The organism is Rhizobium sp. UBA1881 (assembly GCF_002338015.1).
GTDB lineage: Bacteria > Pseudomonadota > Alphaproteobacteria > Rhizobiales > Rhizobiaceae > Rhizobium.
Window position 1 is genome coordinate 1 of the sequence record NZ_DDHH01000072.1, and the last position, 56,917, is coordinate 56,917.

Consider the following 56,917-nt stretch of genomic DNA (forward strand, 5'->3'; position numbering starts at 1 on the left):
CTAGCATTACAGTTGCATTTTTGTCTTGAGGTGAGCTCGTCTAGCGGTCGCCTGATGGGCGCGCCTCCAGCATGACCATGCGATGACATAGGCGGGGTTTATGCGACGCTGAGCGAGTCTGTTGGCGATGCGCCGGACTTCCTGGATAGACCAGCGGATCAAATCCTGATGGTCGGCATCCGCGGCCTTTTTGGGGGCGTCGCGTCATTAGCGCGATACCGGATCACCGCCATCATGGCAAAGGCCAGCATGACGAGGGAAACGTGGCGATGCCAGCCATGCCATGAGCGGGTTTCGTTGTGGTCGAGTCCGAGCTCGTTCTTGGCGGTCTCGAAGCTGTCCTCGATCGCCCAGCGATGGCCTTCAACGGAAACTAGCGTCTGGATGTCCGTCCCGGCAGGGCACCATGTTGTGAAGAATGCGAGCTCACCATCGCTGATATTGCGTCGGATCAGCAGGCCCCGGGTCCAAAGCCCTGACTTCGTCTCGTTATATTCGTCGGCATCGAGATCGGCGAGTTCGCAGTAGGCTCAGTCATGAAGCCGTGCGCCTTTGGTGCCCTCACCAGCGGAAAGACGTTGCCATGCGCTTGGATCGAGATCACGGGCGATCTCCTGCGCTGTGCCGGCAACCGGAGGCTTTCCGGACCAAGAGCCGAAATGGTGGTCCGATTTGACTCCAAGAACGTACCCTTTGCAGGCTCGGCGCAGTGTTCTCTCAACGTCCCCAACGCCATAAACCGCATCTGCGGCCACCCATGAAAACGGTACATCGGCTGCCAATGCTCGCCGAACCATATCGACAGCCAGGCCTGGCTTGGTAGCAAAGGCTGTACCCTGAGGAACATAAGTTGCCGAAAGCCTTGCCGGATCCGCGGCCCAGCTCTTGGGCAAGTAGAGGGCTCGATCGATAAAGGCATGACCGCGAACGGACACATAGGTGGCGAACACACCGATCTGGCAGTTCGTTATCTTGCCAGCCGATCCTGTATATTGACGTGCAACACCGCACGACGTCTTGCCCTGCTTGAGAAAGCCTGTTTCGTCAATGACTAGGACGGCATCATCCGTGGCGAGGTTTTCCACGACATACTGTCGCACGATGTCGCGAAGTGCGTCGGCGTCCCAGCGCCCGCGCCCGAGAATGGCTTGTTGCCGCCACGGGCCGGGATCACCGGCCGCCTCAGCACGCATCCAACCTGTCTTACGCCGCTCGTCACCGAGCAAGCCGTCCAGGAAAAGGTTTGCAGATGATGCGACACGCTCCTGCGTGAACAGTCCCCGCATACGAGCCTTAACGTCACGCAACGATGATGCCCATAGCTCAAGCGTCGTCTCGATTGATGCACTTGCCATCCATGACCTCCGAATCATGGAGACCTATAGATTCAGACTATAGAGAATTATGCAACTGTAATGCTAGGCTTGTACTTTGCCGCGAATGGCGGCTGGCTGGTGACCCTGGGCGGCACCTTCTATTATCTCATCGTCGGTCTCTTGATGGTCGTCAGCGGCGTTCAGGTGGCGCGCGGTCGCAATTCCGGCTTTATCATCTATTTCCTCGCCTGGACCCTGACGCTGGTCTGGAGCTTCGTTGAATCCGGGCTTGATCCGTGGAAGCTCGAAGTACGGCTCTTCGCACCCAGTGTCCTGCTTGCCGCCTTCCTGCTGCCAGGACTAGGGAGCGGCATCAAGGCTGCCAGCCCGCGCTTCTGGCGCGGTTTCCAGGCCGTGACGGGTGTCGTTGCCGTGCTCTTGGTCGGCGCCATCCTTTACGCCGCCTATGGCCCTGCTTCAGGCGAGACCACGCAGATCACAGCTCAGAAAGCTCCAATGAGCCCGACGGGGTGGGTGCACTACGGCAATGATGCCGGCCAGAGCCGCTTCGCCGATCTGGCCCAGATCACGCCGGATAATGTCAACAAGTTGCAGGTCGCCTGGAGCTCGCATTCGGGCGACCTGCCCGATGAGATGGAGCTGCATCGCAAGGGTCGCGAGTATCACTCTGAATCGACCCCCATAAAGATCGGCAACACGCTCTATAGCTGCACACCGCACTCCTGGGTTATCGCAACCGATGCCACCACCGGCAAGGTGAAGTGGACATTCGATCCCAAGCTACCCCGCACCAATCCCTACATCGTGTGCCGTGGCGTGAGCTACTACGACGCCCCTCAGGCGGACAGTTGCAAGGCCCGCGTCTTTGCGCCGACGATGGACGGTCGCATTTATGCACTCGATGCCGATAGCGGGCAGATCTGCGATGGTTTCGGCCAGAATGGCTTCATCGATCTCAAGGACCAGACTGGCAAGGACAACAATGGCAAATCCTGGGGCGGTGGTTGGCAGGTCTCGACCTCCACGCCGCTGGTCATGAACGATCGCCTTGTTGTCGGCAGCCGCGTGATCGACAATATGTCCACGGATGAGCCCTCGGGCGTCGTGCGCGCCTTCGATCCCCTTGACGGACATCAGGTCTGGGCCTGGGACGTCGGCCGTTCGGAGGATGCCCTGCCCGGCCGCCTGCCGGAGGGTGAAGTCTACACCAAGGGCACGCCCAATGTCTGGGGCACCATCACCGGCGATGCCAAGTTGAACCTGATCTATCTTGGAACCGGCAACGCCGCCCCCGACTACTTCACTGCCTTCCGCCGCCCTTTTGACAACAAGTTCGGCACCTCGCTCGTCGCACTTGACGTTACGACCGGCAAGTTGCGCTGGCATTACCAGCTCGTGCATAACGACATGTGGGACTTTGACGTGCCGGTCGGCCCGTCGCTATTTGACATGCCTGATGGCACGCCGGCGCTCATCCAGACGACCAAGATGGGCGAGGTCTTCATGTTCAACCGTGAAACAGGCGAGCCTTTGGTTGAGACCAAGGAAATGCCCTTTACGACAAACGGTGCAGCACCGAACGTTCCAGTTTCACCGACCCAGCCAGTTCCAGTGGGAATGCCCTCGCTCGTACCAGACAAGCTGACCGAGCAGGATATGTGGGGCGCAACGCCAATCGATCAGCTCGCATGCCGCATCGATTTTGCACGCGCACGCAACGAAGGCATCTTCACGCCGATCGGCCCAACGCGTTCAATCGGCAACCCGGCCTTCGACGGTGTGACGGACTGGGGCGGCGCTTCGGTCGATCCAGTCAACAAAATCATGTACGTCAACACGATGAACATGCCGTTCTATTTCCAGCTGGTTGACCGCAACACGCCTTACGGCAAGGAACTCCTCAAGCAAAAGAGCAGCGGCGGTGAAAACGCACAGAAACTCGACGTGCGCCTGCAGGAAAACACGCCCTATCTGGCAACCCTTCGCGCATGGCTCAGCCCCTTCATGGTGCCTTGCGTCCCGCCGCCATGGGGACAGCTGGTGGCGATCGACCTCAAGACGCAAAAGGTGCTTTGGCGCAAGACGCTCGGCAATGCTCGCAAGAACAACGCCTTCGGCCTGACGCAGAACTTGCCGCTACCAACAGGCACACCCAATCTTGGTGGTTCGTTGGCGACCGCCGGCGGTCTGGTGTTCATCGGCGCCACCACCGATAATTATGTCCGGGCATTCGACGCCCATACAGGCAAGGAAGTCTGGCGCTATAGCCTGCCTGCCGGCGGCCAGGCCAACCCGATGAGCTACGTGGGTGAAGATGGTCGTCAGTATGTCGTCATCACCGCTGGTGGCCACGGCGCGCTCGGCACCACCTATGGCGACGAAACGATTGCCTTCGCACTACCGAAGTAATCTCGAAGAGGTTTGCCCGCTCGACGAAAAGTCGAGTGGGCTGACGTGCGCTGCAATGATTGCATGTGCACGACATTCATGCGGGCAGCAGCCGGTATGAAACGCTGCGGCAGGATAGAACGTCCTGCCGCAGCAGCGTTGCCGCCACGCGCAGAGCTGGCGGTGTCTGAAACCAAGCACGAAAGGAATAGAACCATGACATGGTCTGCACCAAAATTCATCGAAGTCGCCTGCGGAATGGAAATCAATCGCTACGCACCTGCTGATGGTGGTGAACCGATCCTGTTCTAAGCAGATGAAGCGGGCAAGCGGACCGATGGTTCTAAGAGCCCGCTGCGTTAAGTCTGCCGACGATAGCTGTGTCTGGCGTTCACGAGGCGCATCGATACATCTGTCGCCAGCAACGCCGCATCACCAGGGTTCGGTTGTCCGTCGGTGATAAACGACAATGAGCTTCTCCAAGGGCAGCGTAACAGCTAATGCTGCCTGAGTGGGCATGCTGCCCGAAGCAATGCGGGGCCTTGCCCAACAATTGAAAGCGAACAGACGATGTCGTTGAACCGGATCCTCCCGCCGATCGCTGCAGTGGCGGCGCTTGTTTGCTGCTCCGTGTGGGCGGCGCAGCCCGAACACGATCCCGCGCCCTCGGGAGCCTACGTGTCGGACCCCGCTCATTCAAGCGTGATCTGGAAGGTCAACCATCTCGGCCTCTCCAACTATACCGCTCGCTTTACCCGCATGACGGCGGAACTGGATTGGCACGCAGAACGTCCTGAAACATCCTCGGTCGTCGCAACCATAGACCCGCTATCCGTCCAGACGAATTTCCCCTTTCCTGAACGCGAGGATTTCGACAAGGAGATTGGCACCGAAGACAGGTTTCTGGCCGGGAAGCCAATCCGCTTCGTCTCGAAAGAGATTACCGCCATCGATTCGCACCATGGAACGGTTGCGGGCGATCTGACATTTCGCGGCGAAACCCATCCTGCCGTGTTGAACGTCACATTCAACGGTTCAATGGCGCGCCAGCCCGCCGCCGACAGCCCGAAGATCGGATTTTCCGCCGAGTTGATTTTCAAGCGCAGTGAATGGGGCCTCGCACCGAAGATCAAGTCCGTCGGCGACGAGGTGACCGTCATCATCGAAACGGAACTCCAGCCGGCTCAGGCGTCCAATCACGCGCAATAAGGAGCCCGGCGAATAGCTGGACTTACGAGCAAGCCAATGTTCGGCGCTGCTCATAATCTTGTCGACGTCTTGTCTTTTTCGGCGTTTTAAACTCAACGTTACGGATGGAATGTTGGTGCGACGATAAGGAATTAGGCCATGGAAGATGTCCGTCTAAGCAAGAGTGAACTGAACAGCCGCGTCATGGCCATCCTGCTGAAGGCCGGTCTGAGCGAGTTCCAGGCAAAATCGGTTGCCGACGTCATCGTGGCCGGCGAAGCCGACGGCGCCAAGTCGCATGGCATCTACCGGTTGGATGGCGTTCTGCGCACCGTCAAGGCGGGTAAGGTCAATCCGGCAGCCACGGCGCATGTCGACAGCAGCGAAACCTCGGCGATCGTAAAGGTCAATGCGGGTGGCGGCTTTGCCAATCCGGCTTTCGAGCTTGGGCTCCCTCAGCTTGTCGAGCGAGCAAACAAGTTCGGCATCGCGGCCCTCGTCATCAACGACTGCACGCATTTTTCGGCACTATGGTGGGAAGTTGAAGCTGTCACCCGTCACGGCCTCGCCTGCCTTGCCATGTGTCCAAGTTATGCGACGGTCGCGCCGACAGGTGGCAGCAAGCCATTGCTAGGCACCAACCCGTTCGCCTTTGGCTGGCCGCGCAGTGAGGCCTTCCCATATGTGTTCGACTTTGCGACTTCAGTGGCCGCGCGAGGAGAGATCGAGCTGCATCGCCGTGCTGGAAAGCTCTTGCCTGAGGGCTGGGCGATCGATCCCGACGGTAACCCGACCACGGAACCGGAAGCGGCGCTGGCCGGCGCCATGCTGCCGTTCGGTGGCCATAAGGGATCGTCGATCGGAACGATGATCGAGCTTCTCGCCGGCATCATGATCGGTGACCTGACAAGCTCGGAAGCACTCGACTATCTCGGCACCACCACGCTTGCGCCGCTGCATGGCGAGCTCGTCATCGCGATGTCGCCTCAGGCGTTCGCCGCCGGTCGCACTGGTGACCCCTTCGCGCGCGCCGAAATGCTGTTCGATGCCATTGTCGGAAGCGGCGCGCGGCTGCCGTCGCAACGGCGGTTTACGGCGCGCCAGAAATCCGATGCCGAGGGGATCGTGCTGACGGCGGCGGAAACCGAGCAGTTGGAGCGTCTGCTCGACAAGGGGCTCGATGCCGTGGCCTGACCACGGCCTCAAGGCACGAAATGAAAAGGGCCCCGTTGGGGCCCTTTTTTATTTGTGACTTTGTGTAGGCTTACGCCTTGTAGGTCTGAACCGCACCCGGGAGCTTGCTCCATTCGGCGTACCAGGTGTCGAACAGCTTCAACTGGGCTTCGACGTAGCCGCGCTGGCTTTCCGAAAGGACGTCCGTTTCGTTGAAGTGCAGCGTATATTCCTTGTCGCCCTTGAGCACCATCATGTGCTTGAAGAACAAGACGAGTTCGGGGCCTTCATCGAAGGAAGAGAGAACGGCGAGAGCCGATTCCAGTTCGAGCGCGCGCTGGCGTGCCTCGACATCGCCCTTGGCAGCGCCGTTCGCCAGATTGCACATGTGGATCACTTCCTTGGGAAGCACGCAGCCAATGCCAGTGATCGCGCCGGTCGCGCCGCAGTTGACGAAGCCATGGAAAACGGCCGTGTCGACACCGATCATCAGCGATACGTCATCGTCGCGGCTGGTGATGTTTTCAGCCGCATAGCGCATGTCGGCAGCGCCACCGAATTCCTTGAAACCGACCAGGTTCTTGTGCTCTTCGCGAAGCGCAAAGAACAGGTCGGCGCGTGTGGCAAAGCCATAATAGGGGCTGTTGTAGATGACGGCGGGCAGCTCGGGTGCCGCCGAAAGGATCGCCTTGAAATGGTTCTTCTGGGCGGCAACGACCGAACCACGCGACAGCACGCGCGGGATGACCATCAGGCCCTTTGCGCCGACTTTCTGCGCGTGAGCTGCGTGCGCAACGGCTGACGCCGTGTTGACGGCGCCCGTCCCGACGATAACAGGGATGCCAGCCTTTGCCAGGCGTTCGACACCTTCCATGCGCTGTTCGTCTGTCAGGAGTGGCCAGTCACCCATGGAGCCGCAATAGACGACGGCCGACATGCACTTGGCGATGAGCTCCTTGGCCTTGCGCACCAGTGCGTCAAAGTCGGGCGTCCGATCGTCGTTGCAGGGCGTCATCAACGCAGGGATCACACCGGAAAAGATACTGGCCTTCATGTCGCTCTCCATAATCAGTTTGACGGGTCATCAGCGGCGCAGCACGTACGCCATCCCTTGTCGACAAGAAATATCATTGAAAATATTTCTTGTCGACAAGAAAAATGCAAGCGCCTTCTCAAAGCTTGATGTCGAGCTTCTGGTTGCGAACGAACATGCGCTGGACCTGCTCGACAATCTGCTCGCCGTGAACTTTTCCGAGATGGTCCGCCAGGTCCAAATCGCGCGCCTCGATCGCCGCAATGATCTCGGCGTGTTCATCGACAAAGCGTTGCGGAAACTGTTCGTCATAGGAGTTGTAGTAAAGCCTAAGAATACGCCGCCCCTCGTCGAGAAGCCTGCGAAACAACCCGGTGAAATAGGGGTTTCGCCCAGCCTCAGCGATTGCCGAATGAAACGCCGCGTTGACCGCGATCATGTCGCGCAGGTCTCTTGCCTCGACAGTCGCGGCGTATTGGCTGTGCAGTTCGCGAATGGCGAGCAGATCGTCGGGCCTGTGGTTTTGCGCCGCAAGCCTCGTCGTCACCCGGTACATCAGCACGAGCGCGTCGAAATAGGTGTTCAGGTTCAATAGGTCGATATTCGAGACCAGTGTGGAGCGATTGGGCAGGGTCTCGATCAGGCCCTCGCCGGCGAGCCTGACCAAGGCCTCTCGGATCGGCGTTCGCGACATCTGGAACCGCTCGGCAAGCAGCACCTCGTCAACCGAACTGCCAGGGGCAAGTTTCAGATCAAGGATCTCGTCGCGCAAAATGTCGTAGACCAGCTTCACGCCGGAGCCACGGCGCCGCTCAACCACATCTGTGTTGCTCTTTTCGACCATGATGGATTCCCGATTATGAGAATTCCCGCTTACTACAGTCGAACAGGAAGTTGAACAGGCACCACATCAACTGGGCCTGATTGATGTCGACGGTGGCCGAATACCAGCGCGGGCGCCCTGCCCTTGGCGCGCGAGAGTACCTAGCCGAGAAGTAGGGTCTCCAGGCCAACAGGGTCATCGGTGGTGATCTGGTCGACCTTCAGCGCCAGGAGGCGGCGCACGACCGGCAATGCGGCAGGAATTGCCGAATTGATGGTGTAAGCGTCGATGCTGCGCCCGGCGCGATGGAAGGCCGCAACGAGGTCGTATCCGGCATCGTCGGCAAACAGCACGAGTTGATGGTGCAGGTAGATCATCCGCGCGCGCGGCGAGGCAGCCACGGCGTCTGCGACGAAACCGTCAAAGTCACGGCTTTGCTTCAGGCGCTCGATCGCACCGTGATGGCACGGGTCGTAGCCGATCGGCATGTCCGGCACGGCCTGGGACAAGCGTTCGACAGCCTCGGGATCGCCGGCCGAGAGAATGACCGACTTTGCGACCGGCGAGATCGCGGCGGCGAAAGCGGCGATATCCTCTTCGCGGATATCGGGGGAATCTTCCTTGAGGTCGAGCTGCAGCACAGCGCCGCTTTCGCGGGCGACGCGCTTGAGCAATTGGCCGAGATCATCGATCAGCATCACCCTGTGGGCCGTAGGTTCGCCGAAGGGGTCGCGAAGATGCAGAGCGCGCAAGTCGCTCTCCGTCGCATCGATCACCCGCCCCTCGCCCGTTGTCGCCTTGTTCAGCGTCTCGTCGTGCAAAACGGCGAAGCCAGCGCCATTGAAACGCACCAGGTCGATCTCGATGCTGGCGCCCAGCGCCATCGCCTCGGCAATGCGTTGTCCCGTAAACGAGATGTCGCCGGCATAGCGGTGGCCGCGATGCCATTTCAGCCAAGTCTTGTGGCCAGCATGATCAATCGCGATGCCGTTGCGATCAAGCGAGGATAAGATCATGATGTCGTTCACCTGAGGTTGCCGATTGGTAGACCAGCTGATTGTCGCGGAAAGCCCGGAAAGCGGAAGCCGTCGCCTCGATGCCCACGCCCTTCACCCAATTGCTATCCGGTGCCGTCATCGCCTTCAAGCGCGTCCCGTCGGCGAGGTCGATATCCACGATCTTGTGCGTGCCGAAATCAATGCTGCGATGGACGATGGCGGTCGAGAGCGTCTTCGATGGCTGCAGCGACAACGCCTCGGGGCGAAACGCCAGGACGACGTCGCCATCTTCGATCGGCACGGTAAGGGGAAAGGCCGGATGCTGGCTGACGCCACCACGAATGCTGGTCTTCACGAAGTTCATCGATCCGATGAAGCCGGCCACGAATTCCGTCTGTGGCTCGCGGTAGACGATATCGGGTGGGGCGATCTGCTCGGTGCCCCCGTCGCGCATGACGACGATACGATCGGCGAGCGCCAATGCCTCATCCTGGCCGTGCGTGACAAAGAGGGTCGTGATGCCGACGCGCTGCTGGATGTCGCGCACTTCCTCTCGTAGCCGTTCGCGCAGATGCTGGTCGAGGCTGGCGAACGGCTCGTCGAGCAACAGGATCTTCGGCTCCAGCACCAGCGAACGCGCAAGCGCCACGCGCTGCTGTTGGCCACCCGACAACTGCATCGTCATGCGCTTGCCATAGTCTGCAAGCCCGACCAGCGCCAGGGCGTTCTCGACGCGTTCGCGAATCTCGGCCTTAGGCAGGCGACGAAGCTTGAGGCCGAAGGCGATGTTGTTGAACACGTCCATATGGGTCCAGAGCGCGTGGCTCTGGAAGACCATGCCGGTAGGGCGCTTTTCCGGCGGTAGCCTCGTCACGTCCTTGCCGTCGATCAGGATCAAGCCGTCCGACGGCTGTTCGAAGCCGCCGATCATGCGAAGCAGTGTCGACTTGCCGGATCCGGACGGACCAAGCAGGCAGACGAGCTCGCCATCTTCTACATCGAGCGAGAAATCACGGACCGCAAACGAGGTCCCGAACGTCTTTGAGACGTTCTTGATCGTCAAGCGTGCCATATCAAGCCTTTCCTCGGGCCATGCCCGATCCTAGCGTCACGCGCCAAAGCCGCGGGCAAATGCGCCCGTTCCAACCACACGGCGGGCAAACATCAGAGCGAAGAACGACGGCACCCAGAGCATCACCGATAAAACGGCACCATATTGAACCACGATCTGATTGTTGATGAAGGTGATCATCAACACCGGCATGGTGCGGATCTCAGGGGCGCCGATGAGCCAGGCGCCTTCGGTTTCATAAAATGTTCCGACAAAGGTCAGGAGCAAGGCCGCCATGATTGTGGGGGCCGCCTGGGGCAAGGTGATCGACCAGAAAACCCGCAACGGTCCGGCACCTGCATCGCGGGCAGCCTCTTCCATGCGCCGATCGATATTCTGGAACGCTGCCACGGGGATCCAGATCATCAACATCAACGTCCCGACCAGCTGGATCAGGACAACGCCCCAGAAGGTGCTGATCAAGCCGAGCTTCAAGAAGATGCCGGCGATCGCCACCAGAAGTCCGAACTTCGGAAAGGCATGCGAGGCCAGAAAAGACAGGAAGAGTACGTTCTTTCCGGGAAACGACATGCGCGCAAATGCATAAGCCGCGGGCAAGCAAATGACGGCCGACAAAAGCGTGACCGTCGCCGTCAGTCGCAGGCTCAAGAACAGCGCGTCCCATACATCGGTGCGAGACAGTGTCTGCGACCAGAAGCGGAAACCGAACTGCTGCGGAATGACTGACGGATAGCGCCATACCTCGGTAAACGCCCAGGTGCCGACCACAACCAGAGGCACGGCGATGAACAGCGTCAGCAGCACGGCAAACAGAATGCCCGCCCAATCGACTTTGGAGCCATTGAACTTGGCTATCGTCCTCATCGCGACGCCTCCCGATTTTTGGCGATTGATCGCACATAAAAAATGCCGAAGACGAGGCAGAATCCGAAGGAAATTACTGCCTGCGTCAGCGCATTCAGCGGATCGTTCACATCGGAGAAGGTGCGCTGCATGAACGGCCCCATCATTTCCGGCGATGCCGGGCCGAGCACATAGGGCAAAGTGAAGGACGAGAAGATTCCAAGGATGGCGAAGGACGCCGTGACCAATAGCGAGTTGCCCATACGTGGCAGGATGATCGAGATGAAAACGCGCAGCGGCGAAGCGCCGACATCACGGGCAGCCTCGACCGAGCTCTTTGCAATACTGCCAAGCCCGGCTGTCAGCATCAGCACCGTCAAAGGAAGATTGTCCCAAACCAGACCAATGACTGGCCCCCATGGCGTCAGATAGGGGGACGGGATCTTTGGCAGCCCGACGGCATTGAGCAGCAGATCGACGGTCCCGTTGGGCCCGATCGTGCGGATCAGCGCATAAGACAGGATGATCGACGGCACGAACATCGGGAAGATCGCCAGGCCCTGAACATAGGCTGGAAGACGCCCCTGTGAAAACCGCAGATAAAGCGCTATCGGCAAGCCGATCACCAGCAGCAACACGCCGCAGACCACGGTCGTCCACAGCGTCACCCAGAGATTGGCGAGGCTGTAGGGATCACTGAAGAAGAACCGGTAGGAAGCCAGCGACACCGAGGTCGTTCCATCCGCCTGCGCAATGAAAACGGTGGTGATCACGGCTGAAAAGATCGGGTAGACGATCAGCCACCCGAGCAGAAGCACCGGCAGGGCGACCAGAAGAAGCCCAACCGGATTCTGCGCGTTGCCCGGCGCGGTTGCCCGCGCCGGCAGCGACAATGTCATGCTTTTACGCATCAGGTACGGCTGATGCCCGGAGCAACATTGCGATACCAACCGTCGTTGATGTTGCTTTCCCAATCGCCGGCTGGGAAAGTCGGGATGGTGGTCGGGATGACATCGGCATATTTCTGACGGAGTTCGTCGGAAATGTGATCCCAGGCGACAGCCGGGAAACCACCGAGTTCGGTGATAATCGCTTCCTGGATTTCCTTCGTCAGCATGAACGCCGCAAGTTTCAGTGCCGCATCCTTGTTGGCGCCGTTCGTAAACACCGTCATGCGCGAGAAGTCGCCGCAAAGCGCCAGATCGGTGAGCTGGACAAGGCCGGTCGTCTCAGGCAGTACGCCCTGCGACAGGGCCTGCAGCACCTGGTCGGACCAGACCGGGGTCATCGTGACAACGCCCTGGGCAAGCAATTGGATCGACTGCGTATTGCCGGAGGTGTAGGCACCCTTTTCATAAAGTGACGGCGCGAGATCGTTGAGGATCGCCCAAGCCGGCGTCAGGGCCTGATTTGCGAAATCAGACGTGAAGTTGTCGATGGTGAACTTCTTGGGATCGCGACCGTTGGCTTCGTGGATCGCGCGGCGAACGAAATTGCCGCCCGAACCGCCCTTGTCGGGGCGATTGTAGATGAACTGGCCAGGATTGGCCTTGATCCAGGCCGTCAGGTGTTCCCAGGTCTTCGGCGCATCCTTGGGGTCAAGCTTGGTCTTGTCGTAGGCTAGCAACACCTGCGAACCGCGATAGGGCAGCGAATACGGGCTGTCGACGCTGAGCGGATTGACGGTCGCGAAGCCATCGATGTTCTCGGCCGAGAACTTGACCCAAAGGCCGGCATCGATACCACCTGTGGGCAGTCGTGGGTTGAACGCTTCAAAGATATCCGACTGCGGATCCGTCTTCGACTTGAGAGCCGCAAGCGCACGGTCTGCAATCGCACGCAAGCCCGCGTTGTCACCTGCATCCGTAACCTTTACGGCAGCTTCGGGGTGCGCCTTTTTGAAGGCCGGAAGCACGGTGTTGTTCCAGAAGTCGATAATGTTGGCGTCGGAACCACTATAGAGGTTGATCGTGCCATCTGCAGCCATCGCTAAGCGTGGCAGGGCCAGCAGACCGGCTGCCGCCGAAGATGTGACAAGAAACTCGCGTCTGTTCATGACCGTCTCCATTGTTTCGGGCGTTGCCCTTTGGACTACGGCTCTGCTATCGCCGGCGCGTAACAGTGACATGACAAAATGAGCTCTGAAGTCATTTTTTGCACACCCGTGCAATCCAGTTGTGCAAAAGACGATGCAAGGCGGTTTTGGATAGCCATTGAATACAACGTCTCGGTTCTCGAACGGGGTGCCGGAACCCCGATATTCAATTCTTGAATATCAGGCAGATCTGGTTGGTCTTGCGGATCTGTCTGCAGACCTCGTTAGCCTCCCCCCTTGTCTGCCGCGCAATGCGGGTCACGTAGCGCGGTCGGAAACCGAAGCTGCGGTCACGCTGCCGCAGGATAAGAGGCTGCTCCTGGTCGAGAGGTGCCGGAAACCGTGCAATCGCCGCAAAGAAAAGGCGACGGGCAACATCGGGGTCGGCGCTGGCCGCGATCTGCACGCCCCAAGGCGCCCAGTTTCCCTCCGGCCGCCAGACCGGATCGGCCATCTTGCGGCGATCGGCAAGCGCCACGCAGCTTTCGATAAAGGGCTGATCCTCTGCCAGGGGACCAGCCGCCTTGTCGGGTGCCGAGGACTTCCACTCCTCGACGCTATGCGCCGTAATCGCCATCACATAACTGCGGGTCTCCGTCGGCAGGCCGCCGCCATTGAGAAAGTTCGATAGCCCGTTTTCGCCGGCATTGTAGGCAGCGGCCGCAAGGCCGAGATTGCCGAAGCGATCCCTGAGCTCGTCAAGATATTCGGCCGATTTTTGCAAGGCTTCCAGAACATCGTAACTGTCCTGCAGCCCGCGCAGCTTGGCGGTACCCGGCATGAACTGCGCTATTCCCTGCGCGCCCTTATAGCTCAACGCGTCCGGCCTGAACCGGCTCTCGCGCCAAATCAGCCGGGCGAAGAAATCCGGCGGCAGGTCATGTTCGCTCGCGGTCCGTTCGATCGCACCGCAGAGGTCGCGGTTGAAGCTGTCCTTGCGAATGCAAAGGGTCTCCGCCGAGCCCGTCATCGAGCGTGTGTAGAGGCAGGCTGCCTCCGGCTGAGCTTCGATGGTCTCAGCAGCGCCGGCCGGGCCAATCAGTGTCATGCAAAGAGAGAGGCGCAAACCCCACGACACGAATAGAAAGATGCTGCGCCGCCTGATCACGATCATTTGCTCTCGGCGCCACGCTGGCGGCGCCGCCATTGGATGATGTCTGGCAAGCATACCATTTCGTTTGGACCCCGTAGTCAAGATGTCGCTAAGACAGCGACCTCCTGGCGCCGAGCGGATGGTGTCAGGCGGTGGATCCCCAGCGGGCATTGCAGGTCAGCGTTATGCTGTGGGGCCCCGGCAAATCGGCATCGTGACGTTCGATGAGCTCGACAACCGCATCGATGAAGGCGACATGGTCGAGGCTTAGCGTCGTCAAGTCGTTGCAATCCCACGCAGCCATTGCAATCCCATCCTGGCCGACGATGGCGATATCATCAGGGGTGTTCTTGCCGAGCATGCGCCGCGCGGCATCGCGCGCGCCGATCGCCATCACGTCGTTGCCGCAAATGATGGCATCGACCTTCGAGCGATGCAGCAAAAGCACCGCTTCCTTGAAGCCGGAATCATAGGTGTAGTCGCCAAAGGCCTCGGCCTCGATGGCCATCCCGCGCCTGGCGAGTGCATCCGCGAACCATTTGCGTCGAAGCTTGTCGATCCAGCTGGATTTGGTGCCGGAGAGGTAGGCAAAGCGCTTCTTGCCGTCATTGACAATCTTCTCGATGATCTCGTCAGCCGCAGCCGCGCCATCGATGCGAATATTTGAGACGTTTTCGTTGTCCAAGGGTTCGAACGAGACGATGATAGGCTTGGTCGTATGAAAGATATCGACCGCGTCTTGCATCGACACCATGTCCGAGAAAACGACGACATGATCCACCTGATAGGTGGATGCCAACCGCATCAGTTGCAGGCGATCGTCGTGATCTGCACAGCACAGGATGATCGGCAGCAGCTGGCGCGCCTGCAACCTGTGGACCAACAATTGCTGCTCTTCGGCCTCGCAAGGATTGCCAATGGCATTGACGACAAGGGCGACCAACCTCGATCGTTGATTGTTCAGCGAACGGGCAATCGCGTTCGGCTGATAGCCGTGTTCGCGCGCGACCGACAAAATTCGATCGCGCGTGGCGCTGCCGATCCTGGAATCGGGCGAAAAGGCACGGGAAATGGTGGCGGAGGATACCCCGGCGAGCTTTGCCAGTTCCTTCGAGGTGATCCGCCGCTTGTTCATGTCTCGTGTCCCGATACGTCTATTGCGCTGGCCGGACGGGCATGCCGTCGGCTGCCGCCGATTCCTTGATTGCATCCCACAGCCTAGCGAAACGCAGACCCATTTCAACGGAGCCGGTGTTTTCCATTTCACCGGCGCGAATGGCGAGGAAGTTCTTCATCGGGTTTCCGAGAATTTCGGCCTCTTCGCGCGGCTCGTTGACCCGACCGACGCTGATCTCGCGCCAGCCGCCCCAGGCATCGATCCGCACGATCGCCTTCGAATAGAAGAAGGTGATGTAGGAGGCGCAGCCAGGAGGCCCCTCGCCTGCGGCCGTCAATGTCGCCATGGCGCCGTTCTTCAAGCGGGCGGAAACGGCGGTGGCAATATCGACCTTGCGGCCATGCTTGTTCATATAGGCCGATACACTGGCGAAGTCGGAATTGGCCAGCAGGCAGACGGTATTCATCATGTGTGCGCCGGTGTCGAACATGAAGCCGCCGCCCGAGATTTCCGGCTCCTGTTTCCAGTGACCTGCATAGTTGCCCGCCCAGCTTTCCCAGATCATGCCCGAAATCGCGATAAGCTCGCCGAACTCTCCAGCGAGCGCGCGCTTGCGCGTGTCAATCACCAGCGGCGAGAGGCCGCCCTGGAAAGCAGTAACAACAGTGACGCCACTTTTCTTCTGCGCCGCGATCAGCGTCTCAGCCTCGGCAACAGTCGTGACCATCGGCTTTTCAAGGAAGAGATCGATGCCGGCTTCGACGACGGCCGCCGCCTGTTCGCCGTGAAAGGCGTGCGGGGTGGAGATATAGACGATGTCGAGCGCATCGCGGCATTTCGCGAGCATCTCGCGGTAGTCCTCGAAGCTCTTCGGCGCCGGCGCTCCAGCCGCGATGCACACGTCGATCAGGCGCTGGCGCGACGAAGCGGTCGTATCAGCAAGCGCTACGAACTCGATCTCCGGCATGGCCGCCCAGCTCGCCGCATACTCAGCCGCCTTCAGGCCTGCGCCGATCACGCCAAGCCGCAACTTCTGTGTCATGAAACTCCTCCCACATGATTGTGTACACGATTACACAAACAGAAAACTCGGCGCAAGTTCTATTTTAATGCGTTAAATCAATGTATTATATGAACTTGTAAATTCTTTCGGAAATCCATCTTGCCTCATTGAGGAATGCGTGTACATTTTTCGAACGGTGCTGGAGGGCGCCGCCAATCAAAAAGGGAGGACTTCCGTTGAAGAAGACGGTCATTGGTGGCCTGTGCGCCATTTTGCTCAGCGCGGTCTCGACGCTGGCGCATGCCGAAACAATCCGAATTGCAAATCACGGCCAGGCCGGCATCGACGCCATGAAGTCGACGGTCGAGGCGATCGAAAAGAAATACGGAGTGACCGTCGAGGTCGTCGAATACCCGGCGCCCGACAAGGATTACCTGACGAAGCTGCTCACCGAGCTTGGCGCCGGCAACGCGCCGGATCTGTTCTCGATCCCGTCGACGGCGGCTGTGGCCGATATGGTCGAAGCCGGATACCTCGCCCCTGTAACCAAGGAGATCACCGCCTGGGACGGCTACGCGAATTTCTATGACGTCGCAAAGCAGCTGGCCGTGAGCCCCGATGGCGAAACTTACGTCATGCCGTTCATGCTTGGCATCCAGGAAATCTACTTCCGCAAGGATGTGCTGGAGAAAGCCGGCATTTCGACCGAGCAACCGAAGACCTGGCAGGAACTGCTGGATCGCGCCGCTGAAGTGAAGGCGAAGACAGGCGCCTACGGCCTGCTCTTCCCGGCCGGCGTGTCCTGGGGTAGCGGCGCTTTCGATGAAGGCTTCCAGCATCTGCTCGTCGGCTCCAAGACGCCGCAGCTGGTCGACGCCGATGGAAAACTCGATCTCAGTGGCGAAGGCATCAAGGACGTCTTCGGCGTCTACAAGGAGCTCATCGACAAGGATCTGATGCCGACCCAGCCGCTGCTCGGCCCAGAGCCGTGGGTCATTCCCAAGTACCAGATGTTCCCTGATGGCAAGCTTGCGGCAACTACGTGCGGTTCCTGGTGCTACATCTTCGATTGGGGCCGCGAGAGCAAGAACCCGATCCCAGAGGTGACAAAGATCGTCGGCACCTGGACAGTTCCTGGCCAGACGGGCGGCCAGTACGTGCTCGCGAACCTTGCTGCTCCGTGGGCCGTTAACGCGAAGTCCGCGAACGTCGAGCTGGCGACGAAGGCGCTGCTTGAGATCGGTTCGGTCGACACACAGGTCTCCTACGCCGCGCGCATCGGCAATATTCCGGCAAGCAAGGATGCGGCTAAGAGCGCCGAGTTCCAGAAGCTGACGGAACTCGTTCCGATCCACGCCGCGGCCGGCAACGGCGTCTTCCTGAAGCAGGCGTCCGGCTTCGGCACCATCGCCGAAGGCGTGGCACGGGCAACCGAAGCGCTGCTGCGCAAGGAGACGGACGCCGCCGGTGCCCAGAAGATCCTTGTCGATTACGTCAAGGAAACGCTCGGCGACGACGTGGTGAAATAAGCCTCAAGCCCTTCAACTTCCGCCCAAGACTGCAGGCGCGGCCCGCTGGCCGCGTCTGCGATCATCAGACAAGGTTGCGAGCTTCATGGTCCTCAATTCTCACGAACGACGCGTCGAGCGGCAGCTCCTCGTGATCCTGCTGCCGTCGCTGGTCCTGCTTCTGGCCTTCGTGATCTATCCCGCGCTTTACTCCGTCTACCTGAGCTTCACCAACGAAGCTCTCACCGGCGCCGCAGCGCTGCGTCCGCGCTTCGTGGGCATTCGCAACTACATGCGCCTGCTGAATGACGCGAAATTCTGGAACGCGCTCATCGTGACGTTTTTCTTCGTGGTCGGCTCGGCGGTGATCGGCCAGTTCGTACTCGGCCTGATTTCAGCCATTGCGCTGCGCCGGCAGATCCTTTTCCGCCAGATATTCTCCTCGATGATCCTGCTGCCCAACGCGGCACCCGAGGTCGTTGCCGGCTTCATGTGGATTTCGATGCTGGCCGGAGGCGAGAACGCAACGCTCAGCCGCATCGTGAGCTTCTTCGGCGTGACACCCACCGACTGGCTCCAGATCTTCCCGCTGACGATGATCATCGTCGTCAACACATGGCGCGGCATCGCCACCGCGATGATCCTCTTGACTGCGGGCCTCAGCACCATTCCGAGCGAAATCTACGAGGCTGCCCGCATGGACGGCGCCACGCCATCGCAGATGTTCCGCCGCATCACGCTTCCCCTGATGATGCCGACGATCCTTCTCTACATGCTGATTTCCGCCGTCTCGACGATCGCGGTCTTCGGTCTTGTCTATGCGCTGACGCGCGGCGGCCCAGGTGGTGCGACCGAAGTCATCAGCATCTACATCTACAACCAGTCCTTCACTGCCTTCCAGCTCGGTTACGGCGCCGCGGTCGCGGTCGTCACTCTGGTGATCTCGCTGATCCTCGGCATCGCATACGTGCGGGCAATGAAGGTGGAGGTCTGACATGGCAGTGCTTTCCCCGACAGAAAACGCCAACAAGACCCGATCGGATCTGCTCGCCTACGCCACGCTGTCGCTGATCTCGATCTTCTGCGCCGTACCGTTCCTCTGGGTTCTGCTCGCCTCGCTCGATAGCAATGCCCAGCTGTTTCTCCGCTGGCCGGAACAATGGACGCTCGACAACTATCTGCGTGTCTTCACCAAGGAGGACGGGGCGAAGTGGCTCTTCAATTCGCTCTTTGTCGTCGGCTCCGCAACGGTACTGGTCATGGTGCTGGCCGGCCTCGGCGGCTACGCCTTGTCGCGCACGCGGGCCTGGTGGAAGCTGCCGTTTCTCTACGCGATCCTTCTGATCCGCGTCTTGCCGCCGACAGCACTTGTGGTGCCGCTCTACAAGTTCCTGCTGACGCTCAACAATGCCGAGGGCGCGATCCTGCGGCCGATCTTCGGCGAATACGCGCGGCCGATCATGCGCTGGACGGGCTTTATCGACGGTTACCTCGGCCTGATCCTGGTGCTTGCGACCATGCAGCTGCCGCTGGCGCTGTGGATCATGAAAACCTTTTTTGACGGCCTTCCGCGCGACTATGAAGAAGCAGCGCTGATGGATGGCGCAACGATGACGCAGCGCATCCGCCGCGTCCTGATCCCGCTGGCGCTGCCGGGGCTGGCCGCAGCCGGGTTGTTTGCCTTCATGTCGGCCTGGGGCGATTTCCTGCTGCCGCTGATCTTCCTCTCGTCACCGGAACTGCAAACGCTTCCCCTCGGCCTCTTTCGCGCTTTCCTGCGCATCAATGAGATCGATTACGGCCTGCTCGCCGCCCTCGCCTTCATCTACCTCCTGCCGGCTGTGATCGCCTTCGGCTTCGCGCGGCGCTTCCTCGTCCAGACCTTTTCGGGCGGCGTCAAAGGCTGATATCCAGAAAGAGTTTTACAGATGATCAATCTCAAGAACGTTCGCAAATTCTATGGCGCCCTGGAGGTCATCAAGGGCGTCGACATCACCGTCGAGGACGGCGAGTTCGCCGTCTTCGTCGGGCCTTCGGGTTGCGGAAAGTCGACCCTTTTGCGGATGATCGCCGGGCTGGAAGGCATCGATGACGGCGACCTCATCCTGAACGGCAAGCGTATCAATGACGTGCCGCCGGACAAACGCGGCATCGCCATGGTGTTTCAGTCCTACGCGCTTTATCCGCATATGACCGTGGCGCAGAACATCGGCTTCTCGCTCAGCCTGAAAAAAGTGCCGGAAACCGAAATCCGCAAGCAGGTCGAAGGCGTCGCCGAAATCCTGCAACTGACTGATTATCTCGATCGCCGCCCCGCCGCACTGTCAGGCGGTCAAAGACAGCGCGTCGCGATCGGTCGAGCCATCATCAAGAAGCCGTCGCTGATCCTGTTCGATGAACCGCTATCGAACCTCGATTCGGCGCTTCGTGTACAGATGCGTGCCGAGTTGCAGCGCTTGCACCGCGAATTGAAGGCGACCGTCGTTTACGTCACCCACGATCAGGTCGAGGCCATGACCATGGCCGACCGCATCGTCGTCCTGAACAAGGGGCTTGTCGCCCAGCAGGGCGCACCGATGGACCTCTATCACAAGCCCGACAACGAGTTCGTCGCCACCTTCATCGGCTCGCCGCGCATGAACACCGTTCCCGTGACGATCAGCAAGCCGCAGGCCGGCGCATTGCGCGTGCAAAGCCCGATCGGATTGACGCTCAACCTGCCGGATGAAGCCGGAACGGTGCCCGACGGTGCCGCCACGCTCGGTATCCGACCGGAGCACTTCAAGATCGCACCCGAGGGCCGGGGAAATTTCACGGCCGACGTCGTCATCGTCGAGCGCCTGGGCGTCGAGACCTACATGACCGTCGGCTCTGAAAACCAGCCGATCGTCGTCCGCGCCGAAGGCGATGTCGCGGTACGCCCCGGCGACCGCGTTTCGCTGACAGCAGACGGCACCGCCTGCCACCTGTTCGACACCACCGGGCGCGTCATCCGCTCGGCTCAATCATCCTAATCACGTTGACAACATCGAGGACATCATGACGATCAAGGTCACAATCTGGAACGAGGGACGCCACGAGCAATTGCACAAGGAGGTTCAGGAGATCTATCCCGATCGCATCGATGGTGCAATTGCGGCAGGCATTGCGCATCCGGATTTCGAGATTCGTCGAGGCACGCTCGATGATCCCGATGAAGGCCTGCCCGACCAGGTACTCAACGATACCGACGTCTTGCTCTGGTGGGGCCATATGGCACATGAGGACGTCAGTGACGGGCTGATCGACCGTATCCAGCAGCGCGTTCTGAAGGGGATGGGCTTGCTCGTTCTGCATTCAGGGCACCACTCCAAGCTCTTCCGCCGGCTGATGGGCACGAACGCCAACCTCTCCTGGCGCGAAACGCCGGAGGGCGACCTTGAGCGTGTCTGGGTGGTCAACCCTTCTCATCCGATCGCGGAGGGACTGCCGCCCTATTTCGAGGTGAATGCATCGGAGATGTACGGCGAGCCCTTCGACATCCCGCAGCCCGACGAGCTGGTATTCATTTCTTGGTACTCGGGTGGCGAGGTGTTTCGCAGTGGCTGCACCTTCCAACGCGGCCGGGGACGGATCTTCTTTTTCAGCCCGGGGCATGAGACCTACCCGATCTATCACGACAAGACCATTCACAAGGTCATCTCGAACGGGATCCGCTGGGCAAAGCAGAACCACACCGACGGCCGCATCCTGGAGAACTGGCACCGCGCCGAGCCGCTGCACGGTCGCCCTTCCAAGAAAGCCTGAGCTCCGCCGTTTTGTCCGTTGAACACCGGCGTGGCCCACGGTCACGCCGCTTCCGGCACTGAAAAGCCACTAACGGCTCCAGTTGCAAGTCCTGGGCAATTCGGCCAATTTGATCTTGCCGGCCGGGACACCAGTCTATCCTTCGCACCAGAAAGACGCTGAGGCGATCAGTGCCGGCGTCAATGCGGGCAACTTGTCAAACAGGATGAATGCGATGCAGCTGAAAGACCCTTCCCTTTTTCGCCAGGCCGCTCTTGTTGGCGGAAATTGGATCGATGCCGATCCCGCCAATGCAATCGAGGTCAACAATCCGGCCACCGGAGAGATCATCGGCCGCGTGCCCAAGCTGGGCGGCGCCGAGACGAAGGCGGCGATCGAGGCCGCGCGCATCGCGCAGAAGGGCTGGGCTGCCCGCACCGCTAAGGAACGCGCCGGCATCCTGCGGAAGTGGTTCGATCTGATGATCGAGAACAAGGACGACCTCGGGCGAATCCTGACGCTTGAGCAAGGCAAGCCGCTTGCCGAAGCCACCGGCGAGATCGTCTACGGTGCGAGCTTTATCGAATGGTTTGCGGAGGAAGCGCGGCGCATCTATGGCGACCTGATACCGGGCCACCAACCAGACAAGCGCATCATGGTCATGAAGCAGCCGATCGGCGTGGTCGCGGCGATCACGCCCTGGAATTTCCCCAATGCGATGATCACCCGCAAGGCCGGCCCGGCGCTTGCGGCAGGCTGTGCCATGGTGCTGAAGCCGGCATCGCAGACGCCGTTCTCGGCAATCGCGATTGCCGTGCTTGCCGAGCGCGCCGGCCTGCCGGCCGGGCTTTTCTCGGTGCTAACAGGCTCCGCCGCCGCGATCGGCGCGGAGATGACGTCGAACCCGACCGTGCGCAAGCTTACCTTTACTGGATCGACCGAAATCGGCGCCGAGCTCTACAAGCAGAGCGCGCCGACGATCAAGAAACTCGGGCTCGAGCTCGGCGGCAATGCGCCGTTCATCGTCTTCGACGATGCTGATCTCGACGCAGCCGTCGAGGGTGCTCTGATCGCGAAGTTTCGCAACAACGGTCAGACCTGCGTCTGCGCCAACAGGCTCTATGTGCAGGACGGCGTTTACGACGCCTTCTCGAAGAAGCTCGCGGATGCCGTCGGCAAACTGAAGACCGGCAATGGCTTCGATGAGGGCGTGATCCTCGGTCCGTTGATCGACAAGCCGGCGCTCGAGAAAGTTGAGGAGCATGTGGCTGACGCGCTGGCGAAGGGTGCCAACATCATCCAGGGTGGCAAGCCGCATGCGCTTGGCGGCACTTTCTACGAGGCCACCGTTCTTGCCAACGTCACGAAGGATATGGCAGTCGCGCGCGAAGAGACATTCGGCCCGCTTGCTCCCCTCTTCCGCTTCAAAGACGAGGCGGATGTGATCGAACAGGCCAACGACACCGAATTCGGCCTCGCTTCCTATTTCTACGCCAAGGACCTCGCGCGTGTGTTCCGCGTTGCCGAGGCGCTGGAATATGGGATGGTCGGCGTGAATACGGGCCTGATCTCGACGGCGGAAGCGCCGTTCGGTGGCGTGAAGCTCTCAGGTCTCGGCCGCGAAGGCTCGCGGTACGGTATCGAGGAGTTCACCGAGATCAAATATGTCTGCCTCGGCGGCATCAGCTGACACCTGGCCGAGCGAAAGGCGCGCAGACCTGACGGGTTGCGCGCTGGCGCTACCGTTTAATCCGGAAAACTGAAAGCTGAAGAACGCGTGGGTCAGAATCGAAAAAGCCTGCCGCGGGAGGAGGTGCGACAGGCTTTTCGAATATAACAGAACGACAGCTGGGAGGAGGAGTGCTGTCATTCCCGCAGGCACCCTTGGGAGGAGGATAAGGCCACCTGCAACTCGAAGCTCTGCGGGAGGAGGTGCATCGCTTCGATGATTTGTTTATACAGCAAGCACGCTCAAATCATAGGCATAATTCTGCAGAACAGCTATGCGCTATGCGCGTGACGCGCAGCTTCTGTCGCAGATCTGCGACATGCTACCCTTGCCGCGCCGGCCGCCGGCCCCCTTGGAATTTCCGCGTTTTCTGCTACCACGCGCCGGAAAACATGAGGAAACGCCGATGAGCGCCGCATTTCATCGTGACTATGTTGTCGACCTGAAGGCACGTATCGACGATCTGCATACCAACCCCGGCAGCTATCAGACCTACGATCTGACGATGGAGCTGCTCGCCCAGAAAAACCTGATCAGCTACGCGATGAGCCGTAAGCAGGGCCAGGTGGACAGCCTTTTCTACCGTCGCGACACGACAAGCGGCCAAGGCACGCAGATGTCGCAGGAGACGGCCTACCGGGTGTTTTCCGGCTTCTTCGGACTAGGCCAGTTCCTGGCGTCGACGGGCCAAGCAAACGGGCTCGGCGAGGAAGCGTTCGCGCAGACGCTGACGGCGGGATGGGAATATCCGACCTGTGCAGTGCAATTCGCCTACCGCAAGAAGGGCCAGCCGCGCGGCGCTTCGATGAAAATGCTATTCGTCGGGCTGAATGGTGACGCGGATGCAGCGATCTTCGAGGCCAAGCTGACGCAACCCGAGCTCCTAATCGGCACACGGCCGTTCTCGACCAAGCTACTGTGGGAATGGAAGTAACGTCGCCTTAGGCGGTCGGCTCCGGTCGGATGTCGGCAAGCAGCTCCTGGGCGACGTCGCGCAGGAGACCGGCGATACTTTCCAGAAAAGTGCCCATCGCCGAACCTTTGCGCCAGCATATGCCGATCCGCCTGTTCGGCGATATGCCTTCGAAACGCAGCAGCCTTATGTCGCCCGACGCCGGATACAGCGCGGCCAGCTCCGGCAGAAGCGTGATCCCCACATTGGCGCCGACCATCTGGCGCAGTGTCTCCAGGCTGGTGGCGCGAAACGAGGTGCGCTCGCTTGCACCCGACAAGCGGCACACATCGAGCGCCTGTTCGCGCAGGCAGTGCCCCTCTTCCAGCAACATAAGGTCGTAGCGATCGAGGTCCCCGAGCACCAGGGACTGCCGCCTTGCGAGCGGATGCATGTCGGGAACGGCGAGCAGAAAGTCTTCCTCGAAGAGACACTCGGCTTTCAGGTGGTCGTCATTGACGGGAAGAGCGAGGATCGTGGCATCGAGATTGCCGCTTTTAAGGCGCGCCAGGAGTGCATCGCTCTTTTCCTCGATCAGCAGCGTCTCCAGCCGCGGGAACTGCCTGTGGATGCGCGGCACCGCATGCGGCAGGAAATAGGGAGCGAGCGTCGGGAAGATGCCGAGACGCAGGGTGCCCACCTCGGGATTGAGGCTGCGCAAGGCCGATGACCTGATCTCGGCAACCTCCTTCATGATGCGCCTTGCCCGCTTGACGGTATCCTCGCCGAACGGTGTCAACATGACCGTGCGCGGCGTGCGCTCGATCAGCGGAGCGCCAAGGGTCTCCTCCAGTTTCCGGATCTGCATGGAGAGTGTCGGCTGGCTGACCAGGCACGCTTCGGCGGCTCGGCCAAAATGCCGGTGGTCCGCCAAGGCAATCAGGTATTCCAGCTCGCGAAGCGTCATTGCAGAACCGTGTCGATCAGCCTCAAGCCGCCTTCACCGCATCCTCGTCCGGGCCAGACATGCGGATCAGATGGTCGAAGGCTGCAAGCGACGCCTTCGCGCCCTCGCCGAGCGCAATCACGATCTGCTTGTAAGGCACTGTGGTGCAATCGCCGGCGGCAAAGACACCGGGAACCGAGGTCTGGCCGTGGTGATCGACAATGATCTCGCCGCGTGGCGACAGTTCGATGGCGCCCTTCAGCCATTCGGTGTTCGGAAGCAGGCCGATCTGGACGAAGATGCCCTCCAGATCGAGCGTGTGGCGCTGACCGGCAATGCGGTTTTCGTAGACGAGCCCGGTCACCTTCTGGCCATTGCCCAGCACTTCCGTCGTCTTGGCGGAAAGCAGGATATCGACGTTGGGAAGGCTGCGCAGCTTGCGCTGCAGGACGTCATCGGCACGCAGCTTGTTGTCGAACTCGATCAGCGTCACGTGGCTGACGATGTTGGCAAGGTCGATCGCCGCCTCGACGCCGGAATTGCCACCGCCGATGACGGCAACGCGCTTGCCCTTGAACAGCGGACCGTCGCAATGCGGGCAATAGGCAACGCCCTTGTTGCGATACTGGTCTTCGCCGGGAACGCCCATCTGCCGCCAGCGGGCGCCGGTCGACAGGATCACCGTCTTCGAGCGCAGCGTCGCGCCATTGGCGAGTTCGACCGCGATCATGTCCTTGCCGAGAACGAGCTTTTCGGCGCGCTGCAGGTTCATGATATCAACGTCATATTGCTTCACATGCGCTTCCAGCGAAGCCGCAAACTGTGGTCCTTCGGTATGTTGCACCGAGATGAAGTTTTCGATCGCCATCGTATCGAGAACCTGACCGCCAAAGCGCTCGGCGGCAACGCCGGTGCGGATGCCCTTGCGCGCGGCGTAGATGGCCGCCGCAGCGCCGGCCGGACCGCCGCCGATGACGAGCACGTCGTAAGTTTCGCGGCCATTCAGCTTCTCGGCGGCACGAGCAGCGGAGTCGGTGTCGAGCTTGGAGACGATCTCCTCGACTTCCATTCGGCCCTGACCGAACAGCTGGCCGTTGAGATAGACCGTCGGCACAGACATGACCTGGCGGCTTTGAACTTCGGCCGGGAACACGCCGCCATCGATCGCCACATGCTTCACGCGCGGGTTCAGCACGGCCATCAGGTTCAGTGCCTGCACGACATCGGGGCAATTCTGGCAGGTGAGCGAGAAATAGGTCTCGAAAAGGAAATCGCCGTCGAGATCCTTGATCTGATCGATGATTGCCTGCTCGGTGCGCGGCGGATGACCGCCGACCTGCAGCAGAGCGAGCACAAGCGAGGTAAACTCATGGCCCATCGGAATGCCGGCGAAGCGCAGGTTGATGTCGTGGCCCGGGCTGGTCAGCGCGAAGGATGGTGCACGCTCCCCGTCATCACGCATTTCCACGACCGAAATCTTGTCGGAAAGAGCGACCAGTTCGGCGAGAAGCTCCGACATCTCTTTCGACTTGGCGCTGTCATTGACCGAAGCGGTGATCGCGATCGGGCGAACGACCCGTTCCAGATAGCCCTTCAACTGGGATTTCAGATTGTCGTCGAGCATGGGACACTCCGCTAAAAATGGATGGCCGCGCCGCGTTTAAGGCGCTGAATATGGTATTGGGTGCCGCCTTCCAGTCTAAACCGGAAGGCGGCCTATTATTTGAACGTCAGATCTTGCCGACGAGGTGCAGCGACGGAGCGAGCGTCTTTTCGCCCTCTTCCCACTTGGCCGGGCAAACTTCACCCGGATGCGCGCGCACATACTGCGCAGCCTTGATGCGACGCAGCAGGTCGACAGCATTGCGGCCGATACCTTCGGCGGTGACTTCCATAGCCTGGATGACGCCATCGGGATCGACAACGAAGGTGCCGCGGTCGGCAAGGCCTTCGGATTCGCGCATGACTTCGAAGTTGCGGCTGATCGTGCCGGTCGGGTCGCCGATCATCGTATACTGGATCTTGCCAATGGTCTCCGAGCTGTCGTGCCAGGCCTTGTGGGTGAAATGCGTGTCGGTCGAGACCGAATAGACCTCGACGTCAAGGCGCTGCAGTTCGGCATAGTGATCGGCGACATCGCCGAGTTCCGTCGGGCAAACGAAAGTAAAGTCAGCCGGATAGAAGAAGAATACCGCCCACTTGCCCTTGGTGTCGGCATCGGTCACTTCAATGAATTTGCCCTGCTTGAAGGCCTGCGCCTTGAAGGGCTTAATGGATGTGTTGATAAGGGACATGAAGGCTCCTGTAGAATTGCTGCGAAGCGAAAACCCGCTTTCGCGCCGCAACATAAACAGGGGTCGGCGATAAATGAAATAGATAAAGAAAAATATTTTGATAGATAATGCCTATCAAACGCCTGCGACGTGACGGTTATCAAGCGGCCGTCAGAAGCCGCTTGTCCCCGCAACGTCAGCGGTTTCGATCACACCGATCGGCCGAGTCCGCCATCCACCTTGATATTCTGCCCGGTGATGTATCCGGCACCTTCCGACGCCAGAAACGCCACGGTCGCCGCGATCTCTTCGCTTGTGCCATAGCGCTTCATCGGTACCGATTCGCGGCGCTCCTCGGTTGCCGGCAGGCTGTCGATCCAGCCCGGAAGCACGTTGTTCATGCGGATTTTATCCGCCGCGTAGGTGTCGGCGAAGATCTTGGTGAAGGAGGCGAGACCGGCGCGGAAGACGGCGGACGTCGGGAACATCGCTGTCGGTTCGAAGGCCCAGGCGGTCGAGATATTGACGATCGCGCCAGACTTCTGCGCCTGCATGACCGGCGTCACGATCCGGGTCGGGCGGATGACGTTCATCAGATAGACATCCATGCCCTTGTGCCAATCCTCGTCGGTGATATCGAGGATCGGCGCGCGCGGGCCGTGTCCGGCGCTGTTGACGAGCACATCGATGCGGCCCCAGGCCTGCATGGCGAGATCGACAAGGCGCTTGATATCGTCATTCGACTGGTTCGACCCCGTGACGCCGACGCCGCCGAGTTCCTTGGCCAGCGCCTCACCCTTACCCGAGGACGAGAGGATGGCGAGCTTGAAGCCATCGGCCGCCAGACGCTTGGCGGCATCCGCCCCCATGCCGCTACCGCCCGCCGTTACCAGCGCCACTTTTTCTACTGTCATAACATCCACCCTTTCGTTGCTTCTCTTGCGCATCGCGCGTGTTTGCAGCTTCAGTGCATGATGATACCATCATGATAACATAGCTTCGAGCCAATTCGGTTGGCGTGAACCAGTAGAAAATCTATCGAATGAACGACCCGCTTTTCCGCCTTCCGCCGCTGAATGGCTTGCGCGCCTTCGAGGTCGCCGCCCGTCATCTCAACTTTCGCGCCGCAGCCGAGGAGCTGGGCGTCACGCAGGCAGCTGTCGCGCAGCAGGTCCGTGGCCTGGAGAAGGAGTTAAACCTCCCTCTGTTCGAGCGCCTCCCCCGCAAGCTTGCCTTGACCGAGGCCGGACGCGGTTATGCCGAAAGCATCCGGCGTGCCTTCGAACTGATCTCCGACGCAACCGCGACGTTGCGGCCGGAGCCGTTGCGGTTGACGATCAGCGTCACGCCGACTTTCGCATCAAAATGGCTGATTCCGAGGCTACCGGATTTCCTTGCAGCGCACCCGGATCTCGATATGCGCATTCTCGCCAGCGAACGTGTCGCGAACTTCCAATCGGATGATGTGGATATCGCGGTCCGGTTGGCGCGACCACCGTTCCCAGCCTCGCTGGAGGCCGACCTGCTGTTCGAGCAGGAGCTTGTCCCGGTATGCAGCCCCGCGCTTATGCCGCCCACCGGTCGCCTTGACCCCGCCGATCTCGAGCGTTTCGTGCTGCTCCACGACACCCACAATCAATGGCCCGAGTTCATCGCCACGATCGCGCGTGCGAGGCCGGTCGCCGCCTCGAAGGGCGTTCGCTTCAACCAGACATCCCATGCTATCGAGGCGGCGCTTGCCGGCCAGGGCATCGCGCTGGCAAGCGGGGTCTTCGTCAACGAGGATATCGCCGCCGGGCGGCTGGTGCCGGCATTTGCGCAAACGATGCGAGCTCAGGCGGATTTTTACGTGGTCTCGCTCCGCAGGCCGAGGCAAGCCCAATCCGTCGCCAAGGTCAGGGCCTGGTTGCTCCAGCATGCCGGCCGGTCCGTTCGCGCCTGATAATCACGGCGACAGCTGGCCGGATGGGCGAGCGTCCCATCATTGCACGGCAGCCACCGTAAAAACGCAGGGCTCCTGCGATGGACCCCGTCGCCATTCGCTATAGATTTGAACTCGTGCATACGTGCGCGGATACTGACGCATTGATTGAATTGGAATACAGCATTGGACTTGCGGAATAAAACGCTCTGCGCCTCCGGATTTCACGCTCCGGAGCGCGGAAAGATCGATATCCTGGACGAGGTGCTGATCGATATCGGCGCGGATGGCACGATTGCCGCCATGCATCGCCCAAGCGATCCGAACTACCGGACCATTCGCGAGGCGCGCGAGGAAGGCGGCGAACTCGTCACGTTGCCTGTAGGCTCTTATCTCCTTCCAGGTTTCGTCGATCTTCACGTCCATGCGCCGCAATATCCCCAGCTTGGCAGCGCGCTCGATGTGCCGCTCGAGGTATGGCTGCAGAAATATACCTTCCCACTGGAAGCCCGCTACGAAGATCTTGCCTTCGCAAAGCGCAGCTACGGCCTGCTCGTCGACGACCTCCTCGCAAACGGCACGACCACGGCGCTCTATTTCGCCACCGTGCACCAGGATGCGACGCGATCGCTTGCGGACATATGTCTGGAGAAGGGCCAGCGCGCGCTGATCGGCAAAGTGGCGATGGACAACGCCGACGAGTGCCCGGATTACTACCGCGACGCCTCGCCGGACGAAGCCATTAAAGGCACGCGCGCACTGATTGATTACATCACCAATCATCCTGATAACGTTGAAAAGAAAGTACTTCCTGTCATCACGCCACGCTTCGTGCCATCCTGCACCGACGCGACGCTCGAGGGGCTGGGTGCTCTGGCGAAGGAGTGCGGCTGCCACGTGCAGACCCACTGTTCGGAGAGCGACTGGGCGCATGGCTATGTGTTGTCCCGCCACGGCGTGACCGATACCGAGGCGCTCGATCGCTTCGGCCTGCTCGGCCGGCGCACGGTTCTGGCACACGCCAACTTCCTGACGGATGGTGACATGGACAAGGTGCGGGAGCGCGAAGCTGCTGTCGCCCACTGCCCGCTCTCCAACGTTTACTTCGCCAACGCCGTATTCCCGCTCAAGGCCGCCCTCGACAAGGGCATGCACGTCGGTCTCGGCACGGATGTCTCCGGTGGGCCGAGCGCCTCGATGCTTGAAAACTGCCGCGGCGCGATCCTGATGTCGCGCGCTCTTGAGAGCGGTGTCGATCCCAAGCGCGATGCCGAGGCGCGCGCCAGCTACGGGCCGGCCCAGATCGATTTCCGCGATGCCTTCTATATCGCGACGGCAGGCGGTGGCGTGGCGCTCGATCTGCCGATCGGCCAGTTCAAGCCCGGCTATCTGTTCGATGCGATCGTTGTCGACACCAAGGCGCCGAAGGGATCGGTGCGCTTGTTCGACGAATTCGATAGCGGCGAACAGATTCTCCAGAAGATCATCAACACCGCCTCGAAACCCAATATCGCAACCGCCTGGGTCGGCGGCACGAACCTGCGCTTGCCGTAAGAAAGGCGTCAGCCGCGCAACATCTCGATGATCGCTGAAAAATCGCGACCGCCATTGCCCTGCTTTTCGAAGAGAGCGAACAATTGCGCGGCTTCGGCGCCGAGCGGCGTCGAGGCACCTGTCGCGAGCGCCGCCTCCTGCGACAGGCGGAGGTCCTTCAGCATCAAGGCGGCTGCAAAGCCCGGCTTGTAATCGTTGTTGGCGGGCGACGTCGGCACCGGGCCGGGAACCGGGCAGTATGTGTTGATCGACCAGCATTGGCCCGATGACGTCGAGGCGACATCGAACAAGGCCTGGTGCGAGAGGCCAAGCTTTTCGCCCAATGCAAAAGCCTCGCAGACGCCAATCATCGATATGCCCAGTATCATGTTGTTGCAGATTTTCGCCGCCTGCCCCGCGCCTGCCTCTCCGCAATGGACGATCTTCTTGCCCATCGCTTCGAGTATGGGTTTGGCCCTTGCGAAGCTCTCCGGCGTTCCTCCCGCCATGAAGGTCAGCGTTCCGGCCGCAGCACCGCTGGTTCCGCCGGAGACCGGGGCATCGAGCGATGGGCAATCGGCCGCTTTTGCCATATCATGCGCCTTGCGCGCGCTGGCGACGTCGATCGTTGAGCAGTCGATGACAAGCGTTCCTGAGCGAATGCCGCGAATAATATCCGTCCACGCAGTCAGGACGTGCCTGCCCTGCGGAAGCATGGTCACCACAGCATCAGCACCGCTCACGGCCTGGGAAATATCGCTGGTCGGCTGGACGCCGGTTGCCACTGCAGCCTCAAGCAACGCTGGCACCAAGTCGAAGCCCGCGACCGTGTGCCCCGCCTTGACCAGATTTGTCGCCATCGGCCCACCCATATTGCCGAGGCCGATAAACGCGATCTTTGTCATGTCCTGCTCCCATCATTTAGACGACCCCATTTGAGGGCCCATGGGAGGATAGCTATGTCATCATCGCGCGCAGTCGAGAGCGACATGGACGGGCGCGCGTGTTGACGCTCCCTCGCCCCGGCAGTATCCCAATAGGGTCCGCGACATGCCGATGGATCGAGGAGGATGAACCATGAATTACACCCGCGAGAGTTTCGACTGGTCCGATCCGTTCCGGCTTGTCGAGCAGTTGACGGAAGAGGAGCGCATGGTGCTCGACACCGCGCACTCCTACGCGCAGGAAAAGCTTGCGCCGCGTGTGCTCGAAGCCTTCCGCCACGAGAAAACCGATCCGAGCATCTTTCGCGAAATGGGCGAACTCGGCCTCCTCGGCCCGACGATATCGCCCGAATATGGCGGCGCGGGTCTCGGATATGTCGCTTACGGGCTGATCGCCCGCGAGGTCGAGCGGGTCGACAGCGGCTACCGGTCGATGATGAGCGTCCAGTCGTCGCTGGTCATGGTGCCGATCGATGCCTTTGGATCCGGAGCGCAGAAGCAGAAATATCTGCCGAAACTCGCCACCGGCGAATGGATCGGCTGCTTCGGCCTTACCGAACCCAACCATGGCTCCGACCCCGGATCGATGGCGACGCGTGCGAAAAAGGTCGACGGCGGCTACAGTCTTTCCGGTGCCAAGACGTGGATATCGAACGCGCCGATCGCCGACGTCTTCGTGGTTTGGGCGAAGACCGAAGACGGCGTGATCCGTGGCTTCATCCTCGAAAAGGGATGGAAGGGCCTGACGGCGCCTGCCATTCACGGCAAAATCGGCCTGCGCGCCTCCATAACGGGCGAAGTTGTGATGGATGGCGTCTTCGTGCCGGAAGAGAACCTGTTGCCAAACGTCTCCGGCCTGAAGGGTCCATTCACCTGCCTCAACTCGGCCCGTTTCGGGATTGCCTGGGGCGCGCTCGGCGCCGCCGAAGATTGCTATGCGCGGGCGCGGCAATACACACTCGACCGCAAGCAGTTCGACCGGCCGCTCGCCGCCAATCAGTTGATCCAGAGGAAGCTCGCCGACATGGCGACCGAGATCACGCTCGGGCTGCAGGGCTGCCTGCGCCTCGGCCGGATGAAGGAAGACGGCCACCCGCCCGTCGAGCTTACCTCGATCCTCAAACGCAATTCCTGCGGCAAGGCGCTCGATATCGCCCGAATGGCGCGCGACATGCTTGGAGGCAACGGCATATCCGATGAATTCGGCGTCGCCCGCCATCTCGTCAACCTGGAGGTGGTAAACACCTATGAGGGCACGCACGACATTCACGCGCTGATCCTCGGCCGCGCCATAACGGGAATAGCGGCGTTCTCGAACTGATCGAGAATTCTTCTCCGCCAAATTGCAACGGACCCGACAATGTGCAAGCTTTCGCTTGTCGCGGGGAGAGCCTGCGCTGCGATGGGGGATTTCGCATGCTTCTATTTCTCGCATTTCTGATCGGCATCATCGCCGGGCTGCGCGCGCTGACTGCGCCCGCGGCTGTCGCCTGGGGCGCAGCACTCGGCTGGTTCGATGTGTCTCAGACACCGCTCGCCTTCATGGGCTATCGCTGGACCCCGTGGATTTTCACGCTGCTGGCGCTGGTCGAACTGGTGACGGATCAATTGCCATCCACGCCCTCAAGAAAAGTACCGATGCAGTTCGGCGCGCGGCTGATCATGGGCGCGCTGTCAGGTGCTACCATCGGCGCCGCAGGCGGATCGTTGATACCAGGGCTCATCGCCGGCATTCTGGGCGCGGTCTCGGGCACGCTTGGTGGTGCCGCGGCGCGCGGCAAGCTGGCGAGCGCTTTTCGAAGAGATCCGCCCGCGGCGATTCTTGAGGACGCGGTCGCCATTGTCGGCGCGATCCTGATTGTGGCGTCGGTCTGATGCGCAGCTTCGACGCCATCGTTGTCGGCGCCGGCCAATCCGGCCCCTTCCTCGCTGCCCGGATGGCGGAGAAGGGCATGAAGGTCGCGCTGATCGAGCGCAAGTATCTCGGCGGCACATGCGTCAACGCAGGCTGCATGCCGACCAAGACCCTCGTCGCCAGCGCCCGCGCCGCCTATGTGGCCCGCAATGCCGGCGGCTACGGCGTGACAATCCCGGGCGATATCGGCATCGACATGGCGATCGTGCGCAAGCGAGCCGAGACAGTGACCATGGAGGCCCGCAACGGCCTGATCAGCTGGTTCGCGGGCATGGCCGGCGTCACCGTAATCTACGGTCATGCGCGCTTCGAAAGCGAACGGACGATCAGTGTCAACGGCGAGCTGCTGACCGCGCAGCGCATCTATCTCAACGTCGGCGCACGACCGGCCATTCCCGATATGCCGGGTATCGACGACATCGACTATCTGACCAGCACGTCGATCATCGCGCTGGACACGCTGCCCCGGCATCTGGTGGTCATTGGCGGAAGCTATATCGGCCTTGAGTTCGCGCAGATGTATCGCCGCTTCGGCGCCGAGGTTACGGTCGTCGAGCGTGGCCCCAAGCTCGCCTCGCGAGAGGATGACGATATCTCAGACGCGATTGCCGACATCCTGCGCGCCGAGGGAATTATGGTCCACACGGACGCGGACCGTATCGCGTTCAAGAACAAGCCGGACGGCATCGAAGTCTCGGTCGCCGACGGCATCGCCGAGATCATGGCGAGCCATGTGCTGATCGCAACCGGCCGTGTGCCGAATACCGACGATCTCGGCCTCGATCGTGCCGGCGTCGCCGCCGACAAGCGTGGCTACATCACCGTTGACGACAAGCTCGCAACCAATGTCGACGGCATCTGGGCGCTTGGCGACTGCAATGGCCACGGCGCCTTCACGCATACGTCCTACAACGACTTCGAGATTGCAGCGGCCAACCTGCTCGACGGCGAGGATCGCAAGCTCAGCGACCGCATCCTCGCCTATGCGCTTTATATCGACCCGCCGCTCGGTCGCGTCGGCATATCGGAAAAGCAGGCGCGCGCATCGGGTCGCGAGATCATGATCTCGACCCGGCCGATGACCAAAGTCGGCCGTGCAAAGGAGCGGGGCGAGACGAAAGGCTTGATGAAGGTGATCGCCGACGCGCAAACCAAGCAGATCCTCGGCGCCGCCATTCTCGGCATAGAGGGCGATGAGGCGATCCATGGTTTCATCGACGCGATGAATGCCGGAACGCCCTATCCCGAGCTGAAGTGGGCCGTACCGATTCATCCGACAGTGTCCGAATTGATCCCGACATTGCTTGGCGACCTCAAGAACGTGTAGCCTTCACGGCGGCAGGCGAAAAACGGCGGGGGATCAATCGTGTCCATAGAACATCTGATCGAACACTATGGGATTGTCGCGATCTTCCTCGGCACCGCATTCGAGGGTGAGACCGCGGCCTTCCTCGGCGGCATCATCTCCCATCGCGGGCTGCTCACCTATTGGTCGGCCTCGCTGATGGCGTCGGCGGGTTCATTCGCCGGAGACCAGATGTGGTTCTTCGCCGGCCGCTATGCGGCCCGCTGGCACGTTGTCCGCCGGCTGATGGAGACGCCGACGCTGGCCCAGGTGACGTCGCTTCTTGAGCGCTATCCGACAGGTTTCATCCTTGCATTCCGCTTTCTCGTCGGCTTGAGGACGATCAGTCCGATCGTGATCGGCACGACGCGAATCTCGACCGGAAAGTTCGTGATGTTGAATGCGTTCGCGGCGCTTGTATGGGGACAGCTGTTTACGGCGCTCGGCTATCTCTTCGGACACGGGATCGAGCAGATCCTCGGTCGTCTGCCGCTGCATCATCACCTCTTCATCGGGGTCGGGGCCGCGGCCATCGTGGCTGGCGCGGCCCTTGTCTTCAGAAAGGCTTTTAGGAAAGTGTCGGCTAGCACGGGCTAGCCGACAGGCACCTAGTCCATCACGATCTGCAGCTTCACATCGCTCGGGCGCGCTTCGACCGCGCGGTCGAAAGCCTTGATGGAGTCTTGGAAGCCGAAGGTCTCGGAAATCAGAGGCTTCAGATCAACGCGACCGGAGCCGAGCAGCGCAATCGACCGCTCATACTGATGCGCGTAGCGGAACACCGTTTCTATGCGGATTTCCTTGGTCGACGCAGTCGAGACGTCGAAGCCGATTGGGTTGACCGGCAGACCGACGGCAACGATGACGCCGCCGGGACGCGCAAGATCCATGATCGTTTCCCAGGCCTTCGGCGAACCGGAGCATTCGAAGATCACATCGGCGCCCCATCCGTCCGTCAGCCGCGAGACTTCCTCGACGAGGTTGGTCTCGCGGATATTGACCGGGATCACGCCCTGATACTGGGCGGCGATATCGAGCTTCGGCTGGGCGAGATCGGCCACGATCGCACGAGCGCAGCCACCGGCGAGTGCTGCGATGGCAACCATCGTGCCGATCGGGCCGGCACCGAGCACGACGGCGGTGTCGCCCGGCGCGATCTTCGCCTTGGTAGCCGCCTGCATGCCGACGGCGAAAGGCTCGACCATGGCGCCTTCGGCGAAGCTCACATTGTCAGGCAGCTTGAACGTGTAGTTGGCGGGATGAACGACTTCGGGCGTGAGCACGCCATGAACGGGCGGAGTTGCCCAGAAGGAGACGGCCGGATCGACATTGTACATGCCGAGCCGGCTTGCCTTCGAGTTGGGATCGGGAATGCCCGGTTCCATGCAGACGCGATCGCCGACCTTCAGATGTGTGACGCCGGCGCCAACCTCGACGACGGTACCAGCCGCCTCGTGCCCGAGCACCATCGGCTCGTTGACGACGAAGGGGCCGATCTTGCCGTGCGTGTAATAGTGAACGTCGGAGCCGCAGACGCCGACCGTGTGTATCTTGATCTTGACCTCGCCCGGCCCGGTTTCCATAGGCAGATCGATTTCGCGGATAGCGAGCTCATGCTGGCGCTCCAGCACCAGTGCGCGGACTTTGGTCATTGCATCTTCCTTCCCTTGCCTCCCCGCGCGAGTCGAGCGCGGCGTCGGCGGACTATAATCGCCGAACACGGCGGATTTCAATTCCATCGCCGAGGCTTTTGCTCATGGCGCGATGGAATGCCCGCGTCTGCTCGCAGGTTGTTTTAAAAACGTGGCCATTCCTAAAGTGCGAGAGCCAAATCGCAGCCACCTGTCGCGCAGGTTCGACAGCACAATCATTTCAAAACTGCACACGAAATGGCACGCCATTCCGGAACCGCCGCATGGAACAGAAACAATCTTCGTTTCATTATACGACCAACTTGGTAGAGTTTGGATCACAAACGAAGGAGGTTCCCCATGCACGCACAACGGATTACCCGGCTTCTCGCGGCCGCGGTTTTGGCAGGCAGTTTCGCCATCGGCGCTGTCGCACCAGCTTTTGCCGATCAGACGCTTCTCAACGTATCCTATGATCCGACACGGGAACTCTATAAGGATTTTAACGCAGCCTTCGCACAGAAGTGGCAGAAGGACACCGGCGAGGCCGTGGCGATCCAGGCGTCGCATGGTGGCTCCGGCGCTCAGGCGCGATCGGTCATCGATGGGCTCGACGCCGACGTCGTGACGCTCGCTCTCGAAGGTGACATTGACGCGATCGCCCAGAAGACCGGCAAGATCCCCGCCGACTGGAAGAGCAAGCTCCCAAACAACTCGACACCTTACACCTCCACCATCGTATTCCTGGTGCGCAAGGGCAATCCGAAGGGCATCAAGGACTGGGCCGATCTCGTAAAGGACGATGTCCAGGTGATCACGCCAAACCCGAAAACATCGGGCGGCGCGCGCTGGAACTTCCTGGCTGCCTGGGCTTGGGCCAAGCAGGCAAACGGAGGCGATGAAGCGAAGGCTCAGACCTATGTGACGAGCCTGCTTCAGCACGTTCCCGTTCTCGACACCGGCGCGCGCGGCGCGACGACCACTTTCGTCCAGCGCGGGCTGGGTGACGTGCTTCTTGCCTGGGAAAATGAAGCCTATCTCTCGCTCGAAGAACTCGGCCCCGATCAGTTTGAGATCGTGACCCCGAGCTTCTCGATCCGTGCAGACCCGCCAGTCGCCGTAGTCGATGGCAATGTCGACAAAAAGGGCACGCGCAAAGTCGCCGAGGCCTATCTGAACTACCTCTATTCCGACGAGGGCCAGAAGATCGCGGCCAAGCACTATTACCGCCCGATCAAGCCTGAAGCAGCCGACCCTGCCGATATCGCCCGCTTCCCGAAGCTGACGCTTGCTACGATCGACGATTTCGGCGGCTGGAAGGAAGCGCAGCCGAAATTCTTCGGCGATGGCGGCGTGTTTGACCAAATCTACAAGCCGGCACAATAATACATCGCATGAGAGCACATAGCCCCACGCGGTGGCGGTTCAGGCGGCCGAGTGTCATTCCAGGATTTGGAATGGCACTCGGCTTTACCTTGATCTGGCTCACCCTTCTTATCCTCATCCCCCTCTCGGGCCTGGCATGGCGTTCGAGCGAACTCGGCTGGGAGAAATTCTGGTCGATCGCCATTGATGCCCGCACCGTGAACGCGCTGCGGATCAGCTTCGGCACCGCCTTTGCGGCTGCCTGCGTCAACGTCGTCTTCGGCATCGTGCTCGCCTGGGTACTGGTGCGATACCGCTTTCCCGGCAAGCGCATCATCGACGCCATGGTCGACCTGCCCTTCGCGCTGCCGACCGCCGTCGCCGGCATCGCGCTTGCGACGCTCTATGCGCCCAACGGCTGGCTTGGCCAGTTCCTGACGCCGCTCGGCATCAAGATCGCCTTCACCCCTGTCGGCATCGTCGTGGCACTCGTCTTCGTCGGCCTGCCATTTGTGGTGCGCACGGTGCAGCCTGTGATGGAGGAGATCGACAAGGAGGTCGAGGAGGCCGCCGCCACGCTCGGCGCCAACCGTCTGCAGACGATCACCCGGGTTCTGTTGCCTGGCCTCGCGCCGGCGGTTCTCACGGGTTTCGCCTTGGCCTTTGCACGGGGCGTCGGTGAGTACGAATCTGTCATCTTCATCGCCGGCAACCTGCCGTTTAAATCGGAGATCGCACCACTGCTGATTGTCATCAAGCTGGAAGAATACAACTACGCGGCCGCCACCGGTATAGCCGCCGTCATGCTGGTGCTATCCTTCGCCATGCTTCTCGTGATCAACCTTATCCAGAGCTGGAGCAGACGGAGGTATGGCAATGGCGCATGAGATCCAAGCTTCCCCCGCCGCGAAAGTGCGCTCCGTCGTCACCGAGCATCGATGGGCGCGATGGACGCTGATCGTCGCCTCCCTGGTGTTTTTGACACTGATCCTGATCCTGCCGCTCACAGCCGTGTTCGTCGAAGCATTCCGAAAAGGGCCGACCGCATTCTTCACGGCCCTGCAGGACGCGGAAACCTTTTCCGCCATCCGACTGACCCTGATCGTCGCTGGCATCAGCGTGCCGTTGAACGTCGTCTTCGGCGTTGCCGCTGCTTGGGCAATCGCCAAGTTCGAGTTCAAGGGCAAGGCCTTCCTGACAACGCTGATCGACCTACCCTTCTCGGTCTCGCCGGTCATATCGGGTCTGGTCTTCGTACTGCTGCTCGGCGCCAACACCTATCTCGGCCAATGGCTGAGCGCGCACAGCATCAAGATCCTCTTCGCGGTTCCAGGGCTGATCCTGGCGACCATGTTCGTCACCTTCCCCTTCGTCGCCCGCGAGCTCATCCCGCTCATGCAGGAACAAGGGACCGGTGATGAAGAGGCGGCGATCTCGCTTGGGGCCAGCGGCTGGCAGACCTTCTGGCACGTGACCTTGCCAAACATCAAATGGGGGCTGCTCTACGGCGTTCTGCTTTGCAACGCCCGCGCTATGGGCGAGTTCGGCGCTGTCTCGGTGGTTTCCGGCCATATTCGCGGCCAGACCAACACCATGCCGCTACAGGTGGAAATCCTCTACAACGAGTATAATTTCACCGGGGCATTTGCCGTTGCCACCCTGCTTGCGCTGCTCGCACTCGTCACCCTTGTTTTGAAGACCTTGCTGGAAATGCGTTATAGCGATGAAATCGCCGCGAGCCGGCGGCACTGAGGAATTAGAATGGAAGTTCGTGTTCAAAACCTACGCAAGGAATTCGATCGATTTCCGGCTCTGCATGACGTGTCGCTCGACATCCGCTCCGGCGAGCTGATCGCGCTGCTTGGTCCGTCGGGCTCTGGCAAAACGACCTTGCTCAGGCTCATCGCCGGGCTCGAAAGCCCGACAGATGGCCTGATCTATTTCGGCGACGAGGATGCATCGCGCAAGAGTGTTCAGGAGCGCAATATCGGCTTCGTGTTCCAGCATTACGCGCTGTTTCGTCACATGACGGTGCTCGACAATGTCGCCTTCGGCCTGAAGGTGCGCCATGCCTCGCGCCGCCCTCCAAAACACGAGATCCGCAGGCGGGCGCTGGAACTGCTCGACCTCGTCCAGCTTCCCGGCCTGGAAAAGCGCTACCCCGCACAGCTGTCAGGCGGCCAGCGGCAGCGCGTGGCGCTCGCGCGCGCAATGGCGGTGGAACCCAACGTCCTGCTCCTTGACGAGCCGTTCGGCGCGCTCGACGCCCAGGTCCGCAAGGACCTTCGAAAATGGCTTCGTGAAATACACGACAGGACCGGACACACGACCGTCTTCGTCACTCACGACCAGGACGAGGCCATGGAGCTCGCAGACCGTGTGGTCGTGATGAGCCAGGGCGCGATCGAACAGGTCGGCACACCAGACGACGTCTACGATCACCCCAATTCCCCCTTCGTCTTCGGCTTCGTCGGCCAGTCGAACTGTCTTGACGTCAAAGTATTAAACGGCGACATCTGGTTCGACGGCCGAGCCCTCGGCATCCGCGCAGACGGCGAGGCAGATGGCGAGGCGAGCCTCTACTTTCGGCCGCACGACATCGAAATTCGCAATGGCGACGGTTCCATTTCCGGCGTCGTGACGACCAGCCGCCGGGTTGCCGGCACCCGCCATGTCGAGGTCGATATAGGCCAAGGACATCCGCCGATCGAGCTTGAACTGCCACCGGCAGCTGCGGGCAGCCTTGCCCAAGGCGGAATTGCGTTTCGGCCCTCGCGCTGGAAACTGTTCAGATCTGCCAAGCGCTGATCCGTAAAACTGTCCGGGACGGGGAGAACGGCAAATTGCCGTTCTTTTCGTTTCCGCCCCCGTGCGGCCGACACCTTCAGGCAGGGCGAGCCATGAAAATCTGACATGCGCTTCCGTTATCCCCATTGTCGTCAAGCTCAGCTTTAGAATTACGCCGTAGAATGATTGGGCTGTCGCTGCAGGCGATGGTGTGACCGCTGATCGCATTGAAAGACTTTGGCCATGACAAGCATTGCTTCTGACTTCGACATTTTCGATCTGGCGCCGATTGCCATGTGGATCGAGGATTTCAGCGCAGTAGCAGCTCAGTTTTCAGACTGGAGACGGGCTGGCATCACCGATATCAGAAGCTTCCTGAACGAGGATGTGAACCGCGTCGCGGCCTGCTCGCAACGGATCCGGATCTTGCGCGTCAACCAGAAGACGCTCGACCTTTTCGAAGCCGACAGCCAGGAGCATCTGACAGAAAACCTCTCTTCCATCTTCCGTGACGAGATGCTTCAAAGCCATGTCAACGAGCTTGCCTCCCTTTGGGACGGTAGCCTCGAATTTGACGGCAGCGCCGTCAATTACACACTTTCGGGTCGCCGCCTCGACATACAGCTGCGAGGGTCCGTCCTGCCCGGCCATGAAAAGACGCTCGGGCGGGTGCTGATCACCACCGAGGATGTCAGCGCGCGAGAGCACGCACGTCGTGCCGAACAGGAAAACCGTCTCTATGCCGAGGGTATTTTCGAACATTCGCCCGTGTCGCTATGGATCGAGGATTTCAGTCGCGTTAAAGCGTTGGTTGAAGACGTGCGCAGTCGCGGCATCGTTGATTTTCGTGTATTTACAGACGTCCATCCGGAATTCGTAATGCAATGCATGAGCGAGATCAGCGTGATCGACGTCAACAAGGCGACACTTGATCTCTTCAGCGCGCCGGATCGCACCACCCTCCTCCATGGCATCGCAAACATTTTCCGTGACGAGATGGAAAAGACATTTCGCGAGCAATTGATCGAGCTATGGAATGGCAATCTCTTTCACCAACGCGAGGTCATAAACTACGCGCTGGACGGTTCGGAGAGACATGTGCTCTTGCAGTTTTCGGTCTTCCCAGGCCACGAAAGCGACTGGTCACGCGTCCAAGTCGCCTTGACCGATATCACCGCCCGCAAGAAGGCCGAGGCCTATCTTGAATATCTCGGCAAGCATGACGTCCTCACCAAGCTGCACAACCGTGCTTTTTACATGGATGAGCTCAACCGCCTACAACGTAAGCCGCTGCGGCCGGTATCAGCCTTGATTATTGATCTCGACGGATTGAAGGTCGCCAACGACCAACGAGGCCACGATGCAGGCGACGCGCTGCTGCGCCGTGTCGGCGAAGTCCTGAACGGCGCTGTGTCCATGCCGAACCACGCAGCCCGCATCGGCGGCGACGAGTTCGCGGTTCTTATGCCCGGAGCCGACCGACAGGCAGCATTGGCCATGCTGGAGACTATTCAGGAGCTCCTCAAAATCAACAACCAGTTCTATTCCAATGCTCCACTCGACATTTCGGTCGGCCATGCCACCAGTGAAGAAGGCGAGACGATGGAAGCGATGGTCCGGCGCGCCGATCTGGCGATGTACGAACAAAAGCGGGCGCGTCGCGCGAACACCAGCTCCGCTCTGGCAAGGGCGAGCGCCTAGGCTCAGGTCTTGCCATGGTGACAAGGTCTCGTTTGTTAAAGGTGCTGATCCTTAGGGCGGGTGAAGGCCTTCCAGATCAGAACACAGGGCTGCAGCACTGAGCGTCTAAGCGGCCGGCGGCACCCGACCAAGACGCAACGACCGCGAGCGGCCAAGGCAACTAGCAGGCACGCCCACGCCATCCGATCTCGTCTTTGCGAGACACAGTTCGCATGCCGGAAGATATGTTCGCAATTTGAACGTCGACCGACAAGTCAACGAAATACGAGACATAGCTTGGTCCTCGGCGATTGCGACCAGAGATCGGTTGATTGTACGCTGGCCGTCAAACGGCAGCGATGGTCTTTCGCAAAATTTCTGGTATCGTCGCTTCTTCTGTGGGGGAGTACGTGTGATGACGAGTTTGATCCCGGACGCGTTCTACTGGGCGCGATCAAGCAAGCATGCAAGGGGACGAGCAACCATCGTTCAGGTCTCCACCATCTTCGGCAAAGAGCCTGACTACTGGACGCTCGCCGTTCCCGGATCCGACCAGCATCACATGGTCGACGACTTCGAGATCATCGCTCCGGTCGAGCTGTTTGATGCCGTTGCGGCGCAACTCAGGATCGCTGCTGAGTAGGTCAGGCCCCTATTCGATGACGACCTCCTTCCCAATCGCAGCCAAGTCGCGGTTCTGCATTTACGCGATCGTTTACTGTTGCGTACTTCCCCGCCGATGATCAGTCCGCCTAGTCTTGCGGCACCTCGCATCAAGAATGGCAAGAGGAAAGCTATTGCGTGCTCAACTTCAATCGATCGCCGCCATATTCGCCCGGACTACACTTCGATCTTGACGCCCGACGGTTTTGGCGCAGCAACTTCAAACGAGGCAAATCCGACTAGAGCCGCGGATCGTCGAAGGCCTCACCAAGATAGGCACCGATCTGCAGTCCCGAAGATCGGGAGCTAATGGATAGTGACGGCACTCGCTGTGGGAGCTGATCTCGCCAACTTCTGTCACAACATACCAGCGTCGTCGTGAACTCACCTTGTTTGCGGTCTGGGACGGCAACGGGTCCGAGCAGACACGAAGGTTAAACTGACGTCTACCGCCGTTGCCTACCACTACTGGCAAAGCGCCGCGGTCGCGCCGTCGCTGCAGCGTCTCGACTGACATTGACAGGTCGCCCTTGCAGTAAACACCGTCGGTCAAAGCATGGCTCTTTCTGGTTTAGCGTGGTTCGGACAAGTCCCCGGCGCCTCCTGCCTCGTTAGTCCAGGCGGACGGCGGGATCCCGTCGCATTGGTGGGTGCGACAGGCGTATGGCCCATATTTATCAGTTGGCGGCAGCGCCTTCCAAACGTACGAATGCCTTTTTACGGAGGACAATGATGGGAGATCGTGGCCAAGAGTTCGCCAGCATCGTCTACACGATCCTCGTTATTGAGAAACGACCTCGGGTGGAGGACGCCGCTCGGTCTCTCAAGATGAGCTATGCCACTTTGCATTCACGGCTGATCGCGAGAACGAGCTTCTCGCCCGACGAAGTCCGCGAACTCCTGCGAGCTGTGCCCGATCCGAGGCTCCTGGCCTATCTCCTGGATGGAACGAAGTTTACGGCAGCCGAACGACCTATGGCCGGCGAGTTTGAACCTTCCATCGAACGTGGTGCAACCAAGGTCGTCGTCGGCGCGGCAGACGTGCTTGAGATCATCGATGCCGCAATGGCCGGAGGCGGCCTTGACCATAGGCAGGGAGCACTGGTGCAAAGCAAGATAGACGAAACGGAGCGCGCGCTCGCATCGCTCCGGATCCAGCTGCAGCATCGCAAGGGTTTTGATGTCGATTAAGGCCGTGGCGAAGAGGTGTCGCGGTAGTGTTGCCGATGCACGATCAGCCGGTTTTACCTTTTTTTATGCCATGCTTCACGCAGCCTCGTTAGATGATCGTCTCCTTCCCGCAGAAGGCAGGCTATTTCGGCCTCAGCCGCCTTCAGCCTGCCGGCATGGAGGATTTTCTTCTGGCCGGACGTCTTTGCAACCTTGTCAGAAAGGACGATCACCCTGCGCTTATGGACGTTGAGGACGCGTACGACGCGCATGTAGTTCCGCAGTGGGTCAGATATTTCAAACATGGCAACCAATGAGATTTGAATGCCTGTTAGTCGAGCCTCTGTGCCTTCGACATCAAAACGATGAGCGGATTTTTGACGCCCTCGTTGGCCGGCATCTTGCGGGGCACGCGTTGCTCGGTGCCTGCGCGGTTTCCAGACAGTTCGGGGTCTGTCGCCAGCGATTGCGTAGGACCTCGCTGCAGCTTGCCGTCATCACCACGAATGTGAGCCTGATGGTGTTCTGGTTGCCTTGCGCTGATCCCTAATCAGCCGGTGGGGCGACGTGCTGAAACTCATCGTTGGCGACACCAAGTTGGCAAAGCATATCCGCATCGGGCGCAAACCTCGCCTGCAACTATGCGGGCTCGCAAGCTTCACTCTAAAGGTTCGCAACCACGATGGCGCGCGGCTATCGCCAGAAGCGCTTGATATCGAGCATCTCGTCCACCGCAGACTGTGCCTTTCCGAGCAATCCTGCCTTATCGCGATCGGAGACAACACTGCCGCTTGCGGGATGGTCGGCGAGGCCGTGCTTTTTCAGGACCTCCGGGCTCGTTACGAGATCGTTCAACGCACCCAGTTCTTCCTGAAGTGCCTCGATCGCAGCCAGAAATTTCTTGTGTCGCCGTACGCCGCGCTTGTCGTCGAAGAGCGACGCGAAGAACTCAGCGGCATATCGAAGCTTCTTCGCATCCTTGCGGACATCGTGCCTGTGCTCGTCGTCTGCCTTGGCAAGTGCGCTTCCATCCCTCTTAAGGCGCTTGCGCTGTTTTTCCAGCGCGCGTGCGGCAAAGTCCTGTACGCTCGGCACATCTGGCGATACTGGCCCATTGCCGGGGAGATAGTCGCCACACTCCAGCCAATTGATCATATCAAGCATCAGAGCATGCACTCGCGAAGACCCTAAGGCATCGATGGCATCATGATAGGTGGCCGCACGTGCTGTCTTGAGCTTGGAGACGAGATCGATGTCGGATGCCTTTGCCAAGAGAACGTCGATATTGCGGGCCTCGCCGAGGACCGCGGCGAGCCAGCGCAACTCCTGGCTCAGTCTTTCCGGCTCGTCACCCGGCAGAACGCTCTTGAACAACGAGAGGGCGGATCGCAGTCGGCGGATCGCCACCCTTGTCTGGTGAAGGGCTTCCGGATTTCGGCGCTGTAGCAGGATATCCTCGTTGAGCCTGAACTGGCGAACGCATGCGAGCGCAATCGCCCTGAATGCCGCCACGGCATTCATGCTCCGCTCCAAATAGACCGGCTCGGCCTTGACAACCGTCTTTTGCGCGCCGGCGAGGACGAAGCCACGCTCGGCCTTCGACCGCACGCTGAACCGGAATCTGGCCACGGCATCAATCTTCCGGGCGAAAACGAACAGATCGCTCGGGCGTCCCTCCTTCAGCTCGATCTCGACCTCTCTGATCGCAGAACGGCGGTCACCGGAGATGGCGTCACCCTCATCGAGAACCACCTCTATACGTGAGCCATTCTCCACCACGTTCCAGAGCCGTCTCGCGATCACGACGTCGAACACGGGTTCGAGCTTCACATCGCCGCCGAACTCCCCAAGCAGCGGGCTCGTGTGATCGAGAACGGGTTCGTCGCCCTCGATTGGCGTCTCCCATTCAGACCGTGCAAACAGGGATAGGCTTGGCCCCGTCGCTTTGACCGTCTGCGTCCTGGTCTCCCCGACCTGCCTGATGCGCAAGGTGTAGCCTTCCTTCCAGAGCCTGCGGTCAGCGGTATCGAAATAGGTAGATCGCTGATCGAGAACCTTGTCGGGTTCCCCGAGAAGATCGGAACCAACCAGGGCATCGAGGGCTTCTTGTGACAGGTCGAGCTTGATTTCGGTTTCGGGCGACAAGTTGGACTCCGACTGTTAGAGGAACCATTTCAACGCAGACCTGACTGTCATAGTTCGGTGCTACAGCAATCTGATGAAAGACAGGGAAAAATCTAGAACAGCCATGCTTTTCTGTGACGACCAATCCACCGCGAAAATTGCCATTGCACGCGACATCCAGCAGGCTGGCGCAATCTGCTATCGAAAAAAAGGAAGTGGCCGGTTGCGCATCTTGCTCGTGGGAAGCCGGCGAAACGGACGATGGGGCGTCCCGAAAGGACATTTGGACCCTGGCGAGACGACCGCCCAGGCCGCCGGGCGGGAATCCTTCGAGGAAGCGGGCGTCATAGGCACCGTCGAGACCAAACCCTTCGGTTCATTCAGCTACCACAAGGACAGTTCGCCACATCACTACCATGTCAGCGTCCATCTTCTCCATGTTGCCGGGTCTAAACCCGATTTTCCCGAGAAGAGCACGCGCAAGCAGAAATGGTTCCCCTTGAAAGTCGCGATCCGCGATGCAGCGCAGCCTGGCCTGAAAGCTCTGCTCTCCAAGCTTCAGGACATGGACCTTTGAAACTTGGCTTCACCGGATCGCTGAAGCGATTGTTGAAGACCCAGCGCAAGGCTGTACGCTTGCTGGACAAGACATGGGGCCCGGCCCGGCGGACCCCATCAAAGCCGAAGCGACCGACACTCCAGACCACCCCGGCTTTCGGCAGCAATCCCGGCCGGCTTGTGATGAAGTCCTACGTGCCGACCAATCTGGCGAACAAGCCGGCGCTCGTGGTGGTGCTTCATGGCTGCCGCCAGACGCCGGAGAGCATGGACGCCGCCAGCGGCTTTTCGAAGCTGGCAAAGGACCGAGGGTTCATTCTCCTCTATCCGGAGCAGACCCATTCCAACAATCCTCAAAAATGTTTCAACTGGTTCCGTCCGAGCGAGGTCGCACGCGATCGCGGCGAATTGCTGTCGATCAAACAGATGGTTGAGCATGCCGTGAAACGGCATCGTGCCGATCGAGCGCGCGTTTACGTCGTCGGCCTGTCCGCCGGTGGCGCAATGACAGGTGCGTTGATCGCCAACTACCCGGATATGTTTGCAGGCGCCGCTATTGTGGCCGGAATGCCTGTTGGCGCCGTTCGTGATGCTATGTCGGCCCTTCGCGCGATGAAATCGGGCGCATCACCGCCCGCGGATGGCTGGGGCGCGAGGATAAATGACATCTTTCCCGATCGGCGCACCTGGCCCCCGATCAGCATCTGGCAGGGGACAGCAGATCGCACGGTCAACCCGGGCAATGCCCTAGCCTGTGTCGCGCAATGGGCGCAGGCAAATGGTTTCGACCGAGAGCCTCACCGTGTCGAGAAAACATCGTGGGGCGCGTTGTCTCGCTGGAGCATCGGCTCCGGGTCGCAGGTTCTGCTTTATTCGGTCGATGGCATGGGCCATGGCCTTCCTGTCAAGAAAAGCCGTTCGGCGCTATCTCGAGCGAGCGACCCGTTCGTGCTTGAGGCTGGCATCTCGGCTCCATCAGAACTTATGCGCCTTTGGCGTCTGGCCAGGCGCTAGATAAAGCCGGGCCACCTGCAAAGTCGCCGCTGGGCTCCTTCTCCCCGACCGGTACTCCCTCGCACTTTCTCGTGCTTGCACTCGTCGAACAAAAAGACATCAGGGCGACCTGGAAATGGGTTGGGCCACAACCCGACCACCCTTCATCTATTTGCAATGATGAAGAAGAAAACGCCGCTGCGAACAGCGCCTTCAACGATACACACAAAAGGCAGAGCGCCGTTCAACGGAACAAAGGAACCAGCAAAAGGCAGCCCGGTGGTGAGGCGCTGCCCTCATTTTCATCTTTCGGCCTTGCCGATCCTATCGTCGTCACAATTTGATAATGCGGCGCTTCAACGCGAGCGCCTCATCGACTGGCGGAGGCAAAGCAACGCATGCAGAAATCTCGAATTTCCAATCGGATCCTCCGATCACTCAGCGACCAGGATTTTGAGCTCCTCGCACCGTATCTTGAGGAGGTAGAGATGCCCTCGCGCTACCCGATTGCCCGCCCGGATACGCTCCTGGAACATGTCTATTTTCCTGACAGCGGCATCGGCGCGGTCATGAGCGTGCTTCCCGATGGGAAAAAGGCGGAGGCCGGAATGTTCGGCAGCGAGGGCTTTGTCCCAACGTCGACGATCATCGGCGACAGGGTCGTGCCATACCTGATCGAAATGCAGGTCGCAGGCCGTGGATATCGCATTTCCGTCGACAGGATGCGCGAGGCGACCAAGCAGAGTGCCACTCTGCAAGTCCCATTTATAAAATTCATGCACGTTTTTGCTGTGCAGGTATCCTATACAGCACTCGCCAACGCCAAGTTTCGGGTGGAAAAGCGGTTGGCGCGGTGGATCCTCATGTGCCATGACCGGGTAAGAGCAGATGTTCTCGAGATCACACACGAATACATCGCCTTCCTCCTCGGTATCCGACGACCAAGCGTAACAACGGCCCTTCACGTTCTTGAAGGCCACAAACTCATTCGCTCGAACCGTGGAACGGTCATCATCATAAACCGAAAGGGCTTGGAACGGTTTGCGGCCGGTTGCTACGGGCTGCCGGAGCGCGAGTTCGAGCGCTTGCTGGGCGCCAGCGCGCCGGAAACCGACGTGGCCCCCCCGCCAAGCGCATGACCCATCTTTTTCTATGGAACAGTCGACCGCCGGGCCTCGTTTCGTCCGCTCATGGAGGACAAAATGCTTTTCTATTTCAATGTTCGCTCAGACGAGAGTTTCGATGTCGACGAAGAAGGCATCGAACTTCCGTCACTCGATGCCGCCCGGTGGGAAGCGATGAAATCAGCCCGAGAAATGGTCGCCGAACTGATTTTGCACAACCAGCGTATCGATGGCATGCGATTTGAGATTACAGACGACAAGGGAAACCTGCTCGTCACGGTTCCGTTCAAAGACGTCATCAAATTCGACTAGGCTAGCCTGCCGAGCCGTCATCTAAAACCTCATCATCTTGGATATCGCCATCCGGTCGACCAGAGGACGGATCGCTGCCTTGGGCCAGAGCGGCCTCACGCGCAGCGCGGAGGCGTTCCGTTTTCAGACGTCGTGCTTCTGCCTCGCCTTTGATCGCAGCCAATGCGCACTCAGTGGTCGCCTCAAGTCGTCTGTGACGCTCGGCAGCACTGATGGAGTCACGTCGGCGCGGCTGGGAGCTTTCCGATTTCTGCATGCGAACAAAAATACCACCCGATGAAGGGAGGACAATCGATCGTCTGCCAGCGTACCGTCGTCTGCGTGAGGCTTCTTGGGGTACCGCTTTCAGGAACTGCGGAACTATGCAGCCTTCTTCAGGTTTGAGGATATTTGGAAGCTCGGCGAAAGGCTTGCGATCATATCAGGCCTTGCAGGCTGAGGCCCGGAAATCTCCGTCAGGATCGATTTTAGTATGGATCATCCTCCTCGGCCCAACCTGCCCCTCTCCTTGAAGAAAAGATCCTCGGTCGGACGGGTCGTACGTGTCCTGATCAGAACGGTCTCATGCGCCAATCTTGATCTGACGCGCTAAAATTTGCCGATAAGGCGCCGGTACTCTTCCTCGGGCCTGCCATAGGAATCGCCCGCAAATTCTTCCAGCCCACGTCGATCGCGAATGGTGATGAGACCCCGTTCGGATCGAATGAACTTCTCTCCTTCAAGCACATGAAGGGCGGTCGTCACGCTGGGTCGCCGGACACCGAGCATCAGGGAAATGAAGTCATGGGTCAGCGCTATTTCGTCGCCATCGACGCGATCATGGGACATAAGAAGCCATCGGGCCAGTCGAACGTCGATCTGATAATTGACGTTCGACAGGACCGTGTAGGAAATCTGCGACGCAAAGCTTTGGATGAACCGTGCAAGGAGGTTTGCGAAACCAGGACATGACGAGATCGCCTTAAGGGTCGCGCTCAATGTCATCCGGTAACCCCAGCCGGCGACCTGCATCAGGACTTCATGGACGCTCACCGTCCCGCCGACGCCCGCCGAGGTTGGAGAAAACCCCTCCCGTCCGAACATTCCGGCCTCTGCCTTGTTGCCATCAGACGAGACCGTGATGACCGAACCAATTCCGCTACATAGGAAGTAGACATGGTCGATTGGCCCGTTTGCTTTGACAATGACATGACCCTGTTTAAGGTCGATCATTTCCAAACTGCCAAAGATCTCTTGATATTCTTCGGTTGGCAGGCGCGCCAACAGCCGGTTGTGCATGGTCGATTGATCAAAGACGGACATGAGACTTCAATGGTACCGGATGAGGCATGCGAACACCCCTCACACGCTGAAATATGTCGGCTGTATAACATCCCGCCGTTGTCCATGTTCTTGGGTACGCTGGCGGACAGTTCTGGGTCGGGACGGTTCGACATATTGGACGCCGTGCTGTGCAAGCTGCTTGGCCGCGACACGAGAGCGACTGTCGCTCTTCCATGATTTGGTAGCAGCCCATCGGATCGGTCATCCGCAGGGTCGGGTGCCGGATCTTCCAAAGAACCGAGAGGCGATGAACCGGCTCTGCAACATTTGGCTCTTCAAGCGGCACAATTCAGGCGGCGCGGGAACCTGCGACGACAGCACTGACGGCACGATGGTCATATCACCGCTTTGGAAACCTGAATTCATCGCGCACAGCCCCAGCTCGCTGACGGACAGTGTCACCAAGGAATCGATCGACAATCGTTCAGTGCCAACCACACCCGAATAAGAGGAAATCCAGCTCACCCGACGCCAGCTGTCTATTAATCAGCGCAAGACAGTGTGCGCCCTGATCCATTGCGGCCGATCTAGCAGAACCGATCAAGCGCGCAAAGCCCTACGTCTGCTCGCTCCTGCCCACCGGGTTCACCATCTCGTTGATCTTCGATGCAAGCGCCTCGACGGCGAAGGGTTTGCCGATCATGCCCATGTTCGTGCCCAGAAAGCTGGCTTTTGTTGCGGCATTCTCGGCATATCCCGTTACGAACAAAACCGGCAGATCCGGCCTGTGCTGACGGGCAACATCTGCAAGCTGCCGACCGTTCATTCCCGGCAAACCGACATCGGAGACCATGAGATCGATCTTTCCTTGATCTCTAAGGACTCGAATTGCCACATCGGCATCCTCGGCCTCGATAACCCGATATGAAAGATCGGTCAGTACCTCGCATATCAACAGGCGAACGGCATCGTCGTCCTCCACGACAAGCACGGTCTGGCCGCTGCCTTCAAATGGGGTCCCAGTGTCGATCCTTGCCTCCGGCATTTCACCATCGCTCGTTGCCGGCAGGTAGAGCTTGATCGACGTCCCCTTGCCAGGTGTGCTGTCGATGCGAACCTCGCCCCCCGACTGTTGCGCGAAGCCATAAATCATCGACAGTCCAAGACCGGTTCCCTGGCCGATAGGCTTGGTGGTGAAAAAAGGGTCGAAGACCTTTTCCAGAATGTCCGGCGACATACCCACACCGGTATCGGCGACGTCGATCATCACGTACTGTCCCGCATCAAGCCCGCCATTTTGCGATCCGGAGATCCAAAGACGCTCTGCCGTGATCGTCAGACGTCCACCCTGTGGCATGGCATCACGCGCGTTGACTGCCAGGTTCAGCAGAGCGCTTTCGAGCTGATTGGCGTCTGCCAAGGCGTATCCGACGTCCGTCGGAACGCTCAGTTCGATCGTGATCGTTTCTGGCAGTGTTCGTTCGAGCAGTTCCTTCGTCGCAGCGAGCTGCACATCTTCGACACGACCGGACGCGATGCGGCGCTTGGCGAGATTGATTCCGCCAATGATGCCAGTCAGCATGTTGTTGAAGTCGTGTGCGATCCCGCCCGTCAATTGACCGATCGCCTCCATCTTTTGCGCTTGGCGAAGCGCTTCTTCAGCACGGCCGCGCGCGGCCATTTCTTCCTGCAGCTCCGCAGTGCGTTGTGCAACACGCCTCTCGAGATTTCGATTGAGATCGTCAAGTGCTTCCCGCTCGCGACGCAATTCCGCCTCCGACCTCGCCAGCGCCTCTTGCGTCCGCTTGCGCTCGCTGATGTCGATGGCCGTGCCGACAAACCGCACTGCCTTGCCTTCCATAAAAATCGTTCCGCCTTTTGCGGCGATCCAGCGCTCGACACCGTCCTCTATGCCGATGGTGCGGTAGTCGATCTCGTATTCGCCCGAACCGTCTGGTCGTAGCGCGTCGTTAACAGCCTCGTGGGCCCTTTCCCGGTCGTCGGGATGCAGTCCGGCAAGAAAGCCAGCTTCATAGGATACGTCGCGACCTGAGATAATACCGAACATGGTCCTGCAGCGCTTGTCCCACTTCAATTCCCCGGTGATGAGGTCGAAGTCCCAGGTGCCCACGCCCGCAGCGCTGGTGGCAAGGCGCAACCGCGTCTCGCTCTCGTCCAATTCCTCCACGCGGTCACGCATCTGGAACTGCTTGGCGCGCAATCGAACCGCAGACGCCACGGCACTCAAGAGCGAGGCCCTTCCAAGTGGCCGCTCGAGAACGACACTGTTGCTTGCCAGATCAAACAACCTCAGCTGTGACATACGTCCGTTCGGCGTTCGGCTCGTGCGCGGCGCAGCCAGGAGAACGAAAGGAACATCCGACCAGGATGGTTGAGCCTCGAGCGCCGCCTTGAGCTTGTCGACATCCTCGACGAGTGCCTCTTCCGTGAGCAGGATCGCGCCAACGCTTTCGTCGATCAACGTCGCCACCTCGCCAATATCGAGACAGACGACGGCGTCATAGTCCCTCCTGGCGCAGAAGTGTCGCCACGCTCTCGCCATCGCGTCCGAATGGCGCGCTGACCAGAATTCGGCGGCCCTCGCTCGGCATATCAGCTATCACGATCGCGATCTTCCATGAGCGGATCGCGCGCGCCCATATATTCGGGCGTTCCGGTCAGAATTTTTCTGTTCCTGGAAGTTCGTCGCGATGGTGCGTTTGTCACTGGAAAATATGAAACGATTGACGGAAGGCAAGGACAGCCGGGCAGCAACGGCAACTTTGAAGGCTGGTTTGGCAGTCGCCTATAACGACCAACCAGTCAGTCGGCTTTTGTACGATATCGAACAGAAGGAACATTTCTCGTCTCTACAACGTCTTCCAACTGAACGACGCGTTCAACGAAACCGGGAGATCAACATGAACGAGCAAGACGAACCAACTCTGGCAACATCCATCGACAGTCCTGCACTCAAGCGCAAAAAGGCACGATTTGGTCGCGGTGCGGTCTGGATCGGCATTGCCGTTGCCTTGGCGGCATTCGCATTTTACATCGGAATTGGCATTTATGGTGGCTATCACGCTGTGGGATGAGCTTCTGAAACCAGACATCTTCTGACGGCTTGCGCTCGATCGCAGCTGGAGCCAACGCCGCAATCCGATACTAAGTGATCGAAAGGGAGCGGCGCCCCCTCCCTATTGAACGCCGACGTCTTTAAGGACCTGGTTGTATGAGAAGCACTGCACTCCCAGTCCGGCCGCATCCACCCCAGAAAGAAGATATCCTGAACACAACGCCGGCGATGGCACCGGCTTCGGCAGCGTGTCACGTATTTCGGGCCTCTACGAATGAAACACCAGAATGACACACTAGGAAGTTCAGGCCATCGATCCGTCAGGAGAGTCACGGCCTCGAACGAGGGCCGGCAACGGTCCGCCGGCTTTCGACTATTGCAAAAGCAACGTAGTCTTCCACTTCGATGGCATCGTCGAGCTTTTTCCGTAAGCCACCAGTTCGAGCCACCGCCTCCGTCATGACAGCTCGAGCAGCGTTGAAGCGCATCGAATGGACATGGACGATGAAGCTACGGAGGTCGGACCGGGCCAACCTCCTCAGTCGCGATGTTCGGGCATCGCCTTCAACTGGTCTTTCGTCCAGCCTGTCACGGCATGAACCTCTCCATTCTCGTCGCGCATCCAGTCAAGATCGGAAAACGGAACCGCGACCGGTTTGGTACCAATGCCGAGAAAACCGCCAACATCAATTACGACCAAGTTACTTCCGTGGATATGGTCCACAGATCCGACCTTGTGATCGTCTCCACCGTAGACGGTTGCTCCTTGAAGATTGTCAGCCGTCAACTCGCTCTGAGAAAGGCGCACATGCTTCGTGTGATCCATCGGGTTCTCCTTTGCTAGAACCCGAAACTTTATCGCAACGGCTTTGTTCCCGTGTGACCTAACGGTCATCGCTTTCGGCGCGACCGTCGCGAAATCGCACATCGGATCTGTCGGACGCTCGCCTGGTATTCATGACCCGCAAGGCAATTGTTTAATGGAACGGCGTTGTGTCGAATTCATCGTTTCGGGGAACTGTCGCCGCTGCCCGAGGTTTACACTGCGACGCCCAACTTAAAAAAGGAGACGACCATGAGCGACGAAGGACGACCGGCTCCCCCCTTCCCCGAACAGCAACAGCAACCGCCTGGCACCACGGCGCAGATGCAGCCAGTTCCAGACCATGGTGAGCACTCGTACCGCGGCAACGCAAGGCTCGCTGGCAAGGTCGCCCTGATAACCGGGGCGGACTCGGGCATCGGCAAGGCTGTGGCGATTGCCTATGCCCGCGAAGGTGCCGATGTCGCAATCTCTTTCCTGAACGAGGTCGAGGACGCCGAAGACACTGCGAAATGGGTCCGCCAAGCCGGCCGCAAGGCGCTCGTCATCCCCGGCGACATCACCCACGAAAGCCATTGCAGGGACCTTGTCCAGCATACGGTGCGCGAACTTGGTTCCATCGACATACTCGTCAATAACGCCGCTTTCCAAAGGACATACGCTGATATTGGCGACATAACCGACGAGGAATGGGATCAGACGTTCCGCACCAATATCTACGCACCATTCTTTCTGTCCAAGGCCGCCATCCCCTACATGCGCCCTGGAAGTTCGATCATAAACACGACCTCCATCCAGTCGCGACAGCCCTCTTCGCACCTGCTTGCCTATGCCTCGACGAAAGGAGCGATCTCTAATTTCACCGCTGGGCTAGCGGAAATGGTCGCCGAGAAAGGCATCCGCGTAAACGCAGTAGCGCCTGGACCAATCTGGACACCGCTGATCCCATCGACCATGCCATCGGCAAAGACCTCAAACTTCGGGGCGCAGACACTGCTTGGTCGTGCCGGCCAGCCTGCGGAACTGGCAGGGGCGTACGTACTTCTCGCGTCTGAACTCGGGAGTTACATGACGGGCGCGGTCATTCCGGTTACAGGTGGCGAGATCATGATTTAGACTCGACGGCAGCTGGCGCGCGGCGGCAAAGCACCGATCTGTCACTCCTCCCAGCCGAAGACGCTCCGGCCACCGTAGCTTGCGCTGTCTCGCACTTCGCCCGCAATAATCTCCTTGAGATCAGGGCCTGTAACGTAACGCTCCAGCTGACGCGCCTGGATATCCAGGCGTTGCAGCGCGGCAAGCTCTTCGTCCCGCCCAAGTCGCCCCTTTGTCACTGCCGACCTCATGACGTTGATCGTCTCATCATAGACCTTCAAAGGCACCGGGAACGGGTGCCGGTCCTTGCCGCCATGGGCGATCGAGAATCGTGCCGGATCAGAAAACCGGCAAGGGGCTCCATGGACGACTTCGGCTACCAGGGCCAGGGCTCGCACCGTTCGTGCACCCACGCCTGGAACCATCAGCAACTCTTGAAAGTCGACGGGCCCGCGCTCCGCCGCAGCCGCCAGGCTGCCGTGCAGTCGCTTCATGTTCACATCCGTCTCTTGCACATCGTGATGGGCGGGCATGACAAGGTGCGGCAGGCTAAGCTGGGCAGGCGAACGATCTGGCTCTTCTTCTCGCGCAGGCGCGAGCCTGCGCGCAAGCGCGGACGCTTCGCGCACTATGCCATCCGGTCCCAACGAGGCCAGGATATCCAGTTGTCCACCCCGTGATCGATCTGCGCGCTTGTCGGCAAGGTTGATGATGTTGCCTTGCGTGCGTCCCTCGATCGCACTGTGGGGAGCATTGATAAAGCTCTCCAGTCCCTCAGATAGCCAATGATATCTCCGCGCCTGGCGGGTCGCGTCGTTCATCCCCTGCTGAACGACGACCCACTTTCCATCGTCGGCAACGATGAACCCATGCAGGTAGAGATCAAACCCGTCCTGGACGGCTGCACTGTCGACCTTCGCCACCAGACGGCTGACATTTGCGAGCCCAAGCCCATCGATGCCCACGCGATCACCTATATCGACCAGTTCGTCTGGCGTTTTGCGAGACTGGGATCCGCGGCCACCGCATACGTGGAGCCCAAGCTCCCTGGCACGCGGCTTCAGCCCGCGTTTCAGCGAGCCCAGCACGCTGGTAGTAATGCCTGACGAATGCCAGTCCATCCCCATGACGGATCCGAACGACTGAAACCAGAATGGATGCGAGAGCCTGCGCAGGAACTCATCGCGGCCATAGTGATGGACAATCGCTTCAGCGATGAGGACGCCGAGCCTGGTCATTCGCTCGCCCAGCCAAGGGGGGACGCGTCCGCCGTGTAGCGGCAAATCGGCGCTGCCTGATCGTTTCGACATGTCTACGAT

The 56,917-nt window shown here is 59.9% G+C and carries 54 protein-coding genes and 1 pseudogene; 33 read left to right on the plus strand and 22 right to left on the minus strand.

The features are described from left to right. Positions 1–158 precede the first annotated feature (158 nt). Positions 159–1,373, minus strand: a pseudogene (locus B3605_RS08215) (IS701 family transposase). A gap of 42 nt (positions 1,374–1,415) precedes the next feature. Here B3605_RS08215 and B3605_RS08220 point away from each other — a divergent pair. From B3605_RS08220 to B3605_RS08235, 4 genes are all read left to right on the plus strand, one after another. Next, complete coding sequence (locus tag B3605_RS08220) at positions 1,416–3,746, plus strand: membrane-bound PQQ-dependent dehydrogenase, glucose/quinate/shikimate family (RefSeq protein WP_296433501.1); 2,331 nt, start codon at positions 1,416–1,418, stop codon at positions 3,744–3,746. 195 nt (positions 3,747–3,941) lie between these two features. Then, positions 3,942–4,037 carry a pyrroloquinoline quinone precursor peptide PqqA gene (pqqA, locus tag B3605_RS08225; protein WP_112944020.1) on the plus strand — a complete coding sequence of 32 codons (96 nt, stop codon included), beginning with the start codon at positions 3,942–3,944 and terminating at the stop codon, positions 4,035–4,037. Positions 4,038–4,295: 258 nt separating this feature from the next. Continuing rightward, positions 4,296–4,934 carry a YceI family protein gene (locus tag B3605_RS08230; protein WP_296433502.1) on the plus strand — a complete coding sequence of 213 codons (639 nt, stop codon included), beginning with the start codon at positions 4,296–4,298 and terminating at the stop codon, positions 4,932–4,934. Between the two features lie 138 nt (positions 4,935–5,072). After that, positions 5,073–6,107, plus strand: coding sequence for an Ldh family oxidoreductase (locus B3605_RS08235; protein WP_112973776.1), 1,035 nt, complete (start codon positions 5,073–5,075; stop codon positions 6,105–6,107). A gap of 70 nt (positions 6,108–6,177) precedes the next feature. On the opposite strand, the gene B3605_RS08240 is transcribed toward B3605_RS08235, so the two are convergent. From B3605_RS08240 to B3605_RS08285, 10 genes are all read right to left on the minus strand, one after another. Then, positions 6,178–7,140 (minus strand): dihydrodipicolinate synthase family protein, encoded by a 963-nt coding sequence (locus tag B3605_RS08240; RefSeq protein WP_296433503.1) that lies wholly within the window; start codon positions 7,138–7,140, stop codon positions 6,178–6,180. 118 nt (positions 7,141–7,258) lie between these two features. After that, the gene (locus B3605_RS08245) at positions 7,259–7,963 is read right to left on the minus strand and encodes a GntR family transcriptional regulator (protein ID WP_112973775.1); all 705 of its coding nucleotides are present in this window, start codon (positions 7,961–7,963) and stop codon (positions 7,259–7,261) included. Between the two features lie 140 nt (positions 7,964–8,103). Further along, a complete protein-coding gene (locus B3605_RS08250) occupies positions 8,104–8,958 on the minus strand; it encodes a glycerophosphodiester phosphodiesterase (RefSeq protein ID WP_296433504.1) in 855 nt (284 codons plus the stop codon). Continuing rightward, complete coding sequence (locus B3605_RS08255) at positions 8,939–10,012, minus strand: ABC transporter ATP-binding protein (RefSeq protein WP_113011072.1); 1,074 nt, start codon at positions 10,010–10,012, stop codon at positions 8,939–8,941. The genes B3605_RS08250 and B3605_RS08255 overlap by 20 nt, the downstream gene beginning before the upstream one ends. Before the next feature lie 36 nt (positions 10,013–10,048). Continuing rightward, complete coding sequence (locus B3605_RS08260; protein WP_112944026.1) at positions 10,049–10,876, minus strand: ABC transporter permease; 828 nt, start codon at positions 10,874–10,876, stop codon at positions 10,049–10,051. Further along, positions 10,873–11,754 carry an ABC transporter permease gene (locus B3605_RS08265; protein ID WP_296433505.1) on the minus strand — a complete coding sequence of 294 codons (882 nt, stop codon included), beginning with the start codon at positions 11,752–11,754 and terminating at the stop codon, positions 10,873–10,875. Before B3605_RS08265 ends, B3605_RS08260 begins: the two co-directional genes overlap by 4 nt. 11 nt (positions 11,755–11,765) lie before the next feature. Then, on the minus strand, positions 11,766–12,911 hold the full coding sequence (locus B3605_RS08270; protein ID WP_296433506.1) for an extracellular solute-binding protein: 1,146 nt from the start codon (positions 12,909–12,911) through the stop codon (positions 11,766–11,768). Between the two features lie 205 nt (positions 12,912–13,116). Continuing rightward, positions 13,117–14,064, minus strand: coding sequence for a lytic transglycosylase domain-containing protein (locus B3605_RS08275; RefSeq protein WP_113011074.1), 948 nt, complete (start codon positions 14,062–14,064; stop codon positions 13,117–13,119). A gap of 124 nt (positions 14,065–14,188) precedes the next feature. Beyond that, the gene (locus tag B3605_RS08280) at positions 14,189–15,178 is read right to left on the minus strand and encodes a LacI family DNA-binding transcriptional regulator (RefSeq protein ID WP_113011075.1); all 990 of its coding nucleotides are present in this window, start codon (positions 15,176–15,178) and stop codon (positions 14,189–14,191) included. Between the two features lie 19 nt (positions 15,179–15,197). Next, on the minus strand, positions 15,198–16,202 hold the full coding sequence (locus B3605_RS08285; RefSeq protein ID WP_113011076.1) for a Gfo/Idh/MocA family protein: 1,005 nt from the start codon (positions 16,200–16,202) through the stop codon (positions 15,198–15,200). A gap of 197 nt (positions 16,203–16,399) precedes the next feature. Here B3605_RS08285 and B3605_RS08290 point away from each other — a divergent pair, with 197 nt between their 5' ends. The 7 genes from B3605_RS08290 to B3605_RS08320 all read left to right on the plus strand — a co-directional run bounded on the left by B3605_RS08290 (position 16,400) and on the right by B3605_RS08320 (position 24,099). Further along, complete coding sequence (locus tag B3605_RS08290) at positions 16,400–17,692, plus strand: ABC transporter substrate-binding protein (RefSeq protein WP_112973768.1); 1,293 nt, start codon at positions 16,400–16,402, stop codon at positions 17,690–17,692. A gap of 85 nt (positions 17,693–17,777) precedes the next feature. Continuing rightward, positions 17,778–18,665 carry a carbohydrate ABC transporter permease gene (locus B3605_RS08295; RefSeq protein WP_112973767.1) on the plus strand — a complete coding sequence of 296 codons (888 nt, stop codon included), beginning with the start codon at positions 17,778–17,780 and terminating at the stop codon, positions 18,663–18,665. A gap of 1 nt (position 18,666) precedes the next feature. Beyond that, entirely contained in the window at positions 18,667–19,578 is a 912-nt protein-coding gene (locus B3605_RS08300) for a carbohydrate ABC transporter permease (RefSeq protein ID WP_296433508.1), read from the plus strand. A gap of 21 nt (positions 19,579–19,599) precedes the next feature. Continuing rightward, positions 19,600–20,685 (plus strand): ABC transporter ATP-binding protein, encoded by a 1,086-nt coding sequence (locus tag B3605_RS08305; RefSeq protein WP_296433509.1) that lies wholly within the window; start codon positions 19,600–19,602, stop codon positions 20,683–20,685. 25 nt (positions 20,686–20,710) lie between these two features. After that, on the plus strand, positions 20,711–21,457 hold the full coding sequence (locus B3605_RS08310; protein ID WP_112973764.1) for a ThuA domain-containing protein: 747 nt from the start codon (positions 20,711–20,713) through the stop codon (positions 21,455–21,457). A 214-nt stretch (positions 21,458–21,671) separates the two neighbouring features. After that, complete coding sequence (gene gabD / locus B3605_RS08315) at positions 21,672–23,126, plus strand: NADP-dependent succinate-semialdehyde dehydrogenase (protein WP_296433510.1); 1,455 nt, start codon at positions 21,672–21,674, stop codon at positions 23,124–23,126. A 445-nt stretch (positions 23,127–23,571) separates the two neighbouring features. After that, the gene (locus B3605_RS08320; protein ID WP_296433511.1) at positions 23,572–24,099 is read left to right on the plus strand and encodes a hypothetical protein; all 528 of its coding nucleotides are present in this window, start codon (positions 23,572–23,574) and stop codon (positions 24,097–24,099) included. Between the two features lie 7 nt (positions 24,100–24,106). Here the strand turns inward: B3605_RS08320 and B3605_RS08325 are convergent, their stop codons facing one another. The 4 genes from B3605_RS08325 to B3605_RS08340 all read right to left on the minus strand — a co-directional run bounded on the left by B3605_RS08325 (position 24,107) and on the right by B3605_RS08340 (position 28,190). After that, complete coding sequence (locus B3605_RS08325; RefSeq protein WP_296433512.1) at positions 24,107–25,024, minus strand: LysR substrate-binding domain-containing protein; 918 nt, start codon at positions 25,022–25,024, stop codon at positions 24,107–24,109. Positions 25,025–25,046: 22 nt separating this feature from the next. Continuing rightward, a complete protein-coding gene (ahpF, locus tag B3605_RS08330) occupies positions 25,047–26,627 on the minus strand; it encodes an alkyl hydroperoxide reductase subunit F (RefSeq protein ID WP_296433513.1) in 1,581 nt (526 codons plus the stop codon). A 106-nt stretch (positions 26,628–26,733) separates the two neighbouring features. Continuing rightward, positions 26,734–27,297 (minus strand): alkyl hydroperoxide reductase subunit C, encoded by a 564-nt coding sequence (ahpC, locus tag B3605_RS08335; protein WP_018901244.1) that lies wholly within the window; start codon positions 27,295–27,297, stop codon positions 26,734–26,736. 188 nt (positions 27,298–27,485) lie between these two features. Beyond that, positions 27,486–28,190: an SDR family oxidoreductase gene (locus tag B3605_RS08340; protein WP_296433514.1), complete on the minus strand. Its 705-nt coding sequence runs from the start codon at positions 28,188–28,190 to the stop codon at positions 27,486–27,488. Positions 28,191–28,318: 128 nt separating this feature from the next. Here B3605_RS08340 and gcvA point away from each other — a divergent pair, with 128 nt between their 5' ends. Beyond that, a complete protein-coding gene (gene gcvA, locus B3605_RS08345) occupies positions 28,319–29,218 on the plus strand; it encodes a transcriptional regulator GcvA (protein WP_113011081.1) in 900 nt (299 codons plus the stop codon). Between the two features lie 165 nt (positions 29,219–29,383). Continuing rightward, complete coding sequence (gene guaD / locus B3605_RS08350; RefSeq protein WP_296433515.1) at positions 29,384–30,751, plus strand: guanine deaminase; 1,368 nt, start codon at positions 29,384–29,386, stop codon at positions 30,749–30,751. Between the two features lie 8 nt (positions 30,752–30,759). Here guaD and mmsB read toward each other — a convergent pair whose 3' ends face one another. Then, complete coding sequence (gene mmsB, locus B3605_RS08355) at positions 30,760–31,635, minus strand: 3-hydroxyisobutyrate dehydrogenase (RefSeq protein WP_112973757.1); 876 nt, start codon at positions 31,633–31,635, stop codon at positions 30,760–30,762. Positions 31,636–31,807: 172 nt separating this feature from the next. On the opposite strand from mmsB, the gene B3605_RS08360 reads away from it, so the two are divergent. From B3605_RS08360 to B3605_RS08375, 4 genes are all read left to right on the plus strand, one after another. Further along, on the plus strand, positions 31,808–32,995 hold the full coding sequence (locus B3605_RS08360) for an acyl-CoA dehydrogenase (RefSeq protein ID WP_296433516.1): 1,188 nt from the start codon (positions 31,808–31,810) through the stop codon (positions 32,993–32,995). Positions 32,996–33,090: 95 nt separating this feature from the next. Next, complete coding sequence (locus B3605_RS08365) at positions 33,091–33,549, plus strand: DUF4126 domain-containing protein (protein WP_113011083.1); 459 nt, start codon at positions 33,091–33,093, stop codon at positions 33,547–33,549. Further along, positions 33,549–34,916, plus strand: coding sequence for an FAD-containing oxidoreductase (locus B3605_RS08370; protein WP_112973755.1), 1,368 nt, complete (start codon positions 33,549–33,551; stop codon positions 34,914–34,916). The genes B3605_RS08365 and B3605_RS08370 overlap by 1 nt, the downstream gene beginning before the upstream one ends. A gap of 39 nt (positions 34,917–34,955) precedes the next feature. Then, positions 34,956–35,531, plus strand: coding sequence for a DedA family protein (locus B3605_RS08375; RefSeq protein ID WP_112973754.1), 576 nt, complete (start codon positions 34,956–34,958; stop codon positions 35,529–35,531). 11 nt (positions 35,532–35,542) lie between these two features. On the opposite strand, the gene B3605_RS08380 is transcribed toward B3605_RS08375, so the two are convergent. After that, on the minus strand, positions 35,543–36,586 hold the full coding sequence (locus B3605_RS08380; protein WP_112973753.1) for an NAD(P)-dependent alcohol dehydrogenase: 1,044 nt from the start codon (positions 36,584–36,586) through the stop codon (positions 35,543–35,545). A 339-nt stretch (positions 36,587–36,925) separates the two neighbouring features. Between B3605_RS08380 and B3605_RS08385 the strand changes: the two genes are divergently transcribed. From B3605_RS08385 to B3605_RS08420, 8 genes are all read left to right on the plus strand, one after another. After that, on the plus strand, positions 36,926–37,951 hold the full coding sequence (locus B3605_RS08385) for a sulfate ABC transporter substrate-binding protein (RefSeq protein ID WP_112973752.1): 1,026 nt from the start codon (positions 36,926–36,928) through the stop codon (positions 37,949–37,951). Positions 37,952–37,959: 8 nt separating this feature from the next. Next, positions 37,960–38,817, plus strand: coding sequence for a sulfate ABC transporter permease subunit CysT (gene cysT, locus B3605_RS08390; protein ID WP_296433517.1), 858 nt, complete (start codon positions 37,960–37,962; stop codon positions 38,815–38,817). Then, positions 38,807–39,682 carry a sulfate ABC transporter permease subunit CysW gene (gene cysW, locus B3605_RS08395; protein WP_112973751.1) on the plus strand — a complete coding sequence of 292 codons (876 nt, stop codon included), beginning with the start codon at positions 38,807–38,809 and terminating at the stop codon, positions 39,680–39,682. The genes cysT and cysW overlap by 11 nt, the downstream gene beginning before the upstream one ends. 9 nt (positions 39,683–39,691) lie before the next feature. Beyond that, entirely contained in the window at positions 39,692–40,738 is a 1,047-nt protein-coding gene (locus B3605_RS08400; protein WP_112973750.1) for a sulfate/molybdate ABC transporter ATP-binding protein, read from the plus strand. A gap of 222 nt (positions 40,739–40,960) precedes the next feature. After that, entirely contained in the window at positions 40,961–42,418 is a 1,458-nt protein-coding gene (locus tag B3605_RS08405; protein WP_112973749.1) for a sensor domain-containing diguanylate cyclase, read from the plus strand. A 394-nt stretch (positions 42,419–42,812) separates the two neighbouring features. Next, positions 42,813–43,040: a hypothetical protein gene (locus B3605_RS08410; RefSeq protein WP_112973748.1), complete on the plus strand. Its 228-nt coding sequence runs from the start codon at positions 42,813–42,815 to the stop codon at positions 43,038–43,040. Positions 43,041–43,723: 683 nt separating this feature from the next. After that, positions 43,724–44,251: a phage regulatory CII family protein gene (locus B3605_RS08415; protein WP_296433518.1), complete on the plus strand. Its 528-nt coding sequence runs from the start codon at positions 43,724–43,726 to the stop codon at positions 44,249–44,251. 92 nt (positions 44,252–44,343) lie between these two features. Next, the gene (locus tag B3605_RS08420) at positions 44,344–44,547 is read left to right on the plus strand and encodes a hypothetical protein (protein ID WP_296433519.1); all 204 of its coding nucleotides are present in this window, start codon (positions 44,344–44,346) and stop codon (positions 44,545–44,547) included. Between the two features lie 376 nt (positions 44,548–44,923). On the opposite strand, the gene B3605_RS08425 is transcribed toward B3605_RS08420, so the two are convergent. Beyond that, the gene (locus tag B3605_RS08425; protein WP_296433520.1) at positions 44,924–46,375 is read right to left on the minus strand and encodes a CHAD domain-containing protein; all 1,452 of its coding nucleotides are present in this window, start codon (positions 46,373–46,375) and stop codon (positions 44,924–44,926) included. A gap of 73 nt (positions 46,376–46,448) precedes the next feature. Between B3605_RS08425 and B3605_RS08430 the strand changes: the two genes are divergently transcribed. The 5 genes from B3605_RS08430 (at position 46,449) to B3605_RS08450 (ending at position 49,341) form a co-directional block, all read left to right on the plus strand. Further along, positions 46,449–46,931, plus strand: a complete 483-nt coding sequence (locus tag B3605_RS08430; protein WP_312471364.1) for an NUDIX hydrolase — start codon at positions 46,449–46,451, stop codon at positions 46,929–46,931. Continuing rightward, complete coding sequence (locus B3605_RS08435) at positions 46,928–47,926, plus strand: alpha/beta hydrolase family esterase (RefSeq protein ID WP_296433521.1); 999 nt, start codon at positions 46,928–46,930, stop codon at positions 47,924–47,926. Before B3605_RS08430 ends, B3605_RS08435 begins: the two co-directional genes overlap by 4 nt. Before the next feature lie 71 nt (positions 47,927–47,997). Continuing rightward, positions 47,998–48,249 carry a hypothetical protein gene (locus B3605_RS08440; protein WP_162725008.1) on the plus strand — a complete coding sequence of 84 codons (252 nt, stop codon included), beginning with the start codon at positions 47,998–48,000 and terminating at the stop codon, positions 48,247–48,249. Between the two features lie 144 nt (positions 48,250–48,393). Next, positions 48,394–49,044 (plus strand): Crp/Fnr family transcriptional regulator, encoded by a 651-nt coding sequence (locus B3605_RS08445; RefSeq protein ID WP_296433522.1) that lies wholly within the window; start codon positions 48,394–48,396, stop codon positions 49,042–49,044. Between the two features lie 63 nt (positions 49,045–49,107). Continuing rightward, complete coding sequence (locus B3605_RS08450) at positions 49,108–49,341, plus strand: DUF6894 family protein (protein ID WP_112944144.1); 234 nt, start codon at positions 49,108–49,110, stop codon at positions 49,339–49,341. A 588-nt stretch (positions 49,342–49,929) separates the two neighbouring features. Here B3605_RS08450 and B3605_RS08455 read toward each other — a convergent pair. Next, the gene (locus B3605_RS08455) at positions 49,930–50,643 is read right to left on the minus strand and encodes a Crp/Fnr family transcriptional regulator (protein ID WP_112973742.1); all 714 of its coding nucleotides are present in this window, start codon (positions 50,641–50,643) and stop codon (positions 49,930–49,932) included. Between the two features lie 19 nt (positions 50,644–50,662). Here B3605_RS08455 and B3605_RS25805 point away from each other — a divergent pair, with 19 nt between their 5' ends. Continuing rightward, a complete protein-coding gene (locus B3605_RS25805; RefSeq protein WP_414706958.1) occupies positions 50,663–51,112 on the plus strand; it encodes a Kazal-type serine protease inhibitor domain-containing protein in 450 nt (149 codons plus the stop codon). 108 nt (positions 51,113–51,220) lie between these two features. Here B3605_RS25805 and B3605_RS08460 read toward each other — a convergent pair whose 3' ends face one another. Then, positions 51,221–53,167 (minus strand): ATP-binding protein, encoded by a 1,947-nt coding sequence (locus B3605_RS08460; RefSeq protein WP_414706957.1) that lies wholly within the window; start codon positions 53,165–53,167, stop codon positions 51,221–51,223. Positions 53,168–53,315: 148 nt separating this feature from the next. Between B3605_RS08460 and B3605_RS08465 the strand changes: the two genes are divergently transcribed. Further along, complete coding sequence (locus tag B3605_RS08465; RefSeq protein ID WP_162725000.1) at positions 53,316–53,699, plus strand: hypothetical protein; 384 nt, start codon at positions 53,316–53,318, stop codon at positions 53,697–53,699. A 519-nt stretch (positions 53,700–54,218) separates the two neighbouring features. Here B3605_RS08465 and B3605_RS08470 read toward each other — a convergent pair. Next, on the minus strand, positions 54,219–54,506 hold the full coding sequence (locus tag B3605_RS08470) for a PRC-barrel domain-containing protein (protein ID WP_112972846.1): 288 nt from the start codon (positions 54,504–54,506) through the stop codon (positions 54,219–54,221). 249 nt (positions 54,507–54,755) lie between these two features. On the opposite strand from B3605_RS08470, the gene B3605_RS08475 reads away from it, so the two are divergent. Continuing rightward, a complete protein-coding gene (locus B3605_RS08475) occupies positions 54,756–55,619 on the plus strand; it encodes an SDR family oxidoreductase (protein ID WP_162725357.1) in 864 nt (287 codons plus the stop codon). Positions 55,620–55,660: 41 nt separating this feature from the next. Here B3605_RS08475 and B3605_RS08480 read toward each other — a convergent pair whose 3' ends face one another. After that, positions 55,661–56,908, minus strand: coding sequence for a DUF763 domain-containing protein (locus tag B3605_RS08480; protein WP_113011089.1), 1,248 nt, complete (start codon positions 56,906–56,908; stop codon positions 55,661–55,663). Positions 56,909–56,917 lie beyond the last annotated feature (9 nt).

What these genes read in the sequence shown, in the direction of transcription:
- B3605_RS08220 (WP_296433501.1), top strand. Translation starts at nt 1,416, where the DNA reads ATGCTAGGCTTGTACTTTGCCGCGAATGGCGGCTGGCTGGTGACCCTG.
- pqqA (WP_112944020.1), top strand. Translation starts at nt 3,942, where the DNA reads ATGACATGGTCTGCACCAAAATTCATCGAAGTCGCCTGCGGAATGGAA.
- B3605_RS08230 (WP_296433502.1), top strand. Translation starts at nt 4,296, where the DNA reads ATGTCGTTGAACCGGATCCTCCCGCCGATCGCTGCAGTGGCGGCGCTT.
- B3605_RS08235 (WP_112973776.1), top strand. Translation starts at nt 5,073, where the DNA reads ATGGAAGATGTCCGTCTAAGCAAGAGTGAACTGAACAGCCGCGTCATG.
- B3605_RS08240 (WP_296433503.1), bottom strand. Translation starts at nt 7,140, where the DNA reads ATGAAGGCCAGTATCTTTTCCGGTGTGATCCCTGCGTTGATGACGCCC.
- B3605_RS08245 (WP_112973775.1), bottom strand. Translation starts at nt 7,963, where the DNA reads ATGGTCGAAAAGAGCAACACAGATGTGGTTGAGCGGCGCCGTGGCTCC.
- B3605_RS08250 (WP_296433504.1), bottom strand. Translation starts at nt 8,958, where the DNA reads ATGATCTTATCCTCGCTTGATCGCAACGGCATCGCGATTGATCATGCT.
- B3605_RS08255 (WP_113011072.1), bottom strand. Translation starts at nt 10,012, where the DNA reads ATGGCACGCTTGACGATCAAGAACGTCTCAAAGACGTTCGGGACCTCG.
- B3605_RS08260 (WP_112944026.1), bottom strand. Translation starts at nt 10,876, where the DNA reads ATGAGGACGATAGCCAAGTTCAATGGCTCCAAAGTCGATTGGGCGGGC.
- B3605_RS08265 (WP_296433505.1), bottom strand. Translation starts at nt 11,754, where the DNA reads ATGACATTGTCGCTGCCGGCGCGGGCAACCGCGCCGGGCAACGCGCAG.
- B3605_RS08270 (WP_296433506.1), bottom strand. Translation starts at nt 12,911, where the DNA reads ATGAACAGACGCGAGTTTCTTGTCACATCTTCGGCGGCAGCCGGTCTG.
- B3605_RS08275 (WP_113011074.1), bottom strand. Translation starts at nt 14,064, where the DNA reads ATGATCGTGATCAGGCGGCGCAGCATCTTTCTATTCGTGTCGTGGGGT.
- B3605_RS08280 (WP_113011075.1), bottom strand. Translation starts at nt 15,178, where the DNA reads ATGAACAAGCGGCGGATCACCTCGAAGGAACTGGCAAAGCTCGCCGGG.
- B3605_RS08285 (WP_113011076.1), bottom strand. Translation starts at nt 16,202, where the DNA reads ATGACACAGAAGTTGCGGCTTGGCGTGATCGGCGCAGGCCTGAAGGCG.
- B3605_RS08295 (WP_112973767.1), top strand. Translation starts at nt 17,778, where the DNA reads ATGGTCCTCAATTCTCACGAACGACGCGTCGAGCGGCAGCTCCTCGTG.
- B3605_RS08300 (WP_296433508.1), top strand. Translation starts at nt 18,667, where the DNA reads ATGGCAGTGCTTTCCCCGACAGAAAACGCCAACAAGACCCGATCGGAT.
- B3605_RS08305 (WP_296433509.1), top strand. Translation starts at nt 19,600, where the DNA reads ATGATCAATCTCAAGAACGTTCGCAAATTCTATGGCGCCCTGGAGGTC.
- B3605_RS08310 (WP_112973764.1), top strand. Translation starts at nt 20,711, where the DNA reads ATGACGATCAAGGTCACAATCTGGAACGAGGGACGCCACGAGCAATTG.
- gabD (WP_296433510.1), top strand. Translation starts at nt 21,672, where the DNA reads ATGCAGCTGAAAGACCCTTCCCTTTTTCGCCAGGCCGCTCTTGTTGGC.
- B3605_RS08320 (WP_296433511.1), top strand. Translation starts at nt 23,572, where the DNA reads ATGAGCGCCGCATTTCATCGTGACTATGTTGTCGACCTGAAGGCACGT.
- B3605_RS08325 (WP_296433512.1), bottom strand. Translation starts at nt 25,024, where the DNA reads ATGACGCTTCGCGAGCTGGAATACCTGATTGCCTTGGCGGACCACCGG.
- ahpF (WP_296433513.1), bottom strand. Translation starts at nt 26,627, where the DNA reads ATGCTCGACGACAATCTGAAATCCCAGTTGAAGGGCTATCTGGAACGG.
- ahpC (WP_018901244.1), bottom strand. Translation starts at nt 27,297, where the DNA reads ATGTCCCTTATCAACACATCCATTAAGCCCTTCAAGGCGCAGGCCTTC.
- B3605_RS08340 (WP_296433514.1), bottom strand. Translation starts at nt 28,190, where the DNA reads ATGACAGTAGAAAAAGTGGCGCTGGTAACGGCGGGCGGTAGCGGCATG.
- gcvA (WP_113011081.1), top strand. Translation starts at nt 28,319, where the DNA reads ATGAACGACCCGCTTTTCCGCCTTCCGCCGCTGAATGGCTTGCGCGCC.
- mmsB (WP_112973757.1), bottom strand. Translation starts at nt 31,635, where the DNA reads ATGACAAAGATCGCGTTTATCGGCCTCGGCAATATGGGTGGGCCGATG.
- B3605_RS08360 (WP_296433516.1), top strand. Translation starts at nt 31,808, where the DNA reads ATGAATTACACCCGCGAGAGTTTCGACTGGTCCGATCCGTTCCGGCTT.
- B3605_RS08365 (WP_113011083.1), top strand. Translation starts at nt 33,091, where the DNA reads ATGCTTCTATTTCTCGCATTTCTGATCGGCATCATCGCCGGGCTGCGC.
- B3605_RS08370 (WP_112973755.1), top strand. Translation starts at nt 33,549, where the DNA reads ATGCGCAGCTTCGACGCCATCGTTGTCGGCGCCGGCCAATCCGGCCCC.
- B3605_RS08380 (WP_112973753.1), bottom strand. Translation starts at nt 36,586, where the DNA reads ATGACCAAAGTCCGCGCACTGGTGCTGGAGCGCCAGCATGAGCTCGCT.
- B3605_RS08385 (WP_112973752.1), top strand. Translation starts at nt 36,926, where the DNA reads ATGCACGCACAACGGATTACCCGGCTTCTCGCGGCCGCGGTTTTGGCA.
- cysT (WP_296433517.1), top strand. Translation starts at nt 37,960, where the DNA reads ATGAGAGCACATAGCCCCACGCGGTGGCGGTTCAGGCGGCCGAGTGTC.
- cysW (WP_112973751.1), top strand. Translation starts at nt 38,807, where the DNA reads ATGGCGCATGAGATCCAAGCTTCCCCCGCCGCGAAAGTGCGCTCCGTC.
- B3605_RS08400 (WP_112973750.1), top strand. Translation starts at nt 39,692, where the DNA reads ATGGAAGTTCGTGTTCAAAACCTACGCAAGGAATTCGATCGATTTCCG.
- B3605_RS08405 (WP_112973749.1), top strand. Translation starts at nt 40,961, where the DNA reads ATGACAAGCATTGCTTCTGACTTCGACATTTTCGATCTGGCGCCGATT.
- B3605_RS08410 (WP_112973748.1), top strand. Translation starts at nt 42,813, where the DNA reads ATGACGAGTTTGATCCCGGACGCGTTCTACTGGGCGCGATCAAGCAAG.
- B3605_RS08415 (WP_296433518.1), top strand. Translation starts at nt 43,724, where the DNA reads ATGGCCCATATTTATCAGTTGGCGGCAGCGCCTTCCAAACGTACGAAT.
- B3605_RS08420 (WP_296433519.1), top strand. Translation starts at nt 44,344, where the DNA reads ATGATCGTCTCCTTCCCGCAGAAGGCAGGCTATTTCGGCCTCAGCCGC.
- B3605_RS08430 (WP_312471364.1), top strand. Translation starts at nt 46,449, where the DNA reads ATGAAAGACAGGGAAAAATCTAGAACAGCCATGCTTTTCTGTGACGAC.
- B3605_RS08445 (WP_296433522.1), top strand. Translation starts at nt 48,394, where the DNA reads ATGCCCTCGCGCTACCCGATTGCCCGCCCGGATACGCTCCTGGAACAT.
- B3605_RS08450 (WP_112944144.1), top strand. Translation starts at nt 49,108, where the DNA reads ATGCTTTTCTATTTCAATGTTCGCTCAGACGAGAGTTTCGATGTCGAC.
- B3605_RS08455 (WP_112973742.1), bottom strand. Translation starts at nt 50,643, where the DNA reads ATGTCCGTCTTTGATCAATCGACCATGCACAACCGGCTGTTGGCGCGC.
- B3605_RS25805 (WP_414706958.1), top strand. Translation starts at nt 50,663, where the DNA reads ATGAGGCATGCGAACACCCCTCACACGCTGAAATATGTCGGCTGTATA.
- B3605_RS08460 (WP_414706957.1), bottom strand. Translation starts at nt 53,167, where the DNA reads ATGGCGAGAGCGTGGCGACACTTCTGCGCCAGGAGGGACTATGACGCC.
- B3605_RS08465 (WP_162725000.1), top strand. Translation starts at nt 53,316, where the DNA reads ATGGTGCGTTTGTCACTGGAAAATATGAAACGATTGACGGAAGGCAAG.
- B3605_RS08470 (WP_112972846.1), bottom strand. Translation starts at nt 54,506, where the DNA reads ATGGATCACACGAAGCATGTGCGCCTTTCTCAGAGCGAGTTGACGGCT.
- B3605_RS08475 (WP_162725357.1), top strand. Translation starts at nt 54,756, where the DNA reads ATGAGCGACGAAGGACGACCGGCTCCCCCCTTCCCCGAACAGCAACAG.
- B3605_RS08480 (WP_113011089.1), bottom strand. Translation starts at nt 56,908, where the DNA reads ATGTCGAAACGATCAGGCAGCGCCGATTTGCCGCTACACGGCGGACGC.